Raw genomic sequence first — 55,674 nt, 5'->3', positions numbered from 1 at the left:
GTAAAGGATGCGCCGGGGGAATTCAACCGGCCGCGCGGAGGGGGGCGGGGATCCTTGACAGCCCCCGCGGCTGCCGGTAGTATTCCTCCTTGTCCGGGGCCTCCGGCCTCGCTCCGGAGGTCCATTCGTTGAGGCGAGGAGGGCGACCATGAAGATGCTCCTGGGCGGCGAGTGGGTGGACCGCGAGAAGAAGATCGAGGTCCGGGATCCCTTCGACAACTCCCTGGTCGACACGGTGCCGCGCGGCGGCGCGGCCGACGTGGACAAGGCCATCGCCGCGGCGGCCGAGGGCTTCGAGGTCTCGCGGAAGATGAGCGTCTACGACCGGGCCCAGATCCTGTTCAAGACGGCCCGGATCGTGGAAAGCCGCCTCGACGATTTCGCCACGACGATCGCGCGGGAGGGCTCGAAGACCATCCGCGAGGCCCGCAAGGAAGCCCGGCGCTGCGTCAACACCCTGACGGCCTCGGCCGAGGAGTCCAAGCGCATCCAGGGCGAGACCATCCCCTTCAGCTCGTTCCCGGGCGGCGAGAAGCGGCGCGGCTATTACGAGCGCGTGCCCATCGGCATCGTCCTGGCCATCACGCCCTTCAACGACCCTCTGAACCTGGTCGCCCACAAGCTGGGCCCGGCCGTCGCGGCCGGCAATTCCGTCGTGCTCAAGCCGGCCACGGTCACGCCGCTGTCGGGGGTCAAGCTGGTCCAGGCCTTCATGGAAGCCGGCCTGCCGCCGCTCGTCATGCAGGTCATCACCGGCTACGGGGGCGAGATCGGCGACGCGATGGTGGCCGACCCGCGGCCGCGCATGATCTCGTTCACGGGCGGCGTCGAGGCGGGGCTGCGCATCACCAAGCTCGCCGGCCTGAAGAAGATCGGCATGGAGCTCGGCTCCAATTCGCCGGTCATCGTCTGGAAGGACGCCGACCTGGAGTGGGCGGCCGAGACCTGCGTCTCCGGCGCCTTCTGGGCCGCCGGCCAGAACTGCATCGGCGTCCAGCGCATCTACGTCCACCGGGACGTCTACGAGCCTTTCAAGAAGCGCTTCGTGGACATCACCAGGGGCTACAAGATCGGCGACAAGCTCAAGGAAGAGACGGACATGGGCCCGATGATCACGGAGGGCGAGGCCCAGCGGCTCGAAGGCTGGGTCCGGGAGGCGGAGAAGGCCGGGGCCAGGGTCCTGGCGGGCGGACGGCGCACGGGCGCCCTCCTCGAGCCGACCGTTCTCGAGGGCGTGCCGAAGACGGCCAAGGTCCATGCCGAAGAGGTCTTCGGCCCGACCGTCAACCTCTACCCGGTGGACGACGCCGACCAGGCCCTGGCCGAGGCCAACAGCATCGACTACGGCCTTCACGCCGCCCTGTTCACCCGGGACGTCGACATGGCCTTCAAGCTGGCCTACGGCCTGGATTGCGGCGGGGTCATGATCAACGACTCGACCGATTACCGGCTGGATTCCATGCCCTTCGGGGGCATCAAGAGCTCCGGCCTCGGCCGCGAGGGCATCAAGTTCTCCCTCCAGGAGATGACCGAGCCCAAGGTCATCTGCTGGTACCTGCCGAAGTCCTGAGCCCTAGGCTTCGGCCATGTGCGGGTAGTCGATCGTCCGCGGCGGGTCGAAGTTCTCCTTGATCGTCCGCGGGCTCGTCCAGCGGATGAGGTTGAGGGCGCTGCCGGCCTTGTCGTTCGTGCCGCTCATCCTGCCCCCGCCGAAAGGCTGCCGCCCGACGCAGGCTCCCGTGGTCTTGTCGTTGACATAGAAGTTGCCGGCCGCATGGGCCAGCCGCTCCAGGGCCAGGCGGATCGCCTCGCGGCCCGTCGAAAAGACGGCGCCGGTCAGGGCGTAGGGGCTGGTCGAATCGATGAGATCGAGCGTCCGCTCGAATTCCCCGTCGGGATAGACATGGACGGTCAGGACGGGGCCGAAGATCTCCTCTTCCATGGTCCTGAACCTCGGGTCGGCCGTTTCGATGACCGTGGGCCGGACGAAATAGCCGCGGCTGTCATCATAGGTCCCCCCGATGACGATATCCGCCTCCCTGGAAGCGCGGGCATATTCGATGTAGTTCACGATGTTGTCGAAGGCGGGCTTGTCGATGACGGCGCCCATGAACGTCCTGAAGTCGGTCACGTCCCCGACCAGGACGCCTGAAGCCAGGTCCGCCAGCCGGCTCCTGATCCCCGGCCACATGGACCGCGGGATGTAGGCCCGGCTGGTGGCCGAGCATTTCTGGCCCTGGTACTCGAAGGCTCCCCGGAAAAGGGCCGTCACGACGGCCTCCGGGTCGGCGTCCGGGGCGGCGACGACGAAGTCCTTGCCCCCCGTTTCCCCGACGAGCCGCGGATAATTCCGGTAGGCGGCGTTCTTGACGTTGACGCCGACCCGGTGCCAGATCGCCTCGAAGGTCCCGTTCGATCCGGTGAAATGGACGCCGGCCAGGTCCCGGTGATCGATGACCGGGTCGCCGACGTCCGCCCCGCGCCCCGGGACCATATTGATGACGCCCGGGGGCAGGCCGGCCTCGGTCAGGATGCGCATGAAAACGGAGGCGCTGAGGACGGCCGTGCTGGCCGGCTTCCAGACCGCGGTGTTGCCCATCATGGCCGGGGCCGTCGGCAGATTGCCGCCGATGGCCGTGAAGTTGAACGGGGTCACGGCGAAGACGAAGCCGTCCAGGGCCCGGTAGTCGAGGCGGGTCCAGGTCCCGGGAGCCTGGTCCTCGGGCTGATCGGCGTAGATGCGGCTCATGAAGGCCACGTTGAAGCGCAGGTAATCGGCCAGCTCGCAGGCCGCGTCGATCTCGGCCTGGAAGACGTTCTTGCTCTGGCCGAGCATCGTGGCCGCGACGATATCGCAGCGGTACCGCCCGGCCAGGAGGTCGGCGGCCCGGAGGAAAATGGCCGCCCGGTCCTGCCAGCGTGTCCTTTCCCAGTCCCGCTTGGCCTTCAGGGCCGCCTCGACGGCCGCCAGGGCCTCCTCCCGGCCCGCCGTGTGGTACGACCCGAGAAGCGCGGACCGGTCGTGGGGGCAGCGGATCTCCGTCATTCGGCCCGTCGTGACGCCGGCTCCGCCGATGACCAGCGGGATCTCGACCGGGCGGTCGAGCGCGCTCTTCAGCGCTTCTTTCAACAGGCGCTTGTCCTCGGAGCCCGGACCGTAGTCCCGGACAGCCTCGCTCTCGGGCTTCGGCACCGTGCATCGGTTCGCTTCCATGGCTCCCTCCGTCGATCGGACTTCAGGCCTGACAGGCGGAAGTTAGCATGGACATGGCTATAAAAAAAGCGCATAATATTTATGATAAGCATGAATAAGGTTCATACGAGGCTCGACCTCTACCAGCTGCGGACCTTTTACGCCCTGTCCCAGACCCTCAGCTTCACCCGGGCCGCCGGCCGGATCCATGTCAGCCAATCGGCCGTCAGCCACGCCATCCGGAAGCTCGAGACGAGCGCCGGGTGCGAGCTGGTCGCGCGGCGGGGCAGGCGCCTGGCCCTGACGGCCGAGGGCCAGGAGCTGGCGCGCAGCTGCCGGGCCATCTTCGGCGAGCTCGAGAAGGCCGAGGATGCGCTGTCGACGGGCGTCCGGCGCGTCCGGACGATCCGGCTGGGGGCGACGGTCGAATTCGGGACGCTGGTCCTCGTCCGGCACCTGAAGCCCTTCCTGGCCCGCAACCCGGACATCCGTGTCGATCTCCGGTTCACCAACGATCCCCTGCCGGCCCTGATAAGCGACGACGTCGACCTGATCGTCGACTGCCGCCAGCACGCCCTGGCCGGGCTCGAACGGACGGATCTCTTCCGGGAGGAATACGCCGTCGTCGCCGCCCCGTCCTACCTGAGGGGCCGGACCGTCGCGGCGGCCAAGGACCTCGAGGGGCAGACGATCATCTCCCTGGACAAGAACGCCGCCTGGTGGGGCCGGTTCGTGCACGAGATCCCCCGGGAGGAGCAGCCGGCCTTCAAGCGGGAATCGGTCATCGAGATCGACCATATCCGCGGCATCATCAACGCTGCGGCCGAAGGGCTCGGCATCGCCCTCCTCCCCAAGTACGCCATCGTCCCGGATCTCCGCCGCCGCCGGCTGGTCAATCTTTTTCCGGGCATCCGCGTCAAGGAGGACCTCTTCTCCATCTACCAGAAAAAAAAGAAGGCGGGCCTCGACGCCAACCGCCGTTTTGTCGACTATCTCAAGGGCATCCGGCCCGAGGAGTTCGGCTGAGCCGGTCCCGTCCCGGGACGGCGAAGCCTTGACATCCGCCGGAGACGGGGCCGATAATGCCGCGCGAGAGGAGCAGTCCCATGTCCATCGATGCGCCGTTCCCTGAGCTGGACGAGTTCGTCGCCATGATCGGCGAGGCCGGCCAGCGCCTGTCCCAGATCGATTCCTGCGAGGGCGCCGCGGGCAACATCTCGGCCTACGCCAGCTGGCCGATCGAGGCTCGGCGCCGCTTCCCGAACGCGGAGGCGATCGACCTGCCGGTCGCCGCGCCGGCCCTGGCCGGGGGCTCGCTGCTCGTGACCGGATCCGGCCGCCGGCTGCGCGAGATCCTCCACGACCCGGCGGCCAACCTGGGGATCGTCACCGTCGACGAGGGCGGCCTGACCGGCCGGCTCTACACGTCGCCGCGGCGCCTGTTCGCCCGGCTCACCAGCGAGCTCAACTCCCACCTGGCCGTGCACCAGGACCAGGTCGCGGCGACGGGCACGAACTTCCATGCCGTGGTCCACGCCCAGCCGGTGTTCCTGACCTACCTGAGCCACATCCCACTCTATAGGTCCGAGGACGAGTTGAGCCGCCGCCTGCTGCGCTGGCAGCCGGAGACGGTCGTGAACCTGCCGGAAGGGCTCGGCTCCATCCGCTTCCAGGTCCCCGGCTCGGCCGGGCTCGTGGCCGCGACGTCCGCCGCGCTGCGCTCCCACCGGATCGCGGTCTGGAGCAAGCACGGCGTCATCGCCCGCTCGGACAGGTCCGTCACCCGCGCCGTGGACCGGATCGAGTACGCTGAGACGGCGGCCCGCTACGAGTACCTGAACCTGACGATCGGCGAGGCGGGCGAAGGCCTGAACGACGCGGAGATCGGCGAGATCTGCGGCGCGTTCGGCATCGCCGGATCGATCTTCGCCCGGCGGGGCTGACGGCCTTCCGGCCGTCCCGGTCCCGGTTCCCGCGCCCGCCGGCGCTGTTGGCGCCGCCGGCGGCGGGCCTAGAGCGCCTTCAGGGCCTGGTCGAGGTCGGCGATGATGTCGTCGGGATGCTCGGCGCCGACGCAGAGCCGGATGAGCTGGGGCGGAACGTCGGCCGCGCGCCGGGCCTCCTCGCCCTGCTGCTGATGGGTCGAGATGGCCGGGATGGTGGCCACGCTCTTGATCCGGCCCAGGTCGGTGGCCCGGTAGATCATCTTGAACCGGTCGAAGACCCTGCGGGCGTTCTCCGGCGGCCCGTCGACCCGGAAGCTCATCAGGTGGCCGTAGCGGTTGATCTCGCGGCCCGTCCCGTCGTCGGAATCGACCAGCTTCATGTACCTGGCGGCCATCTCGTGAAGATGGTAGCTGGGCAGGCCGAGGTAGTCGACCTGGTAGACCTTCGGGTGCTTCTGGAGGTGCTCGGCGATCGTCTGGCAATTGGCGCTGACGAGGTCCATCTTCGAGCGCAGGGTCCGCAGGTCGTTCAGGGCGAAGAGGGCGTTGACCGGCGCCGAAGCCGGCCCGTTGTCCCGGTAGGGCAGGAACTTGACGTATTCGGCGTAGCTGTCCTTGAACAGGGGATGGTCGTTCCTGACCTTGGTCGTGATGGGCTTGCGGCTGATGAGCGCTCCGCCGATGGCGAAGCCGCCGGACGTGATCGACTTCGTCAGCGAGTGGACGACGATGTCGGCGCCGTGGGCGATCGGCCGCATCAGGGCCGGCGTCGCGCAGGTGGCGTCGACGATGACCGGGATCTCCCAGGAGTGGGCGAGGTCGGCCAGGGCCTTGATGTCGGCGAAGGACTGCTGGGGATTGGAAGGCATCTCCATGTAGAGGAAGCGGGTGTCCTCGTCGATCTTCGACTTCCAGTCCTGGATGTCCCAGGGGTGCCTGACCCAGCGGCACTCGATGCCGCGCTCCTGCATCTTACGGAGCGAGAAGTGCTGGAACGTTCCGCCGTAGACCTGGATGCAGGAGACGAAATTGATGCGCTCAGGGCCCTCCTTTTGCTTGACCAGGAGGGGATCGACCGCGGACATGATGGCCCCCATGCCCGAGGCCGTGACGCAGCAGGACGTGTCCCAGCCCGTGCGGTAGCCCTCGAGCAGGGCCATGACCCATTCGAGATAATAGGTGGTCGGGTTGGCGATCCGCGTGTAGCACCAGGTCGGGACGAGGTAGGCCAGGGCTGCCTCGAGCTCGTCGGAATCGGCGTAGGCCTGGGACGTGGACAGGTACAGGGGCTCGATGACGGCCCCCTGGTTCCTCTTGAGCGCCTCTTCGACGGTGTAGAGCCCGTGGACGGCGATGGTGTCGAAGCGCATCGCCTTCATCCGGGCCAGGGCGGCGTCGCGCTCGGCCAGGAGCTCTTTGGCGGCCTCGACGTACTTCATGACGCCGGGCGAATAGGTCGGGGCGGTACTCATGGGACCTCCTGTGGGGATCGGATGGCAGACGACGGCCTCGAGGGCCGGGAGAGCGTTCTTAGGGCAAACGGCATGACACAGCCAAAGCTGCGTCCCTAGCATATAAAGAAGGCAGGGGAAGAGTCAAGCCGGCCGTCTGGGGGACCGCCCCCCCCGGCGTTTCAGCCCCGGTGGACCGCCAATATATCTGAGAGTATCGCGAATCCGGTCTCGATCTTGCCTGCCCCGGCGCCCTGGATGGTGACCTTGCCCATGAGGTCGGTGTCGAAGGTCAGGGCGTTCTGCGCGCCCATGACGCCGGCCAGGGGGTCGGAGAGCGGCAGCTTCTGGGGGGAGACGCCGGCCCTGACGGCGCCGTTCTCGAGCCGGGTCTGGCCGATGAGCTTGTAGCGGAAGCCCTGGGCCTTGGCGGCCTCGACGTCGGCCTTGGTGATCGAGGAGATGCCCTTGCAGGGGACGTCGGACGTCTTGAGGGAGCCGCCGAGCAGGACGTTCGACAGGATGACGACCTTGGCCAGGGCGTCGAAGCCCTCGACATCGGCCGTCGGGTCGGCCTCGGCGTAGCCGAGCTTCTGGGCCAGGGCCAGGGCCGGTCCGTAATCCATGCCCTCGGTCTCCATCTTGCTCAGGATGAAGTTGGTCGTTCCGTTGAGGATGCCCTTGACTTCGCGGACGGAGTTGCCGGCCAGGCCGCATTCGACCAGGTGGAAGACCGGCGTGCCGCTCATGACCGTGCCTTCGATGCGGAACTGGACGCCGTTCCGGCTGGCCAGCTCGTGGAGCTCGCGGTAATGGAGGGCGGCCGGGCCCTTGTTCGAGGTGACGACGTGCTTGCCGAGTTCCAGGGCCTTCCTGATGTAGCTCGTGGCCGGCTCGCCGGTCTTGATGTCGGTGTAGGTCATCTCGGCGATGATGTCGGCGTCCGTTTGGCCGATCATGTCCAGCGGGTCGAGAGGCTCGGTCCGGCCCCCGGCGGCCCGGGGATACTCGGCCAGGCCCTTGCCCGCGGCGAGGAGGGCCAGGACGGCGGGGATGTCGATGCCCCCGGGGACCAGGAGCGTGCCCTTGAGCTTGTCGGCGATGGCCACGACCCTGGCCTCGAAGCCGAAGGCGTCGCGGAGATAGTCCTTCTTGTCGTGCAGGATCTGGAGCAGCCCCTGACCGACGGTGCCGCAGCCGATGAGCCCGATCTTGTGTTCCATGGGTGTCCTCCTCGCGGATCTCGTAAGCGTCATGATAGCAAATTCGGTGACGGGCGGGCAACCCAAGGACAAAATGGGGGACACGATACCTATTTCCTATTTTCCCGCCTGTATAAAAGGCGGGACATGATGCACTTTCCCGGTTAAGCGGCCGACCCACACAAAACGGAAGAGGGTATGGCAGGAGCGCCATATCATGGGGAAAAGGCATCATGGTACGGGTTTCGATAAAAGAGGAAAACAGGAAACAGGCATCATGTCCCCCGTTTTTGATAGAATGAAGCTTGAAACAAGGCCGGGGACAAGAGCCCGGCGAGGAGGTGCAGCAATGAAGAAAACCATCTCAGTCCTGGCCGTCGCGCTGTTCGCCGCGTCTCTCGCGGCCTTCGCCCAGACGGCGCCGAAGAAGCTCAAGGTCTTCATCTCGGTCGACATGGAGGGCGTGAGCGGGCTCATCAACTGGGACGAGACGTCCCAGGGCGGGCCGGATTACCCGCTCTTCCGGAGGCTCATGACCGAGGAGGCCAACGCGGCCATCAGCGGCGCGCTCGACGCCGGGGCGACCGAGATCGTCGTCCGCGACGCCCACGACAGCGCCCGCAACATCCTGCCCGACCTGCTGCGGCCGGAGGCCAAGCTCATCCGGGAGTGGAACGGCCCCCTGAGCATGATGGAGGGGATCGACCGGTCTTTCGACGCGGTCGTCTTCGTCGGCAACCACGCCCGGGCGGGCACGCCGAACGCCGTCCTCAAGCACACGATGAGCCTGTCGCTCTTTGACCTCATCCTGAACGGGGTGCGGCTGCCCGAGGCCGCCTGGAACGCGGCCATCGCCGGGTACTTCGACGTCCCCGTCGTCTTCCTTTCCGGCGACAAGGCCATCTGCCAGCAGATCCAGGAGATCATCGGCCCGATCGAGACCGCGGCCGTCAAAGAGGGCCTGGGCCCGGCGGCGGTGATGCTCCACCCGGCCAAGGCCCAGGAGATGATCCGCAAGGGCGTCGCCGCCGGCCTGCGGAACCTGAAGGCGGCCAAGCCCTACAAGCCGGCCGCGCCGTACAAGCTCGAGCTCGTGTTCACCGACGAGAACCTGGCCCGGCGGGCCTCCCTCATCCCCGGCGCGGACAGGACCGGCGAGCGGTCGGTGGCCTTCACGTCCTCCGACTTCATGGACATCGTCAAGTACTTCCGCCTGGCCCGGATCTGAACGAAAAAAAGGGCCGCCGTCCCGGAGGACGGCGGCCCTGTGACGATCCTTGCCGCGAGGGCCGGCTTCGCCGGTCCGCTTACTTCGCTTCCGGAGCGGCGGCGGCCTGTTCCTTGATGAAGTTCTCCAGCCACTCGGTCGTGACGGACTTCGGCCGCTCGATCGGCAGCCCGAGGGCGCGGTCCCAGACGAGCTGGGCCAGGACGCCGAGGGCGCGCGACACGCCGAAGAAGACCGTGTAGAAGTCGAACTGGTTGGCGCCGTAGTAATAGAGAAGGACGCCGGAGTGGGCGTCGACGTTCGGCCACGGGTTCTTGGTCTTGCCGTGCTTGGTCAGGACGTCGGGCGCGACCTCGTAGATGAGGCTGACGATCTTGAACAGGTCGTAGTCCGGCAGATGCTTGAGGGCGAACTCGCGCTGGGCGACGTAGCGGGGGTCGGTCTTGCGCAGGACGGCGTGGCCGTAGCCGGGGATGACCCGCCCGCCGTTGAGCGTGTCCCACATGAACTTTTCCATCTGCTCCTTGCTCGGGACGCCGCCGAATTCCTTCATGAGGTCCATGATCCAGGCCAGGACCTCCTGGTTGGCCAGGCCGTGGAGCGGGCCGGCCAGGCCGTCCATGCCGGCCGACAGGGAGTAGTAGGCGTCCGACAGGGCCGAGCCGACCAGGTGGGTCGTGTGGGCCGACACGTTGCCGCCCTCGTGGTCGCTGTGGATGCAGAGGTACAGCCGCATCAGGTCCTTGAACGCAGGGTCGCTGCTGACGCCGAGCATGTGGGCCAGGTTGGCGCCCCAGTCGAGCTTCAGGTCGGGGGCGATGTGCTTGCCGTTGAAGTATGTGCGCCGGAAGATGTACGCGGCGATGTTCGGGAGCTTGGCGATGATGTTCATCACGTCCTCGAACATCGCGTCCCAGTACTGGGTCTTCGGCATCTTCTCCTTGTAGCGGCGGGCGAACTCCGACTCCCTCTGGAGCTGCAGGATGGCCAGCGAGAACTGGGTCATCGGGTGCGTGTCCTTGGGGATGGCGTTCATGACGTCGATGAGGTACTGGGGCAGGACGCTCCTCGACCGCCATTCCTCGGTGATCGCGACGCAGTCCTCGTAGGTCGGGATCTCGCCGAGGAGGAGGAGGTAGAAGATGCCCTCGGGCAGGGGCTCGGAGCCGCCGGGGGCCTTGGGCAGCTTCTCGCGCAGCTCGGGGATCGAGTAGCCCCGGAAGCGGATGCCCTCGAACTTGTCCAGCAGGGAGACGTCCCAGAGCATCGAGATGATATCGCGGGCGCCGCCGACGACCTGGCCGACATCGACCTTCGAGACGTTGACCGTGCCGTGTTCCTTGGCCAGCGCCTGGACCCGCGCCTTCATCGGGCCCACTTTCAAATAGAACTTTTCCTTCAAAGTCGCCATTCCACTGAACCTCCTAATGTGATGTGTTTGAATAGTGCTGCTGCCCCTTGGGGGCGCCTCATATTAGCATGGGGACAGGGGCGGGTGTCAATCATGGGATGCGGCCTTGCCATAGCTATTACAGCGGCTTGCGCGGGATGCGCTCGTCGGCCATGGCCGCCTGGTAAGCGAAGAAGGCTTCGACCACGGCGTTCTTCATCAGGTCCTCGGCCCGCAGCGTGTCGTAGAAGTCCAGGTTGGTATGCCCGTAGGTGCCTCCGATGCGGTCCTGGATGAACTGGAAACCGGGCAGGCCGGCCGCGTCGAAGGGAACGTGGTCGGTGCTGCCGACGCTCTGGATCGAAAGGGCCGTCAGGCCGAAATCCCGGAAGGGCTCCATCCAGGCCGCGAAGAGGCGGCGGACCCGCTCGTTGCCCTGGAGGTAGACGCCCCGGAACTGGCCGGCGCCGTAGTCCTGGTTGAAGTAAGCGGAGAGCTTGTCGTAGTCCGGCTTGGCCCCGATCTTCGGGTCCCTGGGGTTGCCGAAGTGGGCGTTGACGTATTCGCGCGAGCCGTTCAGGCCCTGCTCCTCGCCGGCCCAGAAGGCGACGCGGATCGTCCGGCGCGGCTTGACCCCGATCGCCTTGAGGATGCGGGCCGCCTCGAGGGCCACGGCGCAGCCGGCCGCGGTGTCGCTGGCCCCGGCGGCCTCGTGCCAGCTGTCGAAATGGGCCCCGAGCATGACCACCTCGCCGGCCAGGTCGGCGCCCGGGATCTCGCCGAGGACGTTCGCGGCCTTCTCGACCTTGTCGCCGACGCGGTTGCGGACCTCGATCTCGACCTTGACCGCGAGGCCGCGCTTGATGATCCGGTACATCCGGTTGTAATGCTCCGGCGTCACGGCGACGATGGGCAGCGTCTGGAGCGTCTTCTCGCGCGACCAGTGGTCCTCGTTGGCGCCGGGCCGGGAGAAGCCGACGGCCGACCCCATCTGGCCGCCCGAGCACTGCAGGACGGCGACGACGCCTTCGGCCTTGAAGAAGTCCATCCTCTCTTCGGGCTTGACCAGGTCGGGGTTCGGCGCGGGCGGCGTGACCGGGGCGCGCTGCGGCCGCGGCACGACGGTCTCCTCTATCTGCTTCAGGTCGTCCGCGGTCAGCCGCGGAACGCCCTGGGTCAGGGCGGCCATGTCGAGCGTGTAGGGCGGCGTCGAGAGCACGATCGCGCCCTTGAGCCGTCCCCTGTAGCGGTCGAGGTCCTTCCTGACCTGGATGTCCGCGGCGATGACCACGGGCGCGGCGACCTTGCCCTTCGTCCCCGACGTGTAGGCCAGCGGGAAGCCGGTCATCGGCTGATAATCCGGCTCGAGCATGTGCAGCGAGAAGTACTCGTTGTCCCAGGCCGCGCCGTAGTCCATGAACGGCTCGATGGCGACGTTCTCGAGCCCGAGGGCTTCCATCTTGCCCTTGGCCCAGAGCTGGGCCCGGGTCATGTCCCGGGACAGGGTCAGGCGCCCGCCGAGGACGTCGGTCATGTAGCCGACGATGTCCATGACCTGGGAGCGCTGCAGGCCTTCCTCGCGGATCCTGGCGGCCATGTCCCAATCGACGGCGGGGGCCTGGTCCGAGGCGAACGCGCCGATCGCGCAGAGGAGCGCGGCGGCGGCAAGGGTGCGTGCGATTGGCTTCATTGAAAACCTCCGATCAGAGTTATGCGAACCCTCCATTCTCCACATTCAAGGGCCCCTCCGCAACGTCGAATGACAAAGCCGCCGCCGGCGCGGAAAGAAAGATTGTCCGGCGGCCCGGGCCGTGCTACTATCCGCTCAACGCCCGGAGTATCAATTGAGAGCAGAGGAGGGTCGCATGCCCCGCCTGAGACATCTTGCCGCCGTCATCCTGGCCCTGTCGCTTTCCGGCGCCGTCGCGGCGTTCGCCCAGGACGCCCCGCCCCCGGATGAGCAGGTCAAGGACAGACTCGGCTTCATCGCCGGGACCCTCGGGGCCGGCCAGCCGGCCGCGCGGAGATGGTGGTTCGGCTGGATCGGCGCCTATGCCGCCGGCGCCGCCGCCGGCGGCGTCCTGGCGGCGTCTCATTGGGACGACACCAAGACGGAGGGCACCGAGACCGTCGCCGACCGCGATTTCGCCGAAGGCATGCTGGTCAGCGGGGCGACGTTCGCCCTCGGCGCCGCGGCCCTGGCCCTCGATCCGTTCACTCCGGCCTCGGCGGCGCGGAAGCTGGAGCGCCTGCCGGAAACGTCGGCCGAGGAACGCCTGGCCAAGCTGCGGCAGGCCGAAGAGCTGCTGCGGAAATGCGCCGCGCGGGAGAGGAGAGGCCGGAGCCTGGCCACGCACCTGCTGAACGCCGGGGCCAACGCGGCGGCGGCCGTAGTGATCAAGGCCGGCTTCCGCCAGAGCTGGGGCAGCGCGCTGGTCACGTTCGTGAGCGGGGAGGCCGTCTCGCTGCTCAACATCTTCAGCCAGCCGATGCGGGCGACCCGCGACCTGAAAAAGTACGAAGCGGGGTTTGCCGCCGGCAGAGCCGCGGCCCTCCGCCCCGAGGCCCGGTGGAGCCTGGGCCTCTGGCCGGGCGGCCTCAGCTTCCGGCTCGAATTCTGACCGCCGCCGCCTGTCCGGACCCTGCGGCGGCCCGCCCTGCGGCCCGTCCGGCCCGCCTTGACTTGGCGCCCTCCGGGCGATATCTTCGGCTTGTCCGAATCACCGTCCGACGTTCGGGGAGGGCATCATGACTGCTTCGACGAAACGGCTCGCGGGCTTCGCCGCCGCAGGCCTTCTGGCATGCGGCCTGCCGCTCGCCCTGGCTGCCCAGGTGCGGCTGCCCGCCGTCATCGGCGACCACATGGTCATCCAGCAGGAAAAGCCCGTGACGATCTGGGGCTGGGCGGGACGGGGCGAGGCGGTCACGATCCTGCTCAGCGGCCAGGAGCGCAAGGCCGTCGCCGCCGCCGACGGGACGTGGCGCGTCGTCTTCGATCCGCTCAAGGCGGGCGACGCGCCGCTCGAGATGACCGTCCGCGGCGCCAGGGGCGCGGCCGTCATCGTCAAGGACATCCTAGTCGGCGAGGTCTGGCTCTGCTCGGGCCAATCCAACATGGAGATGTCCTTCGCCTGGATGTCGAATCCGGCGCCCGAGGTGCTGCGGGCGGACAACCCGAACATGCGCCTGTTCTTCGTCCCCAAGCGGACGGCCGGCCGGCCGATGGACGATGTCGCCGCCAAGTGGGAGCCGTGCGCGCCCGACTCGGTCCGGACGTTCTCGGCGGTCGCCTACTATTTCGGCATCGAGCTCAACAAGCGGCTCGGCGTTCCGGTCGGGCTGATCGACTCGGCCTGGGGCGGAACCGATATCGAGCCCTGGACGCCGCCGGTCGGGTTCGCCGCGGTGCCCGAGGTGACGCCCCTGCTCGAGAAGCAGACGGCGAAGTACGCGGCCTATCGGGACGCTCTCGCCAAGGTCCTGCCCGCCTGGGAGGCCTGGGCCCGCGAGGGCCGCAAGGCGCTGGCGGCCAAGGCCGCCCTGCCGGCCGAGCCGGAGCCGGGCTTGCCCTCCGATCCCTATGACGACCCGCAGGCCCCGACGACCCTTTATAACGGCATGATCCACGCCCTGACGCCCTTCGCCATCCGCGGCGCGATCTGGTACCAGGGCGAGAACAACCGCAACGACTGCCTTTTCTACGAGAAGAAGATGGAGGCGCTCATCCAGGGCTGGCGCGCCGTCTGGCAGCAGGGGGACTTCCCCTTTTATTACGTCCAGCTCGCGCCCTACAACTACCCCTACAACCGGGAGACGCCGGCGGGCGACGTCCCCGATTTCCTCCGGCTGCCCTTGATTTGGGAGGCCCAGAGGAAGGCCCTGAGCATCCCCAACACGGGCATGGTCGTGACCACCGACATCGCCACGCTTTACGACATCCACCCGCCCTATAAGAAGGACGTCGGCTACCGGCTGTCGCTCTGGGCCCGGGCCAATACCTACGGCGAGAAGACGCTCGTTTACTCGGGGCCGCTCTACCGGTCGATGACCGTCGACGGGGCACTGATCCGCCTGTCCTTCGATCACGTCGGCGGCGGTCTCGTCGCGAACGACGGCCAGCCGCTCAAATGGTTCGAGATCGCCGGCGAAGACCATATCTTCTACAAGGCCGAGGCTGAGATCGCTGGTGACACGGTCGTCGTCTGGAGCCCGCGCGTCCCGGCGCCGAAAGCGGTCCGCTTCGGCTGGGACCAGCTGGCCGTGCCCAACCTGGCCAACAAGGAAGGCCTGCCCGCCTCTCCCTTCCGCACTGACAACTGGTAAAAATGGGGGACACAATACCTATTTCCTATTTTCTCCCCTGTAAATGAATCGGGACATGGTACCTATTTTTTACCCTGGAAAAATGGGGAAATAGGTATTGTGTCCCCCATTTTGAAACCCCGCCGGCGCAGTTCCGTATTTTTGCTCGGGCATGATCAGCCTTTAACCCGGGGGGCGGGGCCTTGATTTTTCGGTCCCGGCCCCGTATTGTTACGGACGGAACCCCGTCCGAAGGAGGAACACATGGGCGCTTTCGTACTTCTGCTGGTCATCATCGCGGCCGTGGCCCTGATCGCGGTCGGCATGTACAACAGCCTGATCACGCTGCGCAACCGCTGCGACAACGCCTGGTCGCAGATCGACGTCCAGCTGCGCCGCCGCTACGACCTCATCCCCAACCTGGTCGAAACCGTCAAGGGCTACGCCAAGCACGAAAGCGGCGTCTTCGAGCGGGTGACCCAGGCCCGGACGGCGGCCGTCAACGCCCAGGGCGTCAAGGCCCAGGGCGAGGCCGACAACGTCCTGACCGGGGCCCTGAAGTCCCTCTTCGCCGTGGCCGAGGCTTACCCCGAGCTCAAGGCCAATCAGAACTTCCTGATGCTCCAGGAAGAGCTGGCCGGGACCGAGAGCAAGGTCGCCTACGCCCGGCAGTTCTACAACGACACCGTCATGAAGTTCAACATGCGCCAGCAGGTTTTCCCCTCGAACATCATCGCCAACATGTTCGGCTTCAAGACCCGCGAATACTTCCAGATCGAGGAAGAGGTGGCCAAGGGCCCGGTCAAGGTCCAGTTCTGAGTTGTACGAACAGATCTCCCGCAACAAATGGAAGTCGGCCGGCCTGGTCGTCTTCTTCGTGGCCTTCATCTTCGTCCTGGTCTGGTTCTTCGAGTACGAGACCGGCTGGGGCAAGGGCGGCCTGGCCCTGGCCATGCTCATCGCCATGGGCTCGGCGGCCGTAGGCTACTACTCGAGCGACAGGATCGTCCTCGGCATCAGCCGGGCCCGGCCCGCGACCAAGGAGGAGTTCCCCTACCTTTATAACGTCGTCGAGGGCCTGGCCATCGCCGCCGGCATGCCCGCGCCCAAGTGCTACGTCATCGACGACACGGCCCCCAACGCCTTCGCCGCCGGCCGCAAGCCCGAAACGGCCGTGATCTGCGTCACGACCGGCCTCCTGGCCAAGCTCAACCGGGTCGAGCTCGAGGGCGTCGTCGCCCACGAGATGTCCCACATCAGGAACTACGACGTCCGTCTCCAGACCCTGGTCGTGGTCATGGCCGGCGTCGTGGCCCTGCTCAGCGACTGGATGCTCCGGTCATTCTGGTGGGGCGGCGGCCGCCGGCGCGGGCGGAGCCGCAGCGGATCGGGCGGGGCCGAGGGCATCCTCGTCCTCGTCGGCCTGGCCCTGGCCATCCTATCGCCGCTCATCGCCACCATCATCCAGCTGGCCGTCTCGCGCAAGCGCGAGTTCCTGGCCGACGCCAACGGGGCCATGCTGACCCGCTACCCGGCCGGCCTGGCCTCGGCCCTGCGCAAGATCTCGGCCGACGCCGAGCCGCTCGAGGCGGCCAACAAGGCCACGGCCCACCTCTACATCGTCAACCCGCTCAAGAACCTCAAGGGCGGGGCCGGCGTCAACCGGCTCTTCAGCACCCACCCGCCCATCGAGGAGCGCATCGCCGCCCTCGAAAAGATGTGACCTTATTAAAGGGAAAGGTTAAGCGCTATACTTATCAAGATTTCTTTAATGAGGGAACAGCGATAGATCAATGAGCCGCACCCACGGCCACATTCACGACCGCACCAGTGAGCGCACCCCCGCCCCTACCTCCGCCCCCACCCCCGCCCATGCCCCCGCTCACGATCACGTCGGCGATCAGCAGCGCCCGCTCCGCGTCGCCCTGCTGATCACTGCTTTCGTCCTCGTCGCCGAGGTCATCGGCGGCCTGGCCAGCCGCAGCCTGGCCCTGCTGGCCGACGCCGGGCACATGCTGACCGACGCCGGGGCGCTCGGCCTCAGCCTCTTCGCCTTCTGGCTCTCGTCCCGTCCCGCCCCGGCCGGCCGCACCTTCGGCTGGCGCCGCTTCGAGATCTTCGCCGCCGCCGCGAACGGGATCGCCCTCTGGGTCATCGCCGCTGTGATCGGCTACGAGGCCTACCTCAGGCTGAGGGCGCCCCAGCCGGTCAAGAGCGGCCTGATGCTCGCCGTCGCCGTCCTCGGCCTGGCCGCCAACATCGCCTCCGGCGCGGTCCTCTACCGGAGCCGCGAGCGGAGCCTCAACGTCCGCGGCGCCTTCCTCCATGTGATGGCCGATGCGCTCGGCAGCATCGGCGTCCTGGCCGCCGCCCTGCTCATCGCCCTGACCGGCTCCCCCGTCTGGGACCCGATCGTCAGCGCCGCGGTCTGCGTGCTCATACTCTGGAGCTCGGCCCAGTTCATCCGCGACTCCTTCCGCGTCTTCATGGAGAGCGCCCCGGCCGGTATCGACGTGGCGGCGGTCGCCGCGAGCCTGGCCGCGGTCCCGGGCATCGTCGAGGTCCATGACCTCCACGTCTGGACCATCACCTCGGGTTTCGTGTCGCTGAGCGCTCACCTCAGGGTTCAAGCCGGCTCGGAGCCGCGGGAGGTCCTGCGCCGGGCCCAGGAGGAGATCTCGTCGCGCTTCGGCATCCTCCACTCGACCTTCCAGATCGAGCCCGCGGCCGACCCCGCCTGCGCCACGAACTCGTGCGACGAAAAGCCGCCTACCTCCGCTTGAGGAGCCGGCGCAGCTCCGGCAGCCGGCGCGTGTTGATGACGTCGTCCGGCTCGATCCAGCCGCGGCGCGCCTGCCCGATCCCGAACCTCATCAGGTCGAGGTCGTCCGTGCTGTGGGCGTCGGTCGAGACGGCGATCCTCAGCCCCAGCCCCTTGGCCATCTGGCAGTGGACGTCGTCGAGGTCGAGCCGGTCGGGGTGGGCGTTGAGCTCGAGGAAGCAGCCGCGCTCGACGGCCGCCCGCATGACCTTCTCCAGGTCGATCTCGTAGCCCTCCCGCTCGTTGATCAACCGTCCCGTCGGATGGCAGAAGATGTTGACCCGGGGGTTGTCCAGGGCCCGGATGACGCGCTCGGTCTGCTTGTCCTTCGGCAGGTTGAAGTTGTAATGAACGGAGCAGGAGACGAGATCGAGCTCGCCCAGGATCGCGTCGGACAGGTCGAGCGAGCCGTCGACGAGGATGTCGCACTCGATCGACTTCAGCAGGGTGATGCCCTTGAGCCGGGCGTTGAGCTTGTCGATCTCCTTGACGGCCCTGGCCAGCCGGGCCTCGTCCAGGCCGTGGGCCATGGTCACGCGCTTCGAATGGTCGGTGACGGCCAGGTACTCGTAGCCCCGCTTCTTCGCCGCCTCGGCCATCTCCTCGGCGGTGTAGCGGCCGTCGGTGGCCTTGGTGTGGGCGTGGAGGTCGCCCCGGATGTCCCGGAGCTCGACGAGGTGCGGCAGCCGGCCCTCGAGGGCGGCCTGGATCTCGCCCCGGTCCTCCCGCAGCTCGGGCTCGATGTAGGGCATGCCGAAGAGCTTGTAGATCTCCTCCTCGGTCCGGCCGGCGATCATCTTGTCGCCCCGGAAGACGCCGTACTCGTTGACCTTGAGCTTGCGCTTGACGCCCATCAGCCGGACGGCGATGTTGTGGGCCTTGGAGCCCGTGAAGTAGTGCAGGGCCGCCCCCCACGACTCGAGCGGCACGACCCGGAGGTCGACCTGGAGCCCGCCGCGCAGGACGACGGACGATTTCGTGTCCCCCTCGGCCAGCACCTGGGACACGTCGTCATTGTGGACGAAGCGGTCCATGACGTCCCGGCTCTTTTCGGCCGCGACCAGGATGTCGACGTCGCCCACGGTCTCGGCCTGGCGGCGGTAGCTGCCGGCGATGGCGATCTCCTCGACGCCCCGGGCCTTCTTCAGCTCCCCGAAGAGGGGCGTGACCATCTGCTCGGCCATGGCCCGCTTGAATCGCTCCGGCCCGCGCTCGGTGACCTTCGTCTTGCCGAGCTCCTCGAGCAGGGCCCGCTCGGTCTTCTCGCTGAACCCGGGGAGATCGCGGATCTTCCCCTCGGAGGCGGCCTTCCTGAGGTCGGCGAGCGAGGAGACGTTGAGCGCTTTATGGAGCGCGGCGATCTTCTTCGGGCCCAGGCCGCGGACCTTCATCAGGGCGCTGAGGCCCTCGGGCAGCTCCTTTTTCATCTCCTCGAGGAGCGGCAGCTTCTTCGTGGCCACGATCGTCCGGATCTTGTCGGCCAGGTCCTTGCCGATGCCGGGGATGCCGTCGAGGCCCTTATCCTCGGCGGCGAGGTCCGCGACGCTCCGCGACAGGCCGGCGACGGTCCGGGCGGCGTTGCGGTAGGCCCGGACGCGGAACTGGTTCTCGCCCTTGATCTCGAGCAGGTCGGCCAGCTCGTCAAAGATCGCGGCAACGTCGTTGTTGTGGATGGGCATGGCTCGGGGGAAGGCCGCCGGTCAGGCTGTCACTTCTTCAGATGGGACGCGGCCTCGTCGATGCCCTTCTTGAGCTCCCTGGCGGCGCGCTTGAGGCCCTCGGCCACGTCCGCTCCGGCCACTTTGCCGGCCCTGGTCCATTCGCCCATTTTCGCCTCGAGCTGCTTCTGGGTGGCCTCTAGCCCCTTGACGGTCTTTTCGAGGTCCTGCTTCGCCTCGGCCGTGAGCTTGCCGCCGGCGACCTTGAGCTCGGCCAGGCGGGCCTTGATGGCGTCCATGTCGACGCCGAGCGACTTCAGGAAATCGTCTTTCTTCGTGGGTTCTGCCATGATGATCCCCTCCCTCCGTCCAGTTTACCAGAAATCCCCCTGCGCAGGCGAGGGCCCGGGGGATTGCCCCCGCTCCGCCGGTTCAGGGGCTGTCCCAGCGGGCGAGCGTCACTCCTGGATCTGAACGGGACCGGCCCCCTCGGCCGGATGTGAGGGGCTTTGGGCACTGACCCCACCAGGGAGTGTCACTCTTGGCTGAAAGGGACTGCAGTTCGGAGGGGGACTGCCTCTCCGTGGGGAAAGCCTTGAAAGTAATGAACGCTTTCTCTATAATATGCGGGCCCTCGCGGGGTCGTAGTTCAGCTGGTTAGAACGCCGGCCTGTCACGCCGGAGGTCGCGAGTTCGAGTCTCGTCGGCCCCGCCATTCCATCTCAAACGCGCCGTCCTCCAGTTTTCCCCCTGATTTCGGAGGGGGATAAGGGGGTTAATAACCAAAAACAGAGTCTTGAGGGGCGCGTTTGTGCCCAGAACGCTTGTTTTGAAGCGTTCTGCAATGAAAGAAAGCGGCTTCGGCCGTCAGTAAGCCTTGGATCATACCTGGCGTCTCGGCCAAAATAGGAAATGGGATTTTCGATGCCCGCAGGGGTTTATTATTGCAGGCCCAATAAGGCAAAGGGTCGCTTCGCGGCCCATCTGAAGCAGATCGGGCTCGAGCCGGACAAGAAGAGCGCTCGGAGGGCGGCTACAGCTCTCATGGAGATCCGCCGGCGGAGCCGGGTGGTCGGCGTCTTCCCCTCGGCCCCGAATCTGCGAACATCCCTTGACATGACCGCTCCGGGTTTGACGCAGTTCCAGGTCCAGAGGATAATTCCAGCATGAGCACGGATCGAAGGTCATTCATGAGGGCGGGGTGTCTGGCGGGCCTGTGCGCCTGCCTCGGCCCTGGGGTGACGGCGGGCGCGGCCGCCGCGGAGATCGGCGCGCAGCCGGCGGAACCGAAGCCGGCCAGCCTGTCCCAAAAATGGATCGCGGCCCTGCTGCCCCAGCTTGCGGGCGGCGACCGGGAATACGCCCAACGCGTCCTGAAGAGCTGCGCCCAGTCCCATTACGACGACCTGGGTATGCAGGCGGTCGTGGACCGCTTCCGCGGCAGGATGGACGAGTTCCTGGACTTCCCCCGCAAGGAATGGGGGTGGATCATCGACTATGACCGCGGCCGGGGCGTCGTCGAGGTCGACGAGAACAAGAGCGCATGCGTTTGTCCGCTGGTCCCCAAGGACCATGGTGCCGGGCTGGGGATGCTCTGCTATTGCTCCGAAGGATTCGCCGAGCGCTTGTTTTCGGCAGTCTCCGGTTCCCCGGTTCGGGCCGAGGTCGTCGCGTCGATCCTCCGCGGCCAGAAAAGCTGCCGATACAGGATCGACCTCAAACCCTCCGGGGCCTGAATCCCGCGACTGCTCCCGCCGTCCCGTCGCGACGCCGCCCGATTCGAGCGGGCCCCGGCGGCGTCAGCGTCCCCCCCGTTTCGGCGGCTGGCCCTGTCCCAGGACCGCGTCCACCTCGGGCATGAGCTCGCTGATGGCGATGCGCTGGGGGCACTTCTCTTCGCAGGACCGGCAGCCGGTGCAGGCCGCGGCCCTCTCGCCCTCGGGCATGAACCGGGCATAAGTGGCGCGGGGGATGGCCGGATCGTCATAGATGACGCAGTCGTTGTAGAGCTCGAAGTTCCGTGGGATGTTGACGCCGCTCGGGCACGGGCGGCAATAGCCGCACCGGGTGCAGGGGATGGCCGCGCGCTCCCGGAGAGCCTTCCGGGCCCGGTCGATAACGGCCTGGTCGCCGGCATTCAGCCCGCCGACCTCCGAACGGTCCGCGGCGCGCAGGTTCTCCTCGACCTCCGTCATGGCCGTCATCCCGCTGAGGACCGTCGAGACCTCGGCCTGGTCCCACGTCCACTGCAGGGCCCACTCGGCGGGCGACCAGCCGCGGCCCGAGGCGCGGAAGACGTCCGCCGCCGCTCGCGGCGGAGAGGCCAGCCGCCCTCCCAGCAGGGGCTCCATGACCACGACCGCGAGGCCCTTCGAGGCGGCGTATCGCAGGCCGGCCGTCCCGGCCTGGTTCTCGATATCCATGTAGTTATACTGGATCTGGCACGCGCTCCAGCCGTCGTAGCCGTCGATGATCCGCCTGAAAACGTCGGCCTTGTCGTGGAAGGAGAACCCGATATGGCCGATGCGCCCGTCCCTGACCGCGGCCTCGGCCTTCTCCAGAAGGCCGTGCTTGAGGACGATGTTTTCCCAGCGCTCGGCCCCCAACGCGTGGAACAGGTAGAGATCGATGCGGTCGGTTCCGAGGCGGGCGAGCTGCTCGCCGAGGCGGGCGTCGAAATCCTCCGGCTTGGCGATCTGCCAGACGGGGGACTTGGTGGCGAGCAGGACCTTGGCGCGATACCCGTCCCGCAGGGCCTTTCCGGTGACGACCTCGCTCCGGCCGTCATGGTACGGGTAGGCCGTGTCGATATAGTCCACGCCGCGATCGATCGCCCGCCGGATCATGCGCACGGTCTCGGCTTCGTCGATGTTCCCGCTCTGGGGCGCCCCGTCCAGCGTCGGCAGGCGCATGCAGCCGAAGCCGAGGGCCGAAACTTTCGTGCCCAGCTTCCCGAACTCCCGATATTGCATCCGGCGTCCCTTTGTCCAAGCGAACAGAGAACGATTATATCATCCCGGGGAACCGGAGCCTGGCCCGCGGCGGGCGAGTTGACAGCCGGCCCGCCGGTAGTATTATGAGAATGCGCATTCGGGGCTTCATGGGGAATCGCTAAAGGAGGAGGTAACGCCATGACTTCTCTCATCAAACAGAAAGGCCTGCCGCTGCTCGTCGTCCTGCTCGTCGGCCTGATCGGCTGCTCGAGCGGCGGCGACACGGGCCGGCTGTCCCTGAGCATGATCGACAAGCCGTCGGACGACTACCTGGCGGTCTATGTCACGATCGCGGAGATCGACGTCCACGCGGCCGGCGATGCGGAAGGGGCCTGGACGGCCATCGCCACGCCCAACAAGACCATCGACCTGCTGGCCCTGGCCAACGGCGTCCGGGAGGAGCTGGCCCTGGCGGACCTCGCCGCCGGCCGCTATTCCCAGATGCGCCTGATCATCGGCACGACCGCGGACAGCGGCCTCAACATCCTCGGCGGCAGCCATCCCTACGCGAACTACGTCATCGACGCCGGCGAGGCGGCCCGCGAGATGAAGATCCCGAGCGGCCTGCAGACCGGGGTCAAGCTCGTCCAGGGATTCACGATCAACGCGAACAGCACGACCGAGCTGACCTTCGACTTCGACGCCTCCCGGTCGGTCGTCGTGGCCGGCCGCAGCGGCCACTACCTGCTGAAGCCGACCATCCAGGTCATCGACACGGCCGTGGCCACGGTCATCAACGGGACGGTGACCCGGCAGGCCGACGGCGGCTTCGTGGGCGGCGCCCTCGTCAGCGTCCAGGCCTATGACGCCGCGGCCGCCGATCCGAAGGACCAGGTCGCGGTGCTGACGTCGACCCTGACCGACGACACCGATGCGGCCCGGGGCCGGTACAAGTTCTTCTTCGCGGTGGACGCGGCCACGACGATCAACCTGGTCGCGAGCAAGGAAGGCCTGGCGTCCTCCGCGCTCCGGTTCCTGATCGAGAACGGCAACGCTTACACCAAGGACTTCGCGCTCGCCGATGCCGCCGATGCCGGCGCCGTCGACCTGACGATCGAGGGCGCGAACGCGGACGCGCCCGTGACCCTGTCCTTCCGCCGGCAGGTCGTCCTGGACGGCGAGACGGTCATGATCGAGGTGCTGTCGAAAAATTACGTGAACGGCGCCTATCCGCCGGACGAGGCCTATCGGGTCCCCCTGCCCGCGGGCGATTACACGGTCGTCGCCTCGACCGCGGACAAGGCTACCCTGATGCTGACCGTCTCGGTGGCCAAGGACGCCCACTCGGCGCTCGACGTCAAGTTCCTCTGAAGACAAGGCGGACTCTGCTATAATACGGCCTTTATCCGCGTGATATAAGGTCGCAAGAGAAGCATGAAGAAACCGAGTCTGCGCCTGACCGGGAAAGGCTATTATTACGCCTTCCTGGCCGGGGCCAAGCGCATACTGGAGAACCAGAAGGAACTCAACCGCATCAACGTCTTCCCCGTGCCCGACGCCGACACCGGGTCCAACCTGGCCTCGACCGTCCGGGCCATCATCGAGCGCGTCCGGCCGCACCGGTCGTTCAAGGTGACGTCGACGGCCATCGCGGCCGCGGCCCTGGAGGGCGCCCGCGGCAACTCGGGCGTCATCTTCGCCCAGTTCCTCTACGGCATGGCCGCCGAGGCCGCCGACTCGCCCGAGATGTCGCTGGCCCGGTTCGGCCAGTCCGTCCGCGGCGCCGTCCGCTACATGTACGAGGCCATCGCCGAGCCCCGCGAGGGCACGATGATCACGGTCATCCGCCGCTGGGCCGAGTCCATGGCCTCGCACAAGGACGAGCCCGAGGAAAACGGCCGCTTCCTCAGGGCCCTGACCAAGGCCCAGGCCCGGGCTGTCGAGGCGCTCCAGGAGACCCGGCTCAAGCTCGAGGCGATGCGTCGGGCCAACGTCGTCGACGCCGGCTCCAAGGGCGTCGTCCTGTTCCTCGAGGGCATGCTCGACTTCCTGGCCAAGCCGTCGCACAAGAAGCTGCCCTCGGCCGCGCGGGGGGCGCTCGTCATCGAGCCGGCGGTCGAGGTCCCTGCCGGCTCGGTCGGCCGCCGCTATTGCACCGAGGCCCTGATCAAGCCCCGGCCCGGTCGGCCGCTCGACCCGGAGGCCCTCAAGCGCGAGGTCGCGGCCTTCGGCGACTCGCTCGTCCTGGCCGGCTCGCCGGAGGCGCTCCGGTTCCACGTCCACACCGATAGGCCGGCCGAGCTCTTCCAGCGCGTCCGCGGCGCCGGGATCATCGCCTTCCAGAAGGCCGACGACATGCTCCGGCAGTACGAGGCCGCCCACGCCCGGAAGTGGCCGATCGCCCTGGTGACCGATTCGACCTGCGACCTGCCCCGGGAGATCCTCGATCGTTTCCAGGTCCACGTGGTGCCCCTGCATGTGAGCTTCGGCGACAGCTTCTACCTCGACAAGGTCACCATCACCACGGACCAGTTCTACGGCCTGCTCGAAACGGAGCCGGAACTCCCCAAGACGGCCCAGCCGACGCCCCAGGCCTTCGAAAGCCTGTACGCGAACCTGGCCGCCCACTACGACTCGATCATCGCCATCCACATCGCCCAGAAGCTGAGCGGCACGTATTCGAACAGCCTCACGGCCGCCCGCCGGGTGTCCCGGCAAACGGGCAAGGCCATCACGGTCATCGACTCGCGGACCCTGTCCGGCGGCCTCGGGCTCCTGGTCCTCCGGACGGCCAGGCTCATCGAGGAAGGGCGGCCCCACGACGAGATCGCGGCCGACGCCGAGCGGGCGATCCGCGGGTCCAGGCTCCTGGTCGGCGTCCGGACGCTGAAGGCCATGGTCCGCAGCGGCCGGGTCCGTCCGCTGGCCGGCGCGGCCGGCAGGCTCCTGAACCTCAAGCCGATCGTCTCCCTGAACGAGGAGGGGGAGGCCAGGCTCTCGGACAAGGCCTTCAGCCAGAAGGGCAGCCTGCGCAAGATCCTGCGGCGCCTGAGGGCGGAGGCCCGCACGGGCCGCATCCGGGACTTCTGCATCCTTCACGTCCACAACCCGAAAGACGCCCTCGCTTACGCCGCGGAGGTCGAGGCCGTTTTCGGCGGCCCGCCCGCCTTCATCATGGACGCCTCCCCGGCGATCGGGACTAACGCCGGGGCGGGCACCGTAGCGGTCGCTTTCCTTCTCGAGGAGTGACGCGGGGGCCTCGGGGCGCAAAGCCGGGCCGGCCCCGAAGGCCTACGCGGCGCCGCGATGCGGCGAAAGGGTTCCCGCCCCATTTGACAAACCCGCCTCGGAGACCTATTACTTAAATCGGCATCAGGGGATTAACCGTCCGCTCGGTCAGGGCGAATGAGATCCAGGGCGCAGTCCGGCCGCTAAAGGCCGTTCGCATCTTTGGAGAGGAGGTCAGTCCTATGATCAGGGGGAAACCGGAAAAGGGCTTGACGGTTTGGAGGCCGTTCGGCGACGTGGAGGAGCTGGGCCGGCGCCTGGACGATGCCTTCGGCTGGCCGTTCCTGCCGGCGGCCTGGCGGCGCCTTCCGGCGGAGGAGGGAGGCTGGTGGCCCGTCCTCGACGTGACGGAAAAGGACGACAAGTACGTCGTCAAGGTCGAGCTGCCCGGCGTCAAGAAGGAAGACGTGGATGTCTCCGTGGCCGGCGACGTCCTGACCGTCTCCGGCGAGAAACACGGCGAGTCCGAGGTCAACAAGAAGGGATACCATTACACCGAGAGCTCCTGCGGCAGCTTCTCCCGGTCGATTGCCCTGCCCGCGACGGTGGACGCCGGCAAGATCGACGCCAACTTTGATAAGGGGATCCTCGAGATCACCCTGCCGAAGTCGGCCGAGGTCAAGCAGAAGAAGATCCCCGTGGGCGGGAAGCCGTAGGCCGGCGCCGCGCGAACAACGCGGCGCTTCCATGAAACGGGATTGAGCGCCTCTCCCGGACGCGGGGGACGGCGCGAAGGGGGGGATATGAAAAGCGACAAGGAACTGCAGACGGACGTCATGAACGAGCTCGACTGGGAGCCGCGCGTCGATCCGGCGGAGATCGGGGTGGCCGTTAAGGACGGCATCGTGACGCTGAGCGGACACGTCGACACCTACCCGGAGAAATGGGCGGCTGAGCGGGCGGCCGGGCGGGTCTCCGGAGTCAAGGCGGTGGTCGAGGAGATCGACGTCAAGCTGCCCGGGATCTATGAACGGTCGGACCAGGACATCGCCCGGGCGGCGGCGAACGTCCTCGACTGGAATTCGTACGTTCCCCGCGACCGCGTCAAGGTGCAGGTGCAGGGCGGGTGGGTGACCCTGAGCGGCGAAGTGGACTGGCGGTATCAGAGGGAAGCGGCCGGGGACGCCGTGCGCAACCTGATGGGTGTCCGGGGCCTGGCGAACGACATCTCGATCAAGCCGGCCGTCTCGCCGGTCGAGGTCAAAACGAAGATCGAGGCGGCGCTCGAAAGGAGCGCGATGATCGATGCCTCGGGGATCAAGGTGACGACGAAAGGCGCCAAGGTCACGTTGAAGGGGGCCGTCCGTTCCTGGGCGGAGCGGGACGAGGCCGGCCGGGTCGCCTGGTCCGCGCCGGGCGTCAACGAAGTGGTGAACGAGATCTTGGTCATCTGAAAGCCGGGGCCGGTGCGTCAGGCGGCGTGGCCGGCGGCAGGGCTAGCCAGGCAACCGGGGGAATACCCCGGAATATCCCCCTTCGGGGGGATTATGACGGCCGCCCCCGGGCCGATAATCCACTCGTCCTTGACAGCGATGGAGTGAGGGTTTAACATAATGGAAAGAAGGGGTTCGCTCGCTTTTCCGGCCTGAAGGAGGATCGCATGCGTCGTTTCATCCGGGGCTTCATTCTCGCGCTGCTGGCGATCGCGGGGGTCGCCGGCTTCGGCCTGGTCGCGTCGTGCACCGTCGCCAGGAACTCGTCCTCCGGGACGGGCAGCCTGATGATGCTCATGACCGACGGCCCGACCGACGACTGGACGGAGGTGACCGTTCATTTCCTGTCCGCCAGCCTGCACCGCAAGGGCGCGCCGGGCTGGGAGACCTTCTGGACGGCGAACGCCGCCGACCCGGCCTCCGGCAAGGTCAACCTGGTCGACCTGAGCGGCGTCTCCGACATCCTGAACGCCGGCACGATCCAGGCCGGCGACTACGACCGGCTGAAGCTCGTCCTGAACACGAGCACCGCGGCCGAATCGATGCATCTCGTCACCGCGGACGGCACGGTCATCGCGCCGGAGAACATCACGGTCGTCGACCCGGGCGGCACGGGCGAGATCAAGGTCGACCTCGAACCGGACCTGGTCGTCGAGGCGGACACGAACAACATCGTCAGCATCGACTTCGACCTGGCCCACCCGCTGTCGATCGTCAACCTGGACGGCAAGGTCGTCATCGACCTGAAGATCCGCCACAAGTCCCTGCCGCGCCACCTGGGCAGCCTCCAGTTCGCCCGGACGCTGGGCGACATCACGGCCGCCGCCGCCAACACGGACGGCACGGCGACGTTCAAGATCAAGAACCTCCAGGGCGCCGAGATCGAGTTCAACGCCAACGCCAACACCATCTACGCCGACGTCTCGTCGGGCAGCGCCGCGGCCGGGACCTTCGACGGCCTCAAGGCCCTGGCCGGGACGGGCGCCGCGCTGGTGGCCTCGAACATGAACTCCGACGGCAGCCTCTACGCTCGCCGCGTCTGGTACGCCGACAACATCGACAAGCTGCCGGACTTCTCGCCCGAGGGCCTGGTCCGGCGCGTCGGCGACACGTGGCTGAGCATCCAGAAGAAGCGGACCGAGGCCATGCCGACGGGCGACCACCATCATCGCTGCGATTGGGACGCCGAGACGGTCTTCGTCAACGCCGATACGGCCTGGGCCTTCCAGGGGACCGACATGGGCGTCGCCGGGCTGGACGGCCTGGCTTGCGTCTCGCGGGGCTTCCGCGTCGAGGTCGTCTACGTCGACGAGAACGTCACCCCGAAGATCGCCAAGTCGGTCAACATCCAGTTCGCCCACGCCGAGGGGATCGTCGTCGAGCCCAGCCTCGACAGCTTCAAGCTGGGCTGGTTCTGGCGGACCCGGACGATGGCTTACAGCGCCGTACCGGGCCACGAGTTCGGCTGGTGGTATTACGGGATGGACTCGGCCCGCTCGACCGACCGCCAGGCCCTGATCGACATGGTCGCGGCGGCCGGCCAGGCCCGGCTCTGGGTCTTCGCCTGGGCCGGCCTGACCTGGGACGCGCCCGCCAAGCAGTGGGCCGTCGAGAACCTGGTCCTGGCCCCCCTGAAGCTCCATGAGCACACCAGGATCACGACCGCCTACACGGCGGCCTTGGGGACCATGGGCGTCTCGACCTACAACTGCTGGGACGCCTCCACGCCCGAGACCATGACCATCAAGCTGGACACGGCGGGCGACCTGCAGACGGTCGTCGGCTCGTTCATCTGGAGGTCCGACACCAACCTGGTGACGTTCACGCTGCCCGTCCCGACGACCCAGTGGGAGGCCCTGCTGACGACGTCGGTCGACAAGGTCAAGATCTGGATCCACCTGGTCAAGGAGACCGACGGGACCTTCACCTGGCACGCCTACTGCGTCATCGCCTACCAGTTCATCCGCTGAGATCCAGGGAGGGGTCTGCTTCTATGCGCCGGGCCAGATGCGCACCATGACGACGCCGTGGGACGGGACCTTGACCTCGAACCGCTCGTCGTAGTGTTTCCCGGTGTCCGCGTGGACGCCCCTGTCCTTGTGGGCCCAGAGGTCGCGGACCCGGGCCGGTCCGGCCGGGATGCCGATCTGTGACCAGCGGACGTACTGGGCCAACTCGCGGCCGGTGTAGTTGACGAAGGCGACGGCCTTGGAGCCGTCGGCCAGGGGCTTCATCCAGACCTGGCCGCCGTAGCCCCGTTCTATGACGACCCGTCCCTGGACGCCGAGCGGGTCCTGATCGACGGCGATGACCTCCTTGTTGAGGAGGACGGACCTGGTTTCGGCGCTCATCGCCCGGAGGTCGTTGCCGGCCATCAGCGGCGCGGCCATGATCGCCCAGAGCGAGAAGTGGGTCTTGTACTCGTCGAAGGTCATGCCGCCGTTGCCGACCTCGAGCATGTCGGGGTCGTTCCAGCCGCCGGGCCCGGCCGCGTCGGCGTGCCGGGAATTGGCCCCGATGATCCAGACGACGCTGTCCCAGTCGTCGCCGATGTCGGCGGTCGTCCGCCAGAGCTGGCCGACGCCCTTGGCCCAGTTCCAGGGATCGTTCCGGCCCCATTCGCAGATGCTCAGAACGATCGGCCGGCCGCTCCGGTCCAGGGCCTCGCGGTACCTGGCGTATTCGGCCGGCGCGTTGAGGTCGTCGCAGTTGCACCAGTCGACCTTGATGTAGTCGATGCCCCACTCGGCGTAGGTCGCCGCGTCGAGGTCGAAGTGGCCGGCCGCGCCCGGCCGTCCGGCGCAGGTCTTGGGCCCGATGTCGGAGTAGATGCCGAAGAGGAGGCCCTTGCCGTGGACGTAGTCGGCCAGGGCCTTCATCCCGCCGGGGAACCGCTGGGGGTCGGCGATGATCCGGCCGTCGGCGGCGCGGTCGACCTGCCAACAGTCGTCGATCACCAGGCAGTTGTAGCCGGCGTCCAGCATGCCGGTCTCGACCATGGCGTCGGCCGTCTCTTGGATGAGCTTCTCGTCGACGTTGCAGCCGAACTTGTTCCAGGTGTTGAAGCCCATGGGCGGCACGGGCGCCAGGGCGGGGGCCTTGGCGGCCTTCGCGTCCGTCGCGGCCGGAGCGGCCGCCGCCGGGTCCTTGTCCGTTCCGCCGGGTCCGCAGGCGGCCAGGGCCGCCAGGGCGAGAACGAGAGCGATCGCGAAGACGGGGGTCTTTTTTGAGCTTATCGAAGCGGGCATGGGGCGCTCCTTGAACGAAATCGAGAGACGGACGGACTATAAGTCGGCCGCCCTCCCGAGTCAATAAAGGGCAAGAAGCGACCGGGTTCCCTCTTATGTCTTGAAAAGGGGGACGGACGCCCCTATAATGAATAGCTGAAAGGAGTATGGGGGCGAACTGGTTTCGACGGAGGTAATGAGACACAGGTTGCACGCCGAGGTCCCACCCACCTCGCTAAACAGGTGGAAACCTTTAACTGCCGAACCTTTAGCAGTCGCGGCCTAATAGAAAGGCACGCCGTTCCGGGGGCCCTCTCCCGCAGGACCTTCGGAGCGCCGACCGAGCGGGATAGCGAACCGGTCCGGTCCTGAGGCCGGGGAGCGAAACAACTTCGGGGCTGGCCTTCCGGCGCTTTTCCTCTTCGAGAGCCGGCGGGCGAGAACAATGAAGAGGATAAACGTGTAGAGACCTGCTGTTGAATGCTTTCGGACGCGGGTTCGATTCCCGCCGCCTCCACCACACCCGAATATGGAGTCATTAATGATAAAGCGGATGGCCTTTGCCGCGGCGGTTCTTCTTTCCGTCGCCGCGCTCCCGGCCGCCTTCCCCGCCGCCGCCTCCGCCCAGGAGCGGGCCCTGCGGACCGTGGTCATCGATCCCGGCCACGGCGGACTCGAAACGGGCGCCAAGGGCCGCTTCGGCAACCTCGAAAAGGACATCACCCTGGCCGTCAGCCTCAAGCTCAAGGCCCTGATCGAGAAGGACATGGGCTTCGAGGTCGTCCTGACCCGGGACAAGGACGTCGACGTCTCGATCGAGAACCGCTCGGCCATCGCCAACAACCACAAGGCCGGCCTGTTCATCAGCGTCCACGCCAACGGCTCCGTCCAGAGGAAGGCCTCCGGCTCGGAGACCTTCTTCCTCAGCCTGAACGCGACCGACGAGGAGACGCGCCGCCTGGCCTACCTCGAGAACAATTCCTCGGACCTCCAGAGCCGCATCGACCCCTCCTCGGACAACGACCTGATGCTGATCCTCTGGGACATGGCCCAGAACGCCTACATCAAGGAGAGCAGCCGCCTCGCGGAGCTCATCCAGGGCGAGCTCGATGCCATGCTCGGCACGCGCAACCGCGGCATCAAGCAGGCGCCCTTCAAGGTGCTGACCGGGGTCGCCTGCCCGGCCGTCCTCGTCGAGACGGCCTTCATCTCCAACCCGGACGAGGAGCAGAAGCTGGCCTCGGACGATTTCCAGAACAAGGTCGCCGAGGCCATCTACCGCGGCCTGGTCCGCTATCTCCGGAAGGGCGAGTAGGTGACCATGGCCGCGAAAAGACGGAAAAAAAAGAGCGGCGGGATGTCCAGGTCCGCGCTGGTCCTGACCCTCCTGACGCTGGCGCTGGCCGTCCTGGTCATCATCTTCTTCAACGGCCGGAGCGGGGAGAAGGTCAAGCGCGGCGCCGAAGCCGCCGCCGCCAAGGCCCAGCCCGAGGCCCCGGCCAGGCCGGTCGAGACCCGGACCGTGACCCTCTTCTTCGTCGCCGACGACGATGATCTCCTCCACAAGGAGACGCGGACGATCGCGGCCGGCCCGAGCGAAGCCGACGAGGCCGAGCGGGCCCTGGCCGAGCTCATCCGCGGCTCGTCGGAGGGCCTGTCCTCGCCGCTGCCGCCCCAGACCCGGGTCCGCCAGGTCTTCATCGCCAAGGACGGCGTGGCCACGGTCGATCTCAGCCGCGACGTCGCCGAGAGCTGGTCCTACGGCTCGACCTCCGAGCTGGCCGCGGTCTATGCCGTCGTCAACACGCTCGTCTACAACTTCAAGCCGGTCAAGAAGGTCGTCGTCCTCGTCGAAGGGGCGGAACGGGAGACCCTGGGCGGCCACGTCGACCTGACGCGGGCCTTCTTCCCGGACTATTCCCTGGTCGCGAGATAACCGGGGCGGACCGTGACGAAGCTCCCCCGCGTGGTCATCGTCGGCTTCCCCAACGTCGGCAAGTCCACCCTTTTCAACCGCCTCCTGGGACGGCGCAAGGCCCTCGTCCACTCCGACCCGGGCATGACCCGGGACAGCCTGGCGGCCGCGGGCGCGATCGACGACCGGCGCCTGACCCTGGTCGACACGGGCGGGCTGTTCGGCGTAGCCGACGAGCCGCTGAGCGAGAAGGTCCGGGAGCGGGCCCTGGCCGAGGCCGCCGAGGCCGACCTCGTCCTGTTCGTCCTCGACGGAAAGCGCGACGTCGCCCCGGCCGAGGAGGACCTCTACCTCCGGATCAAGCGGCTCGGCCGGCCGGTCCTGCTCGTCGTCAACAAGTTCGATTCCCCCGCCCAGGAGGAATCGATGACGGCCGAATTCTACCGGCTGGGGGAAAAGAACGTTTTCTTCGTCTCGGCCGAGCACAAGGTCAACATCGCCACGCTCGAGGAGGCCATCGCGGCCGCCCTGCCCGCCGGCGGGCCGGCCGCCGACGAGGCCCCGGCCGCGGAGCCCCTGCGCATCGCCATCGTCGGCCGGACCAACGTCGGCAAGTCGTCCCTGGTCAACCGCCTGGCCGGCGCGGAGCGCCTGATCGTCAGCGAGATCCCCGGCACGACCCGGGACAGCACGGATACGCTGCTCGTCCGCGACGGGAAGCCGTTCTGCCTGGTCGACACGGCCGGGATCCGCCGGATGGCCGCCGCCGAGGACGGCCGGGAGAAGGCCGGCATCATCCGGGCCAAGGCCAACATCCGCCAGGCCGACGTCGTCTGCCTGGTCCTCGACGTCCAGGAGTTCCCGACCCGCCAGGACGCCCGGATCGCCCAGCTGGCCCTCGAATCGGGCCGGCCGCTGGTCATCGTCCTCAACAAGTGGGACCTGGTCGACAAGGACGCCGTCGAGCCGGAAGGGGTCCGCGAGCGGGTCTTCCGCAAGCTCGGCTTCGTCGCCTACGCCCCCCTCATCTTCGTTTCCGCCAGGACCGGCCAGCGCATCGTCAAGATCCTCGACACGGCCGAGCAGGTCTACCAGGCCGCCACGACCCGGATCGAGACCTCCCGGCTGAACGAATTCCTGGCCCGGACGACGGAAGCCCAGCCGCCCCGCCTGAAGAACGGGGCCCGGGCCAAGCTCCGTTACATGACCCAGAAGGGGATCCTGCCCCCGGCTTTCATCCTCTTCCTGGGCTCCCGGGGCCCCCTGTCGCCCGCCTATGAGAAGTACTTCCTGGACGCCCTGCGCCGGGATTTCGGCCTGGCCGGCACCCCCATCCGGCTCATCGTCAGGACCAGCTGAGCCGGCCCCAAGCGGGGCTTTTTCCTTGACTTTAAGGGAGGCATCGTTTATAAATAGGTTCTTGTCTCTCTCTGTGACTCGCGTTTGATTTTAAGGAGGTCACGATGTCTCGCAGGACGACCCAGCGAATCATGTTCGTCGCAGCCGCGGTGGCGCTCATCGTCGCGTCCACGGCCTGCCAGAACATCTCTTACAGCAAGCTTGCCGCCAATTACCATTTCAGCAAGGCCAACAGCTTCTTCCGGGAGAACCAGTACCGCAAGGCCATCACCGAGTACGAAGCGACGCTCAAGTACAACCCCAGCCTGACCCAGGCCTACCGCTTCCTCGGCGAGAGCTACAAGCAGCTCTACAAGCCCGGCGTCGACACGCCGCTCAATAAGGAGCTCGAGAAGAAGACACTGGGCGCCCTCACCAAGGCCCTCGAGATCGAGCCCAACAACAAAGACATCATCTACTCCCTGGGCGATATGTACGACAAGCTCAAGAAGTTCCCCGAGGCCGAGAAGCTCTATCTCCGCATCATCGAGCTCCAGCCCGAGAACATGAGCAACTACTACGTCGTGGCCGAGTTCTACAAGCGCTATTCCGCCGACAACAAGGCCGTCGCCAAGAAGGCCGAGTCCATGTACCTGCGGCGCATCGAGACCGATCCGGAAAATCCGCAGGGCTACGCCTACATGGCCCAGTACTATCAGGAATCCGCCGGCACGCCCGAGGAGATGCTGAAGTCCTACGAAAAGGCGGCCGAATTCTGGCAGAAGAGGATCTCCCTCCAGCCCGAATCCGCCGAAGCCTGGCTGGCCCTGGGCGTCAACCAGTGGTCGCGGGCCTATCGCTTCCAGTTCCTGAGCACCGCGGAAAGGCTGAAAATGGGCCAGGCCGCGCTCACGTCCATCAACAAGGCCATCGAGCTCGACGCCAACTACCCCGAGCCGTACGCCTGGATGGGCCCCCTGTACAAGTCCGTTCTGGCCAAGCTCGAGCCCGAGAAGGAAGCCCGCTACAACGCCGAGGGCGACCGCTACCTCGAGAAGTTCCAGGAGCTCCGCAAGCGGGCCGCCGAGCGCAAGAAGCTCGAGGAAGAGCTGAAGAAGTAGCTCCGATCCTGACCCAGAAAACGTTGGAAAGCGCTCCGCCCGGAGACGGGGGGAGCGCTTTTTTTATCTAGGCCATGTTCATCCCGATCAGCGACGAGAACCGGACCTCGCGCTTCCCAGTCGTCACGGTCGCCCTGATCGCGCTGAACACGGCCATCCTCATCTTCTGCGCCGCCTCCCCGGACGGCCTGGAAGCCGCGTCGGGGCGCTTCGGCGCCGTGCCCTACGACGTCATCCACTTCCGCTCGCTCGCCGAGCCCGCCCCGGTCCCGCCGCTCCTGACCCTGCTGACGAGCATGTTCCTCCACGGCGGCCTGTTCCACCTCCTCGGCAACATGCTCTACCTCTGGATCTTCGGCGACAACGTCGAGGACCGGCTGGGCCACGTCCGCTTTCTCCTGTTCTATCTCGCCTGCGGCCTGGCCGCCGGCCTGACCCAGGTCCTTTTCCAGGCGGGCTCGCATGTGCCCATGATCGGCGCCTCCGGGGCCATCGCCGGCGTCCTGGGGGCCTACGCCGTGATCTTCCCCCGGGCCCGGATCAGGACCTTCGTCTTCCTCATCTTCTACATCGACGTCGTGCCGGTCCCGGCCGCGGTCATCCTCGGGCTCTGGTTCCTGCTCCAGGTCCTCAACGTGGGCATGGGCGGCGGCGTGGCCTGGTTCGCCCACGTCGGGGGCTTCCTGGCCGGCATCGCCCTGGCCCGGCTGGCCCTGGGGAAGAGGTTCGGCCGGGCGTCTTGGCAAGAAAGTTGACTTTTTCCAGATTTTTTAGTATTTTAGGGCGTCTTTCTATCTCTTGTTTAAGGTTAGAAGCTCATGAGGACGTATATTCCAAAATCGAATGAGATCGAACAGAAGTGGTGGCTCATCGACGCCGACGGCCGGATCCTCGGCCGGCTGGCGACCGAGGTGGCCGACCTGATCCGCGGCAAGAAGAAGCCCCAGTTCACCAGCCACCTGGACACCGGGGACTTCGTCGTGGTCATCAACGCCGAGAAGATCAAGGTCACCGGGCGCAAGCTCGACCAGAAGAAGTACTACACCCACTCCCTCTATCCGGGCGGCATCAAGGAGGAGACCCTCAAGGACCTCCTGGCCCGGAAGCCGGAGGAGGTCATCAAGAAGGCCGTCTGGGGCATGGTTCCCAAGGGAAAGCTCGGCCGGGCCCTGTACAAGAAGCTCAAGGTCTATCGCGGACCTTCCCACCCCCACGAAGCCCAGAACCCCCAGGAATACAAGTTTTAGGAGGCCCCTTTGAGTCTGATCCAGTACTACGGAACGGGGAAGAGGAAATCGGCCATCGCCCGCGTCTTCCTGCGCTCGGGCAAGGGCGACATCACGCTGTTCGTCAACAAGAGGCCGCGGCCCTACGCTGATTATTTCCGGCTCGACGCCTATAAGACCATCATTCGCCAGCCGCTCCAGCTGACCGAGACCGAGGACAAGTTCGACATGTTCCTCCGGATCAGCGGCGGCGGCGCCAAGGCCCAGGCCGAGGCCATCCGGCTCGGCATCGCCCGGGCCCTGGTCGAGTTCAACCGGGAACTCAAGCCCGTGCTCAAGGCGGCCAGCCTGCTGACGCGCGACGCGCGGGTCAAAGAGCGGAAGAAATACGGATTGCTGGGCGCCCGCAAGGCTCCTCAGTATCACAAGCGCTAAAGAGGAGGCTCATCTTGGTTTCCGTCACTATGAAAGAACTGTTGGAAGCGGGCGTCCACTTCGGGCACCAGACCAAGCGCTGGAACCCGAAGATGAAGGAATACATCTTCGGCCAGAGGAACGGCATCTACATCGTCGACCTGCAGAAGACGATCAAGAACTTCAAGGAAGCCCTGAACTTCCTCCGCGGCGTCGCCGAGGAGGGCAAGATGATCCTCTTCGTCGGCACCAAGAAGCAGGCCCAGGACATCGTCCGGGATTACGCCTCCAAGTGCGAGTCGGCCTACGTCAACCAGCGCTGGCTGGGCGGCCTCCTGACCAACTTCGGCGTCGTCCGGACGAGCGTCGACAAGCTCAAAGAGCTCGAGGAGATGAAGGAGGACGGCCGCTGGGAGATCCTGTCCAAGAAGGAGCAGTCCAAGCTCGAGAAGGTCTACCGCAAGCTCCAGAAGAACCTGGGCGGGCTGAAGACCATGGGCGGGCTGCCCGGGGTCATCTTCATCATCGACTCGTCGAAGGAGACGATCGCCATCGAGGAGGCGCGGAAGATGCGCATCCCCATCGTGGCCGTCGTCGACACGAACGGCGACCCCGAGACCATCGACTATCCCATCCCCGGCAACGACGACGCCGTGCGGGCCATCGAGCTGTTCGCCTCGAAGGCCGCCGAATCGATCATCGAAGGCAAGAAGAACCGCATCAGCAAGGAGCTCCTCGAGGAGAAGGCGGCCGAAGAGGCCGCCGCCGCCGCCATGCCCGCGTCCGGGGACGGCGGCGAGACGTCCGGGGACGGCACCCCCGGGGAACGCTGAGCGGACGGAAGAGAGAAGCTGATCATGGAAATCACAGCGGAAAAGGTCAAAGAACTGCGCGAGCGGACCGGCATCGGCATGATGGAGTGCAAGGCTGCCCTGGCCGAGTGCGATTGCGACATGGACAAGGCCGTCGAGATCCTGCGCAAGAAGGGCTACGCCCGGGCCGAGGCCAAGTCCAGCCGCGCGGCCAAGGAAGGCCTGGTCGGGTCCTACATCCACATGAACGGCCGCATCGGCGTCCTGGTCGAGGTCAACTGCGAATCCGATTTCGTGGCCCGGAACTGCGAGTTCCAGGAGCTGGTCAAGGAGCTGGGCCTGCAGATCGCGGCCTCCAAGCCGAAGTGGATCGCCCCGGCCGACGTCCCCGCCGACATCGTGGCCAAGGAGAAGGAGATCATCCTGGCCCAACTCGGCGACATGAAGAAGCCGCCCCAGATCATGGAGAAGATCGTCGAGGGCAAGCTGGGGAAGTTCTTCGAGGAGGTCTGCCTCCTCGACCAGCCCTACATCCGCGAGGACAAGCTCAAGGTCCGCGACCTGATCACCCAGCTCGTCGCCAAGATGGGCGAGAACATCAAGGTCGGACGGTTCGCGCGCTTCGAGATCGGCCAGGATTGAAGTCCGGGCCCGACCGGTGTAGAATTCCGGCCGGAGCCTGAACAATGCCCGCACCCCAACCCGCCTACAAGCGCGTCCTGCTCAAGCTGTCCGGCGAATCGTTCCTCGGCGACATCGCCACCGGGATCGATTTCGACCGGGCCCTGGCCGTCGCCCGGGAGATCAAGGAAGTCCACGACCTCGGGGTCGACATGGCGGTCATGATCGGCGGCGGCAACCTGTTCCGCGGGGCCAAGGGGGTCAAGGAGGGCATCGACCAGGGCTCGGCCGACCAGATGGGCATGCTGGCCACGGTCATCAACGGCGTCGCCCTGCAGGCGGCGCTGGACAAGGCCGGGGCCGACACCCGCCACGTCTCGGCGATCGAGATCAAGTCCGTGGCCGAACCGTTCATCCGCCGGCGGGTCATCCGCCACATGGAGAAGGGCCGGATCATCATCTTCTCGGCCGGCATCGGCTGCCCCTTCTTCACGACCGACACGGCCGCCGCCCAGCGGGCCCTCGAGATCGGGGCCGACATCATCTTCAAGGCCACCAAGGTGGACGGGGTCTATTCGTCCGACCCGGTGACCGACAAGACGGCCAAGAAGTTCAAGGCCATCCGCTACATCGACGTCCTGAAGAAGAACCTCAGGGTCATGGACGCCACGGCCATCTCGCTCTGCAGCGACAACGGCATGCCCATCCTCGTCTTCGCCCTGGGCAAGGGCGGCAACATCATGCGGGCGGTGCTGGGCGAGGCCATCGGCACCCGCGTCTATTGAGGGAGAAGAAGGAACCAGGCCCCTTCCTGACGTGCACGCTCTTCCTTGACAGGCCGGAGCGCGTATTCTATCATCGCTTCGGTCGCCGGCGGGGCCGCCCCGCGGCGACGGCTCCTAATACCTGACTCCGAGAGGATCGCCATGGTCAAAGACGCGCTCAACGATACGGCCAAGAAGATGAAGGCCTCGGCCGAGCATTTCCGCAAGGAGATTGGCATGCTCCGGACCGGCCGGGCCAACATCAGCATTTTCGAGGACATCAAGGTCAGCTACTACGGCGCGGCCACGCCGGTCAACCAGGTGGCCACCATCAAGGTGCCGGAGCCGACACTCATCGTCGTCCAGCCCTACGACCCGTCCATGCTCGAGCCGGTCGACAAGGCCATCCGCGGGGCCGACCTCGGCCTCAACCCCCTCAACGACGGCAAGCTCCTGCGCGTCCCCATCCCGCCCCTCGACGAGGAGCGGCGCCGGGAGATGGCCAAGAAGATCGGCAAGATGCTCGAGGACGAGAAGACGGCCCTGCGCAACATGCGCCGCGAGTCCAAGGAGTTCATCGAGGAGCTGGAGAAGGAGAAGGAGATCACCGAGGACGATAAGTTCTCCGGTCTCGAGCAGCTCCAGAAGCTACTGGACGAGATGATCGTCAAGGCCGAGGAGCTGGCCAAGGCGAAAGAAAGGGAAATCCTGGAAGGCTGAGCTCGATCCCGGGGACAAGTGCCGACGGCACGTGTCCCCTTTGCGGATCGGGCTTTATCGGGATGTTTCCCGGCGGCACGGCTCCGAGCGACTCCGCCGCGTATCCGGCCCTCCGCTCCCGGGAATCAGCTCCGTGTCAGGCCGGCTTCTTCACGAACCAGTTCTCCCGCGTGCCGAACTTCGTCCGCAGGGCGACGCCCCAGCCGACGGCGTTCATCGCCAGGGTGAACAGGAGGCCGAGGACGGGCACGAACCCGGCCAGGCTGAAGACCAGCAGCCCCATCAGGACCGCGCTCATGGCGGTGATATTCGTCGAGCGGAAGCCCCGCAGGGCGCTCTCGCCGAGGAAGTAGAGGACGGCCAGGCGGCCGAAGACCCAGATGATGAAGCCGCCCACGCCTAGGGCCATGGCGATGGGGATGCCGACGAGGATGAAGCAGAGCATGCCGGCGAAGAACATGACCATCAGGAAGACGATGATGGCCAGCAGGCCGATCCCCAGGTCGGGCCAGAAGCGCTTCCGGATCTCGCCGCCGGCGTAGGCGATCTGCCGGGGCAGCAGGCCGGCGCCCATCAGGGCGATGATGAGCCAGAGGACGATCATGACCAGCTTGGCCGCGACGATGATCGGGATGATCGAGAGCGAGAAGACGCCGTCGAACACGTGGCCTTCCCGGAACAGCCGGTCGCCGATCTCGCGGGTCTGGAAATAGATGGTATCGCCGCCGATGGCGCAGCCGGGCTCCTTTTCCAGCGTCCCGCCGAGGGCGGCCAGGTCCTTGGCCACCGAGGCCGTGGACTTGACCTGGATGCGCGAACCGACGCCGACGACCGACTGGCCGACCTCGCCGCTGATGGTGATCGAGCCGCCGAAGACGACGACATCGCCCTTGACCTTGCCCTCGATGAGGACGTGGCCGCCGAAGCTGACGATCTCTTCCTGCGTCTCGCCGGGCGCGACGCGGATCTCTTTCCGGGAGCTGATCTCGGCCCGGGCCGCCGCCGGCGCCGCCAGCGGGGCTAGAACAAGCAGGCCCAGCAGGGCCGCAGCGAGGACCTTTTTCATTCTTCTTCTCCCTGGCCGGGGACTCGCCTCGCCCCCAGGAGGACGAGGAACGATATGACGAGGAGGACCAGGCCGAGCACGATGATCGTGCCCGCCGGGCCCAGGACGCGGCTGAAGGTCGCCAGCCCCTGCAGGCCCATGCTCAGCAGGTCGCCGACCACCCTCGCCAGAACGCCGCCGAGCTTGAACGTCTTGACGGCCAGGGGCAGGACCTGGCCGAGGATCGCGCTCCAGAAGCGGTTGAAGGCGACGAGCAGGTCGACCAGGCCCGTGCCGGTGAAGGCGTAGAAGCCGGCCAGGCCGATGCCCAGGGCGGCCGCGCCGGCGATCAAGGGCGCGAGCCAGGCGGCCTTCCGGACCTCCGGCTCGGGCAGGCTGTCCATGACCGAGGCGGCGAAGCCGGACGGCACATCGAACGGCGGCAGGCTGGTGAAGGCCTCGTGGAGGGCGCGGCGCCCGGCCAGGGCCTCGCGGCAGGCCGGACATTCCTCGAGATGCTCCTCGAGGTGCTCGGCTTCGAAGGCGCCCAGCTCGCCCTCGAGATAAAGGTAGAGGTCTTCGGGGCGGATGTGGTCCGTCACGATCCCTCCATTCGTTTTCGCAGCAGCTCCTTGGCCTGGAAGACGCGGTTCTTGACCGTGCCGACGGGCAGCCCCTTGATGTCGGCGATCTCCTCGTAGGAGAACTCGTTGATATGGCGGAGGATGAACAGCTCCCGGAGCGCCTCCGGCACAGACTCGAGGGCCCGCTCGATCTTCTCCCGGATCTCGGCCAGCTCGAACCTGCGGGCTACCGACGGCCCGGGATCCGCGATCTGGGGCGTCGGGCTGTCGTCGTCGCCGTCGATCGGCTGGTCGATCGAGACGGTGGCGACCCTCTTCTTCCGCCAGTGGTCGATGAGGTGGTTCGAGGCGATCTTGAACAGCCAGGTCGAGAACTTGTAGGCGGGACGGTAGGAGGCCAGCGAGCAGTAGGCCTTGAGGAAGACTTCCTGCGCGAAATCGAGAGCCGCCTCGCGCTCCCCGGTCATCCGGTGGATGTAGCTCGTGAGGGGCTGCTCGTACTTTCGGACGATCATCTCATATGCCCTGCGGTCTCCTCTGAGGGCCCGGGACACAAGCTGGCGGTCTTCTGTCATCGAGAGAGCGTCCTGCCCTCGGTTGTTCATACGGATTCCCGGCCGAAAGGTTTTTCGCCCCTAATGTTTGGCGCTCCCCGTGTCGTCGATGATCTCGGTGCCGGGGGGGACCCTGAGGATGAAGGTCCTGGCCGGGATGCGGAGCCCGGTCCGGACCTGGCTGAAGATGAACTCGCGCTTGTTCCCGGCCCACTCGAGGAAGATGGCCCGGCGCAGGAGCCAGGTCGACTCGTCGATCTCGAGCAGGATATGGGAGAATTCGCCCTCCGTCCTGGGGGTCAGCCTGACCTGGCGGACGCGGACGGCGCTGGTCGGGAAAAGGCTGTCCTCGACGGTGTAGGCGTCGCGGAGCCCGACCGTCCCCAGGAAGATGCCGAAGATGTCCGACTCCAAAGCCTCCTTGGAGACCGGGCTGCGGGTGAGCTGCTTGTCTTCGGGCAGGTACATCTCGACGACCCCCTCTTTGTAGAGGAAGACCTTGTCCTGGGGGTCCTTATAGGCCCAGCGCATGCGGCCGGGCTTCTGGAGGAAGATCTCGCCTTTCTCGCGCAAGGGCTCCGAGACGGTCATGGAGTAGTGGAGCTGCTCGAACCGGGCCTGAAGCGTGGTGACGGCCGCGAGGGCCCGCTGCAGGTTGGCCACCGCCTGCTCGGCGGTCACGGCCGGGGCGGCGGCGGAGGCGGAGGAGGCCGCGGCGGAAGGACCCGGGACGCCGGCCATGAGGGCCAAGCCCGTCAGAGCGGCCGCCAAGCGCATCATGCCGGTCATTATAACAGGTCCAGGACCGTCCCTGGAAGGGCATGGGCCGGGAAAATGCGCCGGGGGCAGGTGAGAGGACGCGTCCCCCGGGATGGTGTATACTCCCGGCGCATGAAAACGGGGTTCCTGGCGGCAGTCGCCGCCTATGTCGCCGTGCTCTGGCTGGCCGGGCTGGGGCTCCGCCGCCGTCCGGGGACCCTGGAATCATTCTTCCTGGCCTCGCGGCGCCTGGACGGCTCCCGGGTCGCCTTCTCGCTCTGCGCCTCCTGGATCGGCGCCGCCTCGCTCCTGGTTTCCGTCGACGAGGCCTGCCGCGACGGCGCGAGGGCGATCTGGATCATCGGCCTGCCGGCCGTGGCCACGCTCCTTGTCCTGACGGCCCTGACCCGGCCCATACGGGCGGTTTCCGGGCTGACGCCGGCCGAGCTCATGCGCGGCCGCTACGGCCGGACGGCCGGGATCCTGACCTCCATCCTCATCGTCTGGTACATGACCGTCCTGGCGGCCTCCCAGATGGTCGCCGCCGGCCCTTTCCTGGGGGCGTTCCTGGGCCTCGGACCCTTCCCGAGCCTGCTCGTCGCAGCCGGGATCGTCATGGCCTATTCCGTGTCCGGAGGCCTCGGCGCGGTGGCCAGGACTCACGTCCTCCAGTTCGCACTGCTCGTCGCCGGCATCGCGGCCATGATCGCCTCCCTGGCTTCGAAGACGTCGTGGGCCGCGGTCCGGGCCGCGGCCGCCGCGGCCGGGAAGACGGCCTATTTCGATCCTGTCGCGGACGGCGGGCGCAACGCCCTGATCGCCCTGTCATTTCTTCTGGCCTGGACCATTTCGCCCATCGCCTGGCAGAGGATGCAGGCCGCTCGAAGCGACGCCGCCTCGCGGGCGGGCACGGCCGGAGCGGCCGTCCTCCTCGGGTTCTTCTATGCCGGCATCGTGGCCGCCGGGATGCTTTTCCTGCCGCTCGCGCCGGACGGCGGTTCCGGCGTCCCCCTCATCACCCGCTTCGTCTCGGCCGGATCGGGGACCTTCATGGGCGGCCTCGTCTTCGTGACCGTCCTCGCGGCCATCTTCTCGACCCTGGACGCAGCCCTCAACGCCGGCGCCTTCACCCTGACCAAGGACCTCCTGGGCCGGGGGGCCGGAGCGGGAACGGGGCCCCTGGCCGAAGGCCGACGGCCGCTCGCCCTGGCCCGATCGGCCACGGCGATCCTGGCCCTGGCCGCCCTGATCATCGCCGCCCGCCTGAACGATATCCTGCGGACCCTGGGCCTGGCCTCGACGATCATGGCCGAAGGCCTGCTTGTCCCCGGGCTGGCGGCCCTGTTCCTCAAGAGACGGGCCCCCCTGGCCGGCCTCCTGGGCCTGACCCTGGGAGGCGGCTACGCGGTCCTGTCGTTCCTGGCCGACTCGGGCCTGCGGATCATCCCTCTGCCCGCCTGGCCGCGGTCGCTCCCCCTGGGCGTCGCCCTGGGCGCGGCGGGCTTCCTGGCCGGCCTGGCCCTCGAGCGCCGGCGCCGGCCGCGGCCAGGCCCCGGTGCCCCGCCGCTTGACATTTCCCCAGAAATCAATAGAAGGTAGAGGGCACGGAGGGAAAAATGAAGAAGATCCTGTTCGTTCTTGCCGCCGCGGCCCTTCTGGCCGTCCCGGCCCTGGCCCAGACCGCCGCCGACCACATCCGCGAGGGCGACGCGGCCTATGCCGTGTTCGACGATGCCAAGGCCCTCGAGCACTATCAGGCGGCGCTGGCCCTGGAGCCCGCGAATTACCAGGCCCTGTGGAAAGCCTCGCGGGCCATGGTCGACATCGCCGACGTCATCCCGGGCACGGACAAGGACATCAAGGCCCGGCAGTCCAAGCTCTATGCCGACGCCACCGCCCTGGCCCGGAAGGCCGTGGCCGCCGACCCGAAGGACGCCTGGGGCCATTTCCAGCTGGCCGCGGCCAACGGCAAGCGGCTCCTGATGCTCGGCAACAAGGAACAGATCGCGGCCTCGAAGGAGGTCCGGGCCGAGATCGACAAGGCCATCGAGATCGATCCGTCGAACCACCTCGCCTATCATGCCCTGGGACGCTGGCACAGGAGGATCGCCGAGATCAGCGGGGCCAAGCGCTTCTTCGGCAGCATCATCTACGGCTCGATCCCGAAGGGATCGTTCGCGGAATCGGAGAAGTGGCTGCGCAAGGCCATCGAGCTCCAGCCCGGCTACGTCAACCATTACTACGAGCTCGGCCTGACACTCCTCGAGCTCAAGAGGACCGACGAAGCCAGGCAGTGCTTCGAGAAGGCCATCGAGCTGCCCAAGACGACCTCCAAGGACGATTTCCTGAAGGGCGAGGCGCAGGCGGAACTCGACAAGCTGAAGAAGAAATAGGAGCAGGCCGCGGGCAGGTCGCCGGCCGCTATTCCGAAAAAACCTGGGCGGTGAAGACCTCGATCGCCGCCCCCTTCCTCCATTCGTCGGGGGGCAGCCCGGCCTTGAGACAGCCGTGGCTCAGGAACGTCTCCCGGTCCCAGCCGTACTCGCCCGGGACCTGGGGCAGGAGCAGGCCCCTGTGGTAGCCCTTGGAGACGATGATCCCGTGCCGGCCGACCTCGACCCGGCCGGGATCGGCGGGCTCGGGCAGGCCCAGGACGGAGATCTCGATCTTCAGCCTCTCCAATTCGGCTGGCGCCAGCGGATCGAACCGCGTGTCCTGGGTGGCCGCCGCGACGGCCATCTCGATGATGGTCTCGTCGAGCGGCTTCACCGGCAGGGGATAGCCGATGCAGCCGCGCAGCTCGCCGTTAACGGTCAGGGTGACGAAGGCCCCCCTCTTCTCTTTGAGGACCCCGGATCTGACGGGCGAGCGGAGGTCGCTTCCCGTCTCGAAGTAATGCTCGAGCGCCTGCCGGGCCAGCTTCAGGCAGGTCCGCTCCTCCTCGGGGGTCAGGGGCTCACTCATGGGTCTTCTCCTTCCCGGCCGGCGCCAGGCGGGCCGGGCCGAGGAAAAACCTCCGCTCGAACTCGACGACGCGCGGGCTAAGGGCCGGCGTCCGGCTCCGGCCCTCCAGGACCAGGACGGCCTTGCCGTACCAGGCCGGGCCCAGCACGGCCCGCCTGAACGCGGCGCCCGGACGCACGGCCGCGAGCCCGACGATCCGGCCGGGCCAGATCCCGTCGAATGCCGCGAGCGCCCCGGCGTCGGGCGCCGTCTCCGGGCCGCCGCCGGCGGCGATCTTCTCGACGATGACCAGCGGCCCCCGCCGGTGGCCGACCAGGACGCCCCACGCGCCCGCCCTCGGCCGGAAAGCCGCGAGCGCCTCGATCTCCCTCTTCGCTTCCGCCGTGATCAGCACGTCCACGCCCCGATTATATCAGAAAGGCCCCCCTTTCCCGCCGGGTTGACTCGCGGGCGCGGTTCGCATTAATATGGACCGGGAGTCGGCCGTGAAGTACGAGTTGGTGGTGGTCGGGGCGCTCGAGACCAACTGCTACCTCGTTTATTGCGATAAGACCCGCGACTGCGCCGTGATCGATCCCGGGGCCGATCCCGAGAAGATCGAGGCGGCCATCGCCGACCTCGAGCTCAAGCCGGTCATCGTCCTCAACACCCACGGCCACGTCGATCACATCGGCGCCAACAGCGAGATCGTCAAGCACTACGGCGCCCCTCTGGCCATGCACGCCGCCGACACCGGCATGCTCCAGGTTTCCGATTACATCGAGCTCAGCCTGCTGCTCGGGGCCCGGAACTCGCCCGCCCCGGACCGCCTTCTGGCCGACGGAGACGAGGTCGCTTTCGGCCAGACCTCGCTCCGGGTCATCCACGTCCCGGGCCACACGCCGGGCAGCATCGGCTTCGTTCACGGCGGCTACCTCTTCTCCGGCGACACGATCTTCTGCGGCGGCGTCGGCCGGACCGACCTTCCCGGCGGCTCCTGGAAGGACCTCGAGCGGTCGATCCGGGAGCGCATCCTCACGCTGCCCGAGGAGACCGTCATCCTGCCCGGGCACGGTCCCTGGACGACGGTCGGCCAGGAGCGCGACTCCAATCCCGTCCTGACATGAACCCCCCCGCCAAGCCCGGGGCCGCCCTGCGCCTGTTCCTCGAATACCTGGCCGTCGAGAAAGGCCTGTCGGCCAATACCATCCAATCGTACGCCCGGGATGTCCGGAAGCTCGTGGATTTTCTCGAGTCCCGCCGCGTCGCCCTGGCGCGCGTCTCCGAGGAGACCCTGGTCGCTTTCGTCCAGGGGGAGAGCCGGGCCGGCCTGTCCGCCAGGTCCAGGGCCCGCCTGATCTCGGCCCTCCGGTCGTTCTTCCGCTTCTGCGTCCTCAGCGGCTTCGTCAAGCAGGACCCCACGGCCCGGCTGGCCACGCCCTCGACCTGGCTGGCCCTGCCCAAGTTCCTGACGGTCGGCGAGACCGAAGATCTCCTCAAGGCCCCGGACGAGTCGAAGCCCCGCGGCGTCAGGGACCGGGCCATGCTCGAGGTCCTCTACGGCTCAGGGCTCCGGGTCTCGGAGCTGGCCGGGCTCAAGCGGGCCGAGGTCAACCTCGAGGACGGCTTCCTCGTCTGCCGGGGCAAGGGCGGCAAGGAGAGGATCGTGCCGCTCGGCCGCTCGGCCTGCGAGGCGGTCAAGCGCTATCTGGCCGGGCTCCGGCCGCTCGACGATCCGGACAAGCGCGAGGAGCTGTTCCTGTCCCGCCGCGGCCGGCCGTTCACGCGGCAGGGGATCTGGAAGATGCTCCGCGCGCACGCCGGCCGGGCCGGACTGGCCTCGAAGATCAGCCCCCACGTGCTCCGTCATTCCTTCGCCACGCACATGCTCGAGCGCGGGGCGGACCTGCGCTCGGTCCAGCTCATGCTCGGCCACAGCCAGATCACGACGACCCAGATCTACACCCACGTCAGCCGCGAGCGGCTGCGCCGGGTTTACGACAACTTCCACCCGCGGGCCTGACGGCCGCGGTCAGCGGGCGACCACGGCCACGACGACCTTGACCGCGTGGCTTTGAGTCACGGCGAATTCGACGCCGCCCTTGAGGGGCCGTCTCTCCCGCCGCCAGTCCCAGGAAAAATGGCGCCGGGACCGGCCCCGCAGATCGGTCTCGGGGATGGCGACCCGGCTCGAGCCGCGGCAGACGAAATCCCCGTAGCGCTGTCCCGGCTCGCCGGGCGACTGGCCCGAGGCGCGGGGCAGATCCAGGGGGATGTTCAGCGGCGACGCGTGCAGAGGGATGGTGACGCCCCCGAGCTCGAAGACGAACTCGGCCTCCCCGCCGTCCCGCAGGACGTAGCACATGCGCAGCTCCGGGCGGACCCCGGCCGGGGCCTCGATGATGTCCTCGCGTCCGGCCGGACCGGAGCGCTCGCGGAGCCGCCAATCGAGGATCTCGGTCTTGAGGTGCACGAGCAGGAAGTCATCGCCGTCCTGCTCCAGCCGGCCTTCCCAGCGGGCCCGGCAGGCGTATTCGCCCGCGACGGGGGCCCCGCCGCCGCCCCGGACGGAGTACCCGCCCTCGGCCGAGATGTCCAGGCGGACCTCCCACGACTCCGCGCGGGCGGCCGGGCCGCCCGCGGAGGGCAGGGACGCAGGGACCGGTCCAGCCGCCAGGCCGGCCAGGAGCCAGGCCGCGGCCAGGACCACGACAGGACGTTCCAGGAAGCCTTTTTCCATCCCTTCCCGTATAATGAAAAGACAGCCTTATTCTACCGCGGGTCCCCGCGCTTGACAAACGGCGGCCGGGAGCGTATCTTGTTTGAACTTATTCGTTCAATAATTGAACTCAGGAGTTCAGCTAATAAACCGGAAGGTTCAAATCCATGAGAGACAATGACGTCCGCCGCTCGCGCGAGGCCCGCCGGCGCGAGGGCTACCGGGAGGTGATCCTCCACGCCGCGGAGCGGGTCATCGGCCGCAAGGGCTACGGCGCCCTGACGATGGACGACGTCGCCAGGGAGGCCCAGCTCTCCAAGGCCACGGTCTATAAATACATCGCCGGCAAGGGGAACCTGCTCTTCGAGATCGTCGCGCATTATTTCGACGACATGGGCGGCCGGCTGGACGAGGTCCTGGCCGGCCCCGGGACCGCCGTCGAGAAGCTCCGGCTGGCCGTCCGGCTGATCATCCAGGAACAGGAAGATAAAAGGTATCTGACCGAGATCATGTGGATGGACAGGGCCATGCTGAAGCTCATGCGCGTCTACGTCGAGGCCGGCGGAAAGCCCGGCTCCATGCCGTCCGCCGACAGGAAGCGGATCGCCGTTCTCCAGGGAAAGATGGAGCGCATCGCGGCCAAGGGCGCCCGCATCTTCGAACAGGGCGTCGCCTCGGGGGAGTTCCGGACCCTGGACCCCGGACGGGCTTCCGCCTACATCCAGGCCGTCGTGGAGGGCTTCGCCCACTTCCGGTTCTGGGGAGGGGGCGGCCAGGTTTCGGCCGATACAGCGGACACCCTGGCCCAATTCATCCTCGAGGGCATCCAGAACCCCGAACATGCCGGGAAGGAGATATGACATGAGAAGATCCGCCGTCGCGCTGTTCGCCCTGGCGCTCGCCATCCTCGGGCCCGGCGTCCTGTCCGCCCAGGAGCCCAAGCCCCCGGTCGTCCTGACGCTCGACGAGGCAGTGGCCATGGCCCTCCGCCAGAACCCGTTCCACATGGCCTCCCAGGAAAAGGTCGCCCAGGCCCGGGCCGGCGTCCGCCAGGCAGTGTCGGGGTTCCTGCCCTCCCTGAGCGCCCAGGGCACCGACACCCTGGACGAGAAGCTCTTCGTCCTGGAGTTCCCGTCCCTGACCGGGGGCGCGCCGCAGCGGATCACCATCGACTTCACCAAGGACTACCAGATGGCCCTGGCGTTCTCGCTGCCCCTTTTCGCCGGCGGGCGCCTCACGGCCGGGTACAAGCAGGCCCAGTACGGGCTCAGGGCCAGCCAGGAAGCGGTCCGCCTGTCCGAGCAGGAGACGGTCTTCGAGGCCAAGCGGGCCTTCTACGGCTATCTGCTGGCCAGGGAATTCTCTTCGGTCGCCGACGAGGCCCTGGCCCTGGCGGAAAAGTTCCGGGAGAACGTCAAGAACCTCCACGCCGTCGGCATGGCCTCGAAGTTCGATCTCCTCCGCTCGGAGGTCCAGGTGGCCAACCTCAAGCCCCAGGCCATCCGGGCCCGGAACGGCATCGACGTGGCCGCGCTCGGCCTGAAGACCGTCCTCGGCCTCGGGCTCGACGCGCCGATCGAGGTACGCGGCGAGCTGGCCGCCCCGGCCCTCGAGCCCGGGACGGCGGGGATCGTCGAGGAGGCCATGGCCCAGCGGCCGGAGCTCCGCCAGCTCGATTACCAGCGCCGCATGGCCGGGGAGATGCTCAAGATCGCCCGCGGCTCGCAGTTGCCGACGCTGGCCGTCGGCGGGAGCTACAGCCTCTGGGCCGACAACATGAACCTCCACCGGGGTACCTGGCAGAACTTCTATTCGATCAACCTGTCCCTGTCGATGTCGATCTTCGACGGCTTCCAGTCGCGGGCCCAGGCCGGCCAGGCCAAGGCCGCGATCCGCGAGCTCGAATGGACCCGCAAGGGGATGTCGGACGCGATCGCCTTCGAGGTCCGCCAGGCCGTCCTGAACATCACCCAGGCCAGTGAGACGCTGGTCTCCCAGGAGAAGAACGTAGAACAGGCCCGCGAGGCCGTCCGCATCGCGGAGCTGAACTACGCCGAAGGACTGGCCACCAACCTGGACGTCTCGACGGCCCAGGTGGCCCTGAGCCAGGCCCGGACCAACTATTCCCAGGCGCTCTACGATTGCGTCATCTCGCAGGCCCAGCTCGAAAAGGCCGTCGGCCGGAGCCGGTCCGAGAACCGCTCGAACTAACGGAGGAACCCATGAACACGCCCCAGATCGCCAAGAAGCTCGCCCTGGCCGCCCTGGCCGCGGCCGTGATCGCAACCGGCGGCGCCTGCAGGAAGACGGCCGCCAAGGCCGACGGGCCGGCGGCCCAGGCCTTCGGCGCGGCGCCGGTCAAGATCTTCAAGGCCGCCCGCGAGCGGATCACCGAGAAGATCACCTACACCGGGACGCTCGAGGCCCTGAACAAGATCAACATCACCCCCGAGACCGGCGGCAAGATCGCCCGCATCTACGTCGAGGCCGGCGACCGCGTGGCCCGGGGCCGGCTCCTGGCCGAGCTCGAGACCGAATCCATCCGGCTCCAGCTCAAGCAGGCCGAGGCCGGGGTGGCCGTGGCCGAGGCGGCCTACGCCGACGCCCTCAAGAACAAGGAGCGCATGGACCGGCTGATCCGGGAGCAGGCCGTCTCCGAGCAGCAGCGGGAGAAGGTCCAGCTGGCCTTCGACGCCGCCGCCGCCCAGCTCGAGCAGGCCCAGGCCGCCCTCAACCTGGCCCGGCACGCCCTGGACGTCTCGCTCATGAAGGCCCCCTTCGCCGGCGTCGTCGCTTCCAAGAACGCCGAGGTCGGCGACGTCATCAACCCCATGATGGGCGGCTTCGGCGGCGGCGCCGGCGGCGTGCTGACGCTCATGGATTACTCGACGATCAAGCTGGCCGTGGCCGTCACCTCCGAGGACATCGGCCGCATCCGCAAGGACCAGGAGGCCGTCCTGAAGGCCGGCGCCCTGCCCGGCCGCGAGTTCCGGGGCGTCGTCCGCGTCGTCAACCTGACCGCCGACCCGCAGACCAAGAAGTTCGGCGTCGAGGTCCACGTACCCAATCCCGACTCCGCCCTCCGGCCCGGCACCTTCGGCGACCTGGTCTTCGAGCTCGAGTCCCACGACAACGCCCTGGTCGTGCCCCAGACGGCCATCCTGGAGAACTCTTATGTCTTCGTCGTCGAGGGCGGCAAGGCCGTGCGCAAGACCGTCAAGCTCGGCCTCCAGGACACGACCATGATCGAGGTCCTGTCCGGGCTCGCCGGCGGCGAAGCAGTGGTCGTCGAGGGCAACTACGGGCTCGAAGAGGGCGCGCCGGTCCTGGTCCTCGAGGAGGTGAGATCATGAAGCTCCCCGAATTCTCGGTCAACAAGAAAGTCACGACGTCCATGATGGCGATGATCCTCGTCGTCCTGGGCACCATCTCCTTCTTCCGGCTGGGGCTCGATTTCTTCCCCGACCTCGAGTTCCCTACCGTCTCGGTCATCACGAGCTATTCCGGGGCCTCGTCCGAGGACATCGAGAACGTCCTGACCCGGCCGCTGGAGCAGATGGTCAGCTCGGTCAACCGGGTCAAGAAGGTCACCTCGCAAACCTCGGAGGGCGTCTCGGTCATCAGCGTCGAGTTCGAGTGGGGCACCAACCTCGATTTCGCCGCCCAGGACATCCGCGACCAGATCGGCCTTTACAAGCAGTATCTGCCCGAGGAGGCCGGCGAGCCGCTGGTCATGAAGTTCAGCTTCAGCCAGTTCCCGGTCATCTTCTACGGCGTCACCAGCGATCTTCCGCCCATGCGGCTCAAGACGATCATGGAGGACGAGATCGCGCCGCGCCTGGAACGGATCGACGGGGTCGCCTCGGCCCGCGTCTTCTCCATGGATGAGCGCGAGATCCTGGTCGATGTCGACCGGGCCGCCCTGGAGAGCCGGGGCCTGACCCTCGACCAGCTCCGTCTGGCCCTGGGGGCCGAGAACCTCAACCTGCCGGCCGGGAACCTCGTCGAGCGCTACACGGAGGTCCTCGTCCGCACCATGGGCGAGTACAAGGACCTGGGCGACATCCGCCGGACCGTCATCGGCATGACCGCGGCGGGCGAGCCCGTCTATGTCTCCGACGTCGCCGAGGTCAAGGACACGCTCCGGGACGTCCGCTACACGGCCCGCATCCAGGGCCAGAACGGCGTCTACATCATGGTCAGCAAGCGCTCCGGCGCCAACACCCAGATCGCCAGCAAGAACGTCAAGGCCGAGCTCAAGAAGCTCGTCGGGACCATCCCCGGCAACCCTGTCTTTCATGTGGCCATGGACCAGGGCGACATGATCGAGCAGGTGACCTCGAACACCGTCACCAACGCCTGGCAGGGCGGCCTGCTGGCCATCCTGCTCATCTTCCTGTTCCTCCGCAACTGGCGGCCGACGTTCGTCATCAGCCTGGCCATCCCCCTGTCGATCATCACCACGTTCATCGCGCTTTACGCCGCCGGCTACACCCTCAACCTGCTGACCCTCGGCGGCCTGGCCCTGGGCATCGGCATGCTTGTCGACAATGCCATCGTCGTAATCGAGAACGTTTACCGGCATCTCGAGGAGGGTGAACCGGCCGACCGGGCGTCCATCGCCGGCGCGGCCGAAGTCGGCATGGCCATCACCGCCTCGACCCTGACGACGATCGCCGTCTTCTTCCCCATGATCTTCGCCTCGGGCATCACCGGCAAGCTGACCCAGGCCCTGGGCCTGTCCATCGCCTTCTCGCTCCTGGCCTCGCTCTTCGTCGCCCTGACGGTCGTGCCCCTGTCCACGTCGCTGCTCTTCCGGTCGAAGAAAAGCCTCCGGGCCATCGTCAAGGCGCCCGAGGAGCGGCAGTTCGCCAGGGCCAAAGCCTGGTACAGGAAACGGCTCGATTGGGCCCTCCACCACCGGCGGGCGGTCCTGTTCGGGGCCCTCGGGGCCTTCGCCCTGTCGATGGCCATCGTCCCCTTCTTGCCGATGGAGTTCATCCCGGCCCAGGACCGGGACATGATCCTGCTCAAGGTCCGCCTGCCGGTCGGCACGGCCCTCGAAGAGACCGACCGCGTCGTCCGCCTGGTCGAGAACATCATGGCCAAGATGCCGGAGATCACGATGATCTCGGCCCAGACCGGCTCCCAGGCCGAGCAGGACGCCAGCGACGCTGCCTCGACGTTCTCCAACCAGGGCACGCACGAGGGCCTGCTCTGGGTCGGGCTGGTCAAGCGCGACCTGCGGAAGGAATCCGACCTGCAGCTCCTGGAGCGGATCCGGAAGCAGCTGCCGAACCTTCGCGGGGTCAAGTTTGAGGCCATCGACATGAGCCAGATGATGCTCGGCGGCTCGGCGGCCCCGGTCGAGATCAAGCTCTTCGGCACGGACCTGCCGGCCCTCAAGAACCAGGCCGACCAGGTAGTCCGGCTGATCTCGGACGTCCAGGGCATCCGCGACGTCACCCATACGCTGGCCGCGGGCAAGCCCGAGGTCCAGATCAAGATCGACCGCGAGCGGGCCTACCGGCTCGGCCTGTCCGTCTATCAGGTGGCCAACACCGTCCAGACCGCCACCCTCGGCAAGGTCGCCACGCGCTACCGCGAGGGCACCGACGAGATCGACGTCCGGCTCCGCTTCAAGGAGCGGTACCGCGACAGCCTGGACGAGGTCCGCAGCATTCCGCTCCGGACGGCCGCCGGCCGGACGGTCTACCTCGAGCAGCTGGCCGACATCTCGACCGGCACCGGGCCGCTGAAGATCGACCGCGAGAACCAGGCCCGGCGCGTCTCGATCACGGCCAATATCTCCGGCCGCGACCTCGGCAGCGTCGTCAAGGACATCAAGGCCCGGCTGGCCGGTTTCGAGAAGACGCTGCCGCCAGGCTACTTCGTCGAGTACGGCGGCTCCTACGAAGACATGCGGGACGCCTTTGTCATCCTGGCCGCCGCCTTCGCCTTGGCTGCCCTGCTCGTCTACATGGTCATGGCCTCCCAGTTCGAGCACTTCGTCCACCCGTTCATCATCATGTTCACCGTGCCGCTCGGCGTCATCGGCGTCATCATCGGCCTGCTCGTCACCGGCGAGACGCTGAACATGGCGGTCCTGGTCGGGGTCATCCTGCTCATGGGCATAGCCGTCAACAACGGCATCGTCATGATCGACTACATCAACCAGCTCATCAAGAAGGGCGTCGACAAGCGGGAGGCCATCCTCCTGGGTTCGACGACGCGGCTGCGGGCCGTCCTGCTGACGGCCCTGACGACCGTCCTCGGCGCCCTGCCGATGGCCTTCTCCCGGTCCTCGGGATCGGAATTCCGGGCCCCGCTGGGCATCGCCATCGCCTTCGGCCTGACGGCGACGACCGTGCTGACGCTCTTTGTCATCCCCGTTATCTACAGCGTGGTCAATAAGATAAGATTCAAGGAGAAGAAGCCCGTCCAAGCCTGAGCGGGTCTCCGAGAAGGATCACGACGGAACGGGCCTGTCCTGGCCGGCAGGGCCGGCCCCTTTTTTTCAGGCTCCGGCCTTGTATTTCAGGAGAGCGCCGATCCCGCCGTAGCTGTCTAACCTGGACGGCGGATCGACCTGCTTGGCCGTTCCGCCGCGCCTGAGCACCGTTTCGATGGCCTCGTCGACGATGTCCGGGACGGGGTCGGTCTTCTTGCCGTCGACCGGGCACTTGAGCTCGTCGATGTAGAGGAACTTGTGGGTCGGGCAGACCCGCCCGGCCTGGGCGAAATTGTGGGCGACTACGAGCGTCTGGACCTCGAACTGGTTCAGGCGGCGCAGGGTCTCGCGCAGGCCCGAGACGGCCAGGCCGCCGCGCTCGAGCTCGGCGATGAGCTTCTGGACGATCTCCTCCTGCTCGGCTCTTTTCAGCCGGGCTTCCAGCCCGAGGACCTCGGCCAGGACCTTGTCGGGCGGATCGGTCACATGGGCGCGCAGGCGGCCCTTGATCTTGCCGCGGAGATAGCTGTGCAGGCAGGGATCGAAGTCGTTGTCGTGGCTTTCCTCGGTGCCGATGAAGAGCCAGTCGAAGGGGTACTTCTTGCTGATCTCGAAGGTCTTTTGGGCCGTCCGCTTGAGGTGCTCCTGGACGCGGGCGTCGACGCGGCGCTCGATCCTCTTGGCCGCGGTGCCCTCGAAACCGCCGTCGCGGACGCGGCCCGGCACGTCGCTTTCGATCTTGTCGAGGAGCCGGATCTCCCCCATGGACACGCCGTACCAGACGGACTTGCGGTAGCCGGCGATGAGGGCGCAGATCGGGCTGTACCTGTCCGAGATGGCCGCCAGGGGGCGGACGTAGAAGTTGGCGTCGAAAACCAGGCGGTTGCGGGGGCCGTGCGGCAGCTCCAGGGCCTGCCAGAAGCCTTGCCTGCTGGCCGAGAAGGCCGCCAGTCCGGCGGCGTTCGAGGACGCGAGGGCCTGGCCGCCGTACTCGGCGATGCGGTCGAGATCCTGGAGAAGCGATTCTATCCTGTCCTTGCCCGCGGGCAGGCCGCAGGCCCGTTCCCTGGCCTCGTTGAGCAGGTTCTTCAAGGCCAGATGGATCTCCTTGCGGCTCATTTGGCCCTTGTCCGCATCCAGGTAGAACGAGGTCACGAGGTCGCCCTGGCCCCTGAACTTGGCCAGGTCCTCGATCTGGGAACGGCCGACGAATTTCATGGATCCTCCTTGGCAATGAATGCGAGGGATAACGTCCGACGCGGGCGCCGATCAATGAGGGGGATCATCAACACCTCAACAATAGGCGGCCACCCCCGTTTTGTCAAGTTGACCCCCGGGCATCCTGCCCGGGCGGCTGCCGGGCCCGGATCTCGCCCTCCCCCGGCGTCTTTCCCGGTCGTTCCTCCGCCGGGAAGCCGGGCCCGCGGCCGCCGGCATTTCCTATTTGCGCGGGGCGAAAAAATCGCTATAATAGGGGCTCCCTGAGTGCGGAAGTGGCGGAATTGGCAGACGCGTAAGCCTCAGGAGTTTATGGCCGTAAGGCTGTGAGGGTTCGAGTCCCTCCTTCCGCACCACCCCTTCTTTCCCCCCGCTTGATAATTCGCCCGCCAAGGACT

51 protein-coding genes, 2 tRNA genes and 1 other RNA gene are annotated in these 55,674 nt (G+C 67.1%); 37 read left to right on the top strand and 17 right to left on the bottom strand.

What is annotated here, in order from left to right:
• Positions 1-148: 148 nt before the first annotated feature.
• The gene (locus tag ABFD52_12750) at positions 149-1,570 is read left to right on the top strand and encodes an aldehyde dehydrogenase family protein (GenBank protein MEN6561634.1); all 1,422 of its coding nucleotides are present in this window, start codon (positions 149-151) and stop codon (positions 1,568-1,570) included.
• 3 nt (positions 1,571-1,573) lie between these two features.
• Here the strand turns inward: ABFD52_12750 and pruA are convergent, their stop codons facing one another.
• Positions 1,574-3,214: an L-glutamate gamma-semialdehyde dehydrogenase gene (pruA, locus tag ABFD52_12745; GenBank protein ID MEN6561633.1), complete on the bottom strand. Its 1,641-nt coding sequence runs from the start codon at positions 3,212-3,214 to the stop codon at positions 1,574-1,576.
• Positions 3,215-3,304: 90 nt separating this feature from the next.
• Here pruA and ABFD52_12740 point away from each other — a divergent pair, with 90 nt between their 5' ends.
• Together ABFD52_12740 and ABFD52_12735 are read left to right on the top strand one after the other, a co-directional pair.
• Positions 3,305-4,219, top strand: coding sequence for a LysR family transcriptional regulator (locus ABFD52_12740; protein MEN6561632.1), 915 nt, complete (start codon positions 3,305-3,307; stop codon positions 4,217-4,219).
• A gap of 80 nt (positions 4,220-4,299) precedes the next feature.
• Positions 4,300-5,136, top strand: a complete 837-nt coding sequence (locus ABFD52_12735) for a class II aldolase/adducin family protein (protein ID MEN6561631.1) — start codon at positions 4,300-4,302, stop codon at positions 5,134-5,136.
• Positions 5,137-5,204: 68 nt separating this feature from the next.
• Here ABFD52_12735 and ABFD52_12730 read toward each other — a convergent pair whose 3' ends face one another.
• Both ABFD52_12730 and ABFD52_12725 read right to left on the bottom strand, forming a co-directional pair.
• Positions 5,205-6,611: a PLP-dependent transferase gene (locus ABFD52_12730; protein MEN6561630.1), complete on the bottom strand. Its 1,407-nt coding sequence runs from the start codon at positions 6,609-6,611 to the stop codon at positions 5,205-5,207.
• Positions 6,612-6,772: 161 nt separating this feature from the next.
• The gene (locus ABFD52_12725) at positions 6,773-7,813 is read right to left on the bottom strand and encodes a homoserine dehydrogenase (protein ID MEN6561629.1); all 1,041 of its coding nucleotides are present in this window, start codon (positions 7,811-7,813) and stop codon (positions 6,773-6,775) included.
• 328 nt (positions 7,814-8,141) lie between these two features.
• Here ABFD52_12725 and ABFD52_12720 point away from each other — a divergent pair, with 328 nt between their 5' ends.
• A complete protein-coding gene (locus ABFD52_12720; GenBank protein MEN6561628.1) occupies positions 8,142-9,020 on the top strand; it encodes a M55 family metallopeptidase in 879 nt (292 codons plus the stop codon).
• 79 nt (positions 9,021-9,099) lie between these two features.
• On the opposite strand, the gene ABFD52_12715 is transcribed toward ABFD52_12720, so the two are convergent.
• A complete protein-coding gene (locus ABFD52_12715; GenBank protein MEN6561627.1) occupies positions 9,100-10,431 on the bottom strand; it encodes a citrate (Si)-synthase, eukaryotic in 1,332 nt (443 codons plus the stop codon).
• A 118-nt stretch (positions 10,432-10,549) separates the two neighbouring features.
• Complete coding sequence (locus ABFD52_12710) at positions 10,550-12,100, bottom strand: M20/M25/M40 family metallo-hydrolase (GenBank protein MEN6561626.1); 1,551 nt, start codon at positions 12,098-12,100, stop codon at positions 10,550-10,552.
• 175 nt (positions 12,101-12,275) lie between these two features.
• Between ABFD52_12710 and ABFD52_12705 the strand changes: the two genes are divergently transcribed.
• From ABFD52_12705 to ABFD52_12685, 5 genes are all read left to right on the top strand, one after another.
• Positions 12,276-13,031 carry a hypothetical protein gene (locus tag ABFD52_12705; protein ID MEN6561625.1) on the top strand — a complete coding sequence of 252 codons (756 nt, stop codon included), beginning with the start codon at positions 12,276-12,278 and terminating at the stop codon, positions 13,029-13,031.
• A gap of 127 nt (positions 13,032-13,158) precedes the next feature.
• Positions 13,159-14,733 (top strand): sialate O-acetylesterase, encoded by a 1,575-nt coding sequence (locus ABFD52_12700; protein MEN6561624.1) that lies wholly within the window; start codon positions 13,159-13,161, stop codon positions 14,731-14,733.
• Between the two features lie 243 nt (positions 14,734-14,976).
• Positions 14,977-15,531 carry a LemA family protein gene (locus ABFD52_12695; protein ID MEN6561623.1) on the top strand — a complete coding sequence of 185 codons (555 nt, stop codon included), beginning with the start codon at positions 14,977-14,979 and terminating at the stop codon, positions 15,529-15,531.
• 1 nt (position 15,532) lies between these two features.
• Entirely contained in the window at positions 15,533-16,435 is a 903-nt protein-coding gene (locus tag ABFD52_12690) for a M48 family metallopeptidase (protein ID MEN6561622.1), read from the top strand.
• A gap of 70 nt (positions 16,436-16,505) precedes the next feature.
• Positions 16,506-17,495, top strand: coding sequence for a cation diffusion facilitator family transporter (locus ABFD52_12685; protein ID MEN6561621.1), 990 nt, complete (start codon positions 16,506-16,508; stop codon positions 17,493-17,495).
• Here the strand turns inward: ABFD52_12685 and polX are convergent.
• Entirely contained in the window at positions 17,482-19,212 is a 1,731-nt protein-coding gene (polX, locus tag ABFD52_12680; GenBank protein MEN6561620.1) for a DNA polymerase/3'-5' exonuclease PolX, read from the bottom strand. The genes ABFD52_12685 and polX overlap by 14 nt on opposite strands.
• Positions 19,213-19,241: 29 nt before the next feature.
• Positions 19,242-19,541, bottom strand: a complete 300-nt coding sequence (locus ABFD52_12675) for a hypothetical protein (GenBank protein ID MEN6561619.1) — start codon at positions 19,539-19,541, stop codon at positions 19,242-19,244.
• Positions 19,542-19,829: 288 nt separating this feature from the next.
• Between ABFD52_12675 and ABFD52_12670 the strand changes: the two genes are divergently transcribed.
• Positions 19,830-19,906 (top strand) — tRNA-Asp (locus ABFD52_12670).
• A 475-nt stretch (positions 19,907-20,381) separates the two neighbouring features.
• Positions 20,382-20,927 (top strand): hypothetical protein, encoded by a 546-nt coding sequence (locus tag ABFD52_12665; protein ID MEN6561618.1) that lies wholly within the window; start codon positions 20,382-20,384, stop codon positions 20,925-20,927.
• Between the two features lie 63 nt (positions 20,928-20,990).
• On the opposite strand, the gene ABFD52_12660 is transcribed toward ABFD52_12665, so the two are convergent.
• Positions 20,991-22,163: an aldo/keto reductase gene (locus ABFD52_12660; GenBank protein MEN6561617.1), complete on the bottom strand. Its 1,173-nt coding sequence runs from the start codon at positions 22,161-22,163 to the stop codon at positions 20,991-20,993.
• Between the two features lie 159 nt (positions 22,164-22,322).
• Between ABFD52_12660 and ABFD52_12655 the strand changes: the two genes are divergently transcribed.
• The 5 genes from ABFD52_12655 to ABFD52_12635 all read left to right on the top strand — a co-directional run bounded on the left by ABFD52_12655 (position 22,323) and on the right by ABFD52_12635 (position 28,815).
• Positions 22,323-23,495, top strand: coding sequence for a DUF4382 domain-containing protein (locus tag ABFD52_12655; GenBank protein ID MEN6561616.1), 1,173 nt, complete (start codon positions 22,323-22,325; stop codon positions 23,493-23,495).
• A 63-nt stretch (positions 23,496-23,558) separates the two neighbouring features.
• Positions 23,559-25,373, top strand: a complete 1,815-nt coding sequence (locus ABFD52_12650; GenBank protein ID MEN6561615.1) for a DegV family protein — start codon at positions 23,559-23,561, stop codon at positions 25,371-25,373.
• A 221-nt stretch (positions 25,374-25,594) separates the two neighbouring features.
• The gene (locus tag ABFD52_12645; protein MEN6561614.1) at positions 25,595-26,068 is read left to right on the top strand and encodes an Hsp20/alpha crystallin family protein; all 474 of its coding nucleotides are present in this window, start codon (positions 25,595-25,597) and stop codon (positions 26,066-26,068) included.
• An 87-nt stretch (positions 26,069-26,155) separates the two neighbouring features.
• Complete coding sequence (locus ABFD52_12640; protein MEN6561613.1) at positions 26,156-26,806, top strand: BON domain-containing protein; 651 nt, start codon at positions 26,156-26,158, stop codon at positions 26,804-26,806.
• A gap of 206 nt (positions 26,807-27,012) precedes the next feature.
• Positions 27,013-28,815: a DUF4382 domain-containing protein gene (locus ABFD52_12635; protein MEN6561612.1), complete on the top strand. Its 1,803-nt coding sequence runs from the start codon at positions 27,013-27,015 to the stop codon at positions 28,813-28,815.
• 21 nt (positions 28,816-28,836) lie between these two features.
• Here the strand turns inward: ABFD52_12635 and ABFD52_12630 are convergent, their stop codons facing one another.
• On the bottom strand, positions 28,837-30,093 hold the full coding sequence (locus ABFD52_12630) for a glycoside hydrolase family 27 protein (GenBank protein ID MEN6561611.1): 1,257 nt from the start codon (positions 30,091-30,093) through the stop codon (positions 28,837-28,839).
• A 148-nt stretch (positions 30,094-30,241) separates the two neighbouring features.
• Between ABFD52_12630 and ssrA the strand changes: the two genes are divergently transcribed.
• The 12 genes from ssrA to frr all read left to right on the top strand — a co-directional run bounded on the left by ssrA (position 30,242) and on the right by frr (position 39,003).
• Positions 30,242-30,592, top strand: a transfer-messenger RNA (tmRNA) gene (ssrA, locus tag ABFD52_12625).
• Positions 30,593-30,613: 21 nt separating this feature from the next.
• On the top strand, positions 30,614-31,387 hold the full coding sequence (locus ABFD52_12620; GenBank protein ID MEN6561610.1) for an N-acetylmuramoyl-L-alanine amidase: 774 nt from the start codon (positions 30,614-30,616) through the stop codon (positions 31,385-31,387).
• 6 nt (positions 31,388-31,393) lie between these two features.
• Complete coding sequence (locus ABFD52_12615) at positions 31,394-32,008, top strand: GerMN domain-containing protein (protein MEN6561609.1); 615 nt, start codon at positions 31,394-31,396, stop codon at positions 32,006-32,008.
• Positions 32,009-32,020: 12 nt separating this feature from the next.
• Positions 32,021-33,346: a ribosome biogenesis GTPase Der gene (der, locus tag ABFD52_12610; protein MEN6561608.1), complete on the top strand. Its 1,326-nt coding sequence runs from the start codon at positions 32,021-32,023 to the stop codon at positions 33,344-33,346.
• A 104-nt stretch (positions 33,347-33,450) separates the two neighbouring features.
• Positions 33,451-34,446, top strand: coding sequence for a tetratricopeptide repeat protein (locus tag ABFD52_12605; GenBank protein ID MEN6561607.1), 996 nt, complete (start codon positions 33,451-33,453; stop codon positions 34,444-34,446).
• Positions 34,447-34,520: 74 nt separating this feature from the next.
• A complete protein-coding gene (locus tag ABFD52_12600) occupies positions 34,521-35,201 on the top strand; it encodes a rhomboid family intramembrane serine protease (protein MEN6561606.1) in 681 nt (226 codons plus the stop codon).
• A gap of 63 nt (positions 35,202-35,264) precedes the next feature.
• Positions 35,265-35,693, top strand: coding sequence for a 50S ribosomal protein L13 (gene rplM / locus ABFD52_12595; GenBank protein ID MEN6561605.1), 429 nt, complete (start codon positions 35,265-35,267; stop codon positions 35,691-35,693).
• Positions 35,694-35,702: 9 nt separating this feature from the next.
• Positions 35,703-36,107: a 30S ribosomal protein S9 gene (rpsI, locus tag ABFD52_12590; protein ID MEN6561604.1), complete on the top strand. Its 405-nt coding sequence runs from the start codon at positions 35,703-35,705 to the stop codon at positions 36,105-36,107.
• A 14-nt stretch (positions 36,108-36,121) separates the two neighbouring features.
• Entirely contained in the window at positions 36,122-36,919 is a 798-nt protein-coding gene (gene rpsB, locus ABFD52_12585; GenBank protein MEN6561603.1) for a 30S ribosomal protein S2, read from the top strand.
• Between the two features lie 24 nt (positions 36,920-36,943).
• Positions 36,944-37,540, top strand: a complete 597-nt coding sequence (gene tsf, locus ABFD52_12580; protein ID MEN6561602.1) for a translation elongation factor Ts — start codon at positions 36,944-36,946, stop codon at positions 37,538-37,540.
• A 44-nt stretch (positions 37,541-37,584) separates the two neighbouring features.
• The gene (pyrH, locus tag ABFD52_12575) at positions 37,585-38,304 is read left to right on the top strand and encodes a UMP kinase (protein ID MEN6561601.1); all 720 of its coding nucleotides are present in this window, start codon (positions 37,585-37,587) and stop codon (positions 38,302-38,304) included.
• A 141-nt stretch (positions 38,305-38,445) separates the two neighbouring features.
• Positions 38,446-39,003, top strand: a complete 558-nt coding sequence (gene frr / locus ABFD52_12570) for a ribosome recycling factor (GenBank protein MEN6561600.1) — start codon at positions 38,446-38,448, stop codon at positions 39,001-39,003.
• 136 nt (positions 39,004-39,139) lie between these two features.
• On the opposite strand, the gene ABFD52_12565 is transcribed toward frr, so the two are convergent.
• From ABFD52_12565 to ABFD52_12550, 4 genes are all read right to left on the bottom strand, one after another.
• Positions 39,140-40,069 (bottom strand): hypothetical protein, encoded by a 930-nt coding sequence (locus tag ABFD52_12565; protein ID MEN6561599.1) that lies wholly within the window; start codon positions 40,067-40,069, stop codon positions 39,140-39,142.
• Positions 40,066-40,650 (bottom strand): zf-HC2 domain-containing protein, encoded by a 585-nt coding sequence (locus tag ABFD52_12560; GenBank protein ID MEN6561598.1) that lies wholly within the window; start codon positions 40,648-40,650, stop codon positions 40,066-40,068. Before ABFD52_12560 ends, ABFD52_12565 begins: the two co-directional genes overlap by 4 nt.
• Entirely contained in the window at positions 40,647-41,147 is a 501-nt protein-coding gene (locus ABFD52_12555; protein MEN6561597.1) for a sigma-70 family RNA polymerase sigma factor, read from the bottom strand. Before ABFD52_12555 ends, ABFD52_12560 begins: the two co-directional genes overlap by 4 nt.
• Before the next feature lie 120 nt (positions 41,148-41,267).
• Positions 41,268-41,966, bottom strand: coding sequence for an outer membrane lipoprotein carrier protein LolA (locus tag ABFD52_12550; GenBank protein ID MEN6561596.1), 699 nt, complete (start codon positions 41,964-41,966; stop codon positions 41,268-41,270).
• A gap of 111 nt (positions 41,967-42,077) precedes the next feature.
• Between ABFD52_12550 and ABFD52_12545 the strand changes: the two genes are divergently transcribed.
• Together ABFD52_12545 and ABFD52_12540 are read left to right on the top strand one after the other, a co-directional pair.
• Positions 42,078-43,544, top strand: a complete 1,467-nt coding sequence (locus ABFD52_12545; GenBank protein MEN6561595.1) for a hypothetical protein — start codon at positions 42,078-42,080, stop codon at positions 43,542-43,544.
• A gap of 17 nt (positions 43,545-43,561) precedes the next feature.
• On the top strand, positions 43,562-44,338 hold the full coding sequence (locus tag ABFD52_12540; protein MEN6561594.1) for a tetratricopeptide repeat protein: 777 nt from the start codon (positions 43,562-43,564) through the stop codon (positions 44,336-44,338).
• A 28-nt stretch (positions 44,339-44,366) separates the two neighbouring features.
• Here the strand turns inward: ABFD52_12540 and amrA are convergent, their stop codons facing one another.
• Positions 44,367-44,909: an AmmeMemoRadiSam system protein A gene (gene amrA / locus ABFD52_12535; GenBank protein MEN6561593.1), complete on the bottom strand. Its 543-nt coding sequence runs from the start codon at positions 44,907-44,909 to the stop codon at positions 44,367-44,369.
• A complete protein-coding gene (locus ABFD52_12530) occupies positions 44,902-45,309 on the bottom strand; it encodes a hypothetical protein (protein MEN6561592.1) in 408 nt (135 codons plus the stop codon). The genes amrA and ABFD52_12530 overlap by 8 nt, the downstream gene beginning before the upstream one ends.
• An 85-nt stretch (positions 45,310-45,394) precedes the next feature.
• Here ABFD52_12530 and ABFD52_12525 point away from each other — a divergent pair, with 85 nt between their 5' ends.
• Positions 45,395-46,015, top strand: a complete 621-nt coding sequence (locus ABFD52_12525; GenBank protein MEN6561591.1) for an MBL fold metallo-hydrolase — start codon at positions 45,395-45,397, stop codon at positions 46,013-46,015.
• Positions 46,012-46,911, top strand: a complete 900-nt coding sequence (gene xerD / locus ABFD52_12520) for a site-specific tyrosine recombinase XerD (GenBank protein ID MEN6561590.1) — start codon at positions 46,012-46,014, stop codon at positions 46,909-46,911. Before ABFD52_12525 ends, xerD begins: the two co-directional genes overlap by 4 nt.
• A 9-nt stretch (positions 46,912-46,920) precedes the next feature.
• Here xerD and ABFD52_12515 read toward each other — a convergent pair whose 3' ends face one another.
• The gene (locus tag ABFD52_12515; GenBank protein ID MEN6561589.1) at positions 46,921-47,628 is read right to left on the bottom strand and encodes a hypothetical protein; all 708 of its coding nucleotides are present in this window, start codon (positions 47,626-47,628) and stop codon (positions 46,921-46,923) included.
• Between the two features lie 146 nt (positions 47,629-47,774).
• Between ABFD52_12515 and ABFD52_12510 the strand changes: the two genes are divergently transcribed.
• Genes ABFD52_12510 through ABFD52_12495 form a run of 4 tightly spaced genes read left to right on the top strand, consistent with a single transcriptional unit; the run spans position 47,775 to position 54,058 of the window.
• Positions 47,775-48,467: a TetR/AcrR family transcriptional regulator gene (locus ABFD52_12510; protein MEN6561588.1), complete on the top strand. Its 693-nt coding sequence runs from the start codon at positions 47,775-47,777 to the stop codon at positions 48,465-48,467.
• Between the two features lies 1 nt (position 48,468).
• Positions 48,469-49,818: a TolC family protein gene (locus tag ABFD52_12505; protein MEN6561587.1), complete on the top strand. Its 1,350-nt coding sequence runs from the start codon at positions 48,469-48,471 to the stop codon at positions 49,816-49,818.
• A gap of 11 nt (positions 49,819-49,829) precedes the next feature.
• Complete coding sequence (locus ABFD52_12500; protein MEN6561586.1) at positions 49,830-50,960, top strand: efflux RND transporter periplasmic adaptor subunit; 1,131 nt, start codon at positions 49,830-49,832, stop codon at positions 50,958-50,960.
• A complete protein-coding gene (locus ABFD52_12495) occupies positions 50,957-54,058 on the top strand; it encodes an efflux RND transporter permease subunit (GenBank protein ID MEN6561585.1) in 3,102 nt (1,033 codons plus the stop codon). The genes ABFD52_12500 and ABFD52_12495 overlap by 4 nt, the downstream gene beginning before the upstream one ends.
• 66 nt (positions 54,059-54,124) lie before the next feature.
• Here the strand turns inward: ABFD52_12495 and ABFD52_12490 are convergent, their stop codons facing one another.
• Positions 54,125-55,276: a hypothetical protein gene (locus ABFD52_12490; protein ID MEN6561584.1), complete on the bottom strand. Its 1,152-nt coding sequence runs from the start codon at positions 55,274-55,276 to the stop codon at positions 54,125-54,127.
• Between the two features lie 269 nt (positions 55,277-55,545).
• Here ABFD52_12490 and ABFD52_12485 point away from each other — a divergent pair.
• A tRNA-Leu gene (locus ABFD52_12485) sits at positions 55,546-55,632 on the top strand.
• Positions 55,633-55,674 lie beyond the last annotated feature (42 nt).

It is taken from the genome of Acidobacteriota bacterium, assembly GCA_039683095.1.
In the GTDB taxonomy this organism is placed as follows: domain Bacteria; phylum Acidobacteriota; class Aminicenantia; order Aminicenantales; family Saccharicenantaceae; genus RBG-16-66-30.
This window is presented reverse-complemented; position numbering and strand designations above follow the sequence as displayed.

What these genes read in the sequence shown, in the direction of transcription:
- ABFD52_12750 (MEN6561634.1), top strand. Translation starts at nt 149, where the DNA reads ATGAAGATGCTCCTGGGCGGCGAGTGGGTGGACCGCGAGAAGAAGATC.
- pruA (MEN6561633.1), bottom strand. Translation starts at nt 3,214, where the DNA reads ATGGAAGCGAACCGATGCACGGTGCCGAAGCCCGAGAGCGAGGCTGTC.
- ABFD52_12740 (MEN6561632.1), top strand. Translation starts at nt 3,305, where the DNA reads ATGAATAAGGTTCATACGAGGCTCGACCTCTACCAGCTGCGGACCTTT.
- ABFD52_12735 (MEN6561631.1), top strand. Translation starts at nt 4,300, where the DNA reads ATGTCCATCGATGCGCCGTTCCCTGAGCTGGACGAGTTCGTCGCCATG.
- ABFD52_12730 (MEN6561630.1), bottom strand. Translation starts at nt 6,611, where the DNA reads ATGAGTACCGCCCCGACCTATTCGCCCGGCGTCATGAAGTACGTCGAG.
- ABFD52_12725 (MEN6561629.1), bottom strand. Translation starts at nt 7,813, where the DNA reads ATGGAACACAAGATCGGGCTCATCGGCTGCGGCACCGTCGGTCAGGGG.
- ABFD52_12720 (MEN6561628.1), top strand. Translation starts at nt 8,142, where the DNA reads ATGAAGAAAACCATCTCAGTCCTGGCCGTCGCGCTGTTCGCCGCGTCT.
- ABFD52_12715 (MEN6561627.1), bottom strand. Translation starts at nt 10,431, where the DNA reads ATGGCGACTTTGAAGGAAAAGTTCTATTTGAAAGTGGGCCCGATGAAG.
- ABFD52_12710 (MEN6561626.1), bottom strand. Translation starts at nt 12,100, where the DNA reads ATGAAGCCAATCGCACGCACCCTTGCCGCCGCCGCGCTCCTCTGCGCG.
- ABFD52_12705 (MEN6561625.1), top strand. Translation starts at nt 12,276, where the DNA reads ATGCCCCGCCTGAGACATCTTGCCGCCGTCATCCTGGCCCTGTCGCTT.
- ABFD52_12700 (MEN6561624.1), top strand. Translation starts at nt 13,159, where the DNA reads ATGACTGCTTCGACGAAACGGCTCGCGGGCTTCGCCGCCGCAGGCCTT.
- ABFD52_12695 (MEN6561623.1), top strand. Translation starts at nt 14,977, where the DNA reads ATGGGCGCTTTCGTACTTCTGCTGGTCATCATCGCGGCCGTGGCCCTG.
- ABFD52_12685 (MEN6561621.1), top strand. Translation starts at nt 16,506, where the DNA reads ATGAGCCGCACCCACGGCCACATTCACGACCGCACCAGTGAGCGCACC.
- polX (MEN6561620.1), bottom strand. Translation starts at nt 19,212, where the DNA reads ATGCCCATCCACAACAACGACGTTGCCGCGATCTTTGACGAGCTGGCC.
- ABFD52_12675 (MEN6561619.1), bottom strand. Translation starts at nt 19,541, where the DNA reads ATGGCAGAACCCACGAAGAAAGACGATTTCCTGAAGTCGCTCGGCGTC.
- ABFD52_12665 (MEN6561618.1), top strand. Translation starts at nt 20,382, where the DNA reads ATGAGGGCGGGGTGTCTGGCGGGCCTGTGCGCCTGCCTCGGCCCTGGG.
- ABFD52_12660 (MEN6561617.1), bottom strand. Translation starts at nt 22,163, where the DNA reads ATGCAATATCGGGAGTTCGGGAAGCTGGGCACGAAAGTTTCGGCCCTC.
- ABFD52_12655 (MEN6561616.1), top strand. Translation starts at nt 22,323, where the DNA reads ATGACTTCTCTCATCAAACAGAAAGGCCTGCCGCTGCTCGTCGTCCTG.
- ABFD52_12650 (MEN6561615.1), top strand. Translation starts at nt 23,559, where the DNA reads ATGAAGAAACCGAGTCTGCGCCTGACCGGGAAAGGCTATTATTACGCC.
- ABFD52_12645 (MEN6561614.1), top strand. Translation starts at nt 25,595, where the DNA reads ATGATCAGGGGGAAACCGGAAAAGGGCTTGACGGTTTGGAGGCCGTTC.
- ABFD52_12640 (MEN6561613.1), top strand. Translation starts at nt 26,156, where the DNA reads ATGAAAAGCGACAAGGAACTGCAGACGGACGTCATGAACGAGCTCGAC.
- ABFD52_12635 (MEN6561612.1), top strand. Translation starts at nt 27,013, where the DNA reads ATGCGTCGTTTCATCCGGGGCTTCATTCTCGCGCTGCTGGCGATCGCG.
- ABFD52_12630 (MEN6561611.1), bottom strand. Translation starts at nt 30,093, where the DNA reads ATGCCCGCTTCGATAAGCTCAAAAAAGACCCCCGTCTTCGCGATCGCT.
- ABFD52_12620 (MEN6561610.1), top strand. Translation starts at nt 30,614, where the DNA reads ATGATAAAGCGGATGGCCTTTGCCGCGGCGGTTCTTCTTTCCGTCGCC.
- ABFD52_12615 (MEN6561609.1), top strand. Translation starts at nt 31,394, where the DNA reads ATGGCCGCGAAAAGACGGAAAAAAAAGAGCGGCGGGATGTCCAGGTCC.
- ABFD52_12605 (MEN6561607.1), top strand. Translation starts at nt 33,451, where the DNA reads ATGTCTCGCAGGACGACCCAGCGAATCATGTTCGTCGCAGCCGCGGTG.
- ABFD52_12600 (MEN6561606.1), top strand. Translation starts at nt 34,521, where the DNA reads ATGTTCATCCCGATCAGCGACGAGAACCGGACCTCGCGCTTCCCAGTC.
- rplM (MEN6561605.1), top strand. Translation starts at nt 35,265, where the DNA reads ATGAGGACGTATATTCCAAAATCGAATGAGATCGAACAGAAGTGGTGG.
- tsf (MEN6561602.1), top strand. Translation starts at nt 36,944, where the DNA reads ATGGAAATCACAGCGGAAAAGGTCAAAGAACTGCGCGAGCGGACCGGC.
- pyrH (MEN6561601.1), top strand. Translation starts at nt 37,585, where the DNA reads ATGCCCGCACCCCAACCCGCCTACAAGCGCGTCCTGCTCAAGCTGTCC.
- frr (MEN6561600.1), top strand. Translation starts at nt 38,446, where the DNA reads ATGGTCAAAGACGCGCTCAACGATACGGCCAAGAAGATGAAGGCCTCG.
- ABFD52_12565 (MEN6561599.1), bottom strand. Translation starts at nt 40,069, where the DNA reads ATGAAAAAGGTCCTCGCTGCGGCCCTGCTGGGCCTGCTTGTTCTAGCC.
- ABFD52_12555 (MEN6561597.1), bottom strand. Translation starts at nt 41,147, where the DNA reads ATGATCGTCCGAAAGTACGAGCAGCCCCTCACGAGCTACATCCACCGG.
- ABFD52_12550 (MEN6561596.1), bottom strand. Translation starts at nt 41,966, where the DNA reads ATGATGCGCTTGGCGGCCGCTCTGACGGGCTTGGCCCTCATGGCCGGC.
- ABFD52_12545 (MEN6561595.1), top strand. Translation starts at nt 42,078, where the DNA reads ATGAAAACGGGGTTCCTGGCGGCAGTCGCCGCCTATGTCGCCGTGCTC.
- ABFD52_12540 (MEN6561594.1), top strand. Translation starts at nt 43,562, where the DNA reads ATGAAGAAGATCCTGTTCGTTCTTGCCGCCGCGGCCCTTCTGGCCGTC.
- amrA (MEN6561593.1), bottom strand. Translation starts at nt 44,909, where the DNA reads ATGAGTGAGCCCCTGACCCCCGAGGAGGAGCGGACCTGCCTGAAGCTG.
- xerD (MEN6561590.1), top strand. Translation starts at nt 46,012, where the DNA reads ATGAACCCCCCCGCCAAGCCCGGGGCCGCCCTGCGCCTGTTCCTCGAA.
- ABFD52_12515 (MEN6561589.1), bottom strand. Translation starts at nt 47,628, where the DNA reads ATGGAAAAAGGCTTCCTGGAACGTCCTGTCGTGGTCCTGGCCGCGGCC.
- ABFD52_12510 (MEN6561588.1), top strand. Translation starts at nt 47,775, where the DNA reads ATGAGAGACAATGACGTCCGCCGCTCGCGCGAGGCCCGCCGGCGCGAG.
- ABFD52_12505 (MEN6561587.1), top strand. Translation starts at nt 48,469, where the DNA reads ATGAGAAGATCCGCCGTCGCGCTGTTCGCCCTGGCGCTCGCCATCCTC.
- ABFD52_12500 (MEN6561586.1), top strand. Translation starts at nt 49,830, where the DNA reads ATGAACACGCCCCAGATCGCCAAGAAGCTCGCCCTGGCCGCCCTGGCC.
- ABFD52_12495 (MEN6561585.1), top strand. Translation starts at nt 50,957, where the DNA reads ATGAAGCTCCCCGAATTCTCGGTCAACAAGAAAGTCACGACGTCCATG.
- ABFD52_12490 (MEN6561584.1), bottom strand. Translation starts at nt 55,276, where the DNA reads ATGAAATTCGTCGGCCGTTCCCAGATCGAGGACCTGGCCAAGTTCAGG.